The organism is Pedobacter sp. AK013 (assembly GCF_014205835.1).
Classification (GTDB): domain Bacteria; phylum Bacteroidota; class Bacteroidia; order Sphingobacteriales; family Sphingobacteriaceae; genus Pedobacter.
In genome coordinates this window covers 1-57,671 of record NZ_JACHCQ010000036.1, presented here as the reverse complement: position 1 = coordinate 57,671, position 57,671 = coordinate 1, and the positions used below count along the sequence as shown (strand labels likewise).

The following is a 57,671-nucleotide window of genomic DNA, read 5'->3' as shown; positions in this document are numbered from 1 at the left end:
TATCAGAAAATAAGTAAGGAGCGTGCTGCAGGCGCCTATTCAGTCATTACTGGTAAAGAACTTGCAGCTAACCCCGCTGTAAACATTATGGAACGCCTGGAAGGGCAGGTAGCGGGCGTGAAGTTCGATATCAAGGGCAATAGCGTACAAATTAGAGGGGTAAATAATTATGGAGCAGGCAGTGGAATTCCTTTAATTGTTCTTGATGGGTTTCCTTTAATGAATCCTAGTGACCGTGCAACCTTAACCTCACCCGTGAGTGGCAATACATTTGGTAATTCAGTGATCAGTAATATCAATATGGCTGATATTGAGCAAATTACTTTCTTAAAAGATGCCTCTGCTACCTCTATTTGGGGCTCAAGAGCGGCAAATGGGGTAATCGTTATTGAGACCAAAAAAGGTAAAAAAATTGCACCTTCACTAAACGTAAGCTATCTTTTTGGTATATCAAAAAATCCTTCTATTGCCGATTTGCACTGGATGAATAGTGCGCAATACATTGATCTGGAAAGAGAAATGGTTGATAAAGGTTTTCTGGTTGATCCTTTAACAGCATTACCTGTGAATCAAATTTATACCCCAAATAATAGTGAGGCTACAGAATGGATGTTTAGGGTTAAACGCGGTACCGCAACTGCTGCGCAGCGTGATGCGGCATTAGCAGAAATTGCATCGAGAGATGGCATGGCACAGATCGAAAAATATTTACTTCAGAATGCTACTAACCACCAGTATAACCTTTCTTATTCAGGCGGTTCTGAAAGCAGTACCTATTATATTTCTGGAAATTATACCAAGGATAACCCAATATTTAAAAGCAATTATGGTGAAAATGCCTTTGTAAATGCCAATACGTCGACCGATTTTTTTAATAAAAAAATAACTTTAAGGGCGCTGTTTAATTATCAATATTCTAAATCACAATATAATGCTGCCGCAGTGAATGCACTATCAGTAAGCACTACGGCACTGCGCCCTTATGATTTATTGCAGGACGAAAATGGCAACAGCATCGGCAGAAATATTATCATTACCGATGTTTTAGCCAATAAAATGGTGGGGCAAGGTTATTTACCCTTTACCTACAATACGCTTGATGAATTGAATTATTCAAATTCTATCACCAAAAATAATGTACTTAGAATGAGTGCTGGTTTAAATGGTAAAATCGCGAAATGGCTAAATGCCGATGTTTCGATATCTAATCAACGTCAGTTCGGTAACTCTTATACGCTTGATGACTTAGATAGCTATGCAGGAAGGATATTGATAAATACATATACTCCCCCTAATAGTAAAGCCACAAATACATTTCTCTATGGCGGGCGTTACATCACTTACGAGAGTACTTCATCAGAAATGTCATTGCGCGGACAGTTAAATTCAGATTTTACGATTGCTGGTAAACACCAGTTCAATGCCATTGCTGGTGCCGAAATTAGAGAAACCAATTCTGATGGTACATCTGAAACCAGATATGGTTACAATGCCGATACGCGTACAATTGCTACTGTTAATCCAACTCAGCAGTATCCCACCTTCGATGGTTACAGCCGATCGTTAGGTGCCAATTTAGGCAATTTGATTGCTTACCGTAAGCGGTATTTATCGTATTATAGTAATGCATCATACAGTTACCAGGATAAATACTTTGTTACTGGTAGTGTCCGTTTTGATGATTATACTTTATTGGGACTGGATAGGAGTAAGAGAGCCAGGCCATTCTGGTCAGTTGGCTTAAGATGGAACGCTAATAAAGAAGAATTTTTACAGGATTTAAATTGGTTAGATGCATTTAGTGTCCGTGCAACTTTAGGAACCAGTGGAGTGGTACCTCAAGCCGGTACAAATGTGCCCATTATTAATGTTTCTGGTACCGATATCAGAACTGGCCAGCCTGTGGCCAATATCGAAACTCCGGCCAATTCGGATTTGGGCTGGGAAATCACAAAAATGGCTAACCTGGGTATCGACTTCGGCATTTTAAAAGGACGGCTAAATGGAAGTGTTGATGTGTATACGAAAAGAACAGTCGGCATTTTGGCATCCTTCCCTTATAATGCCACCTACGGCTGGTCTACCTTATCGTTCAACAGCGGAACTTTGAGTGGCCATGGTTATGAATTCTCCCTAAATGGCGAATTGATAAGAGCAGGACGATTCAGCTGGAAATCGATTTTAAATTTTGGCTATACCACCAATACAGTTACAGATCAACGTTATGTAAATAATGCCAGTAATATCGCCGGAGCATTAACCAACATAGAAGGTATGCCATTAGGCTCGCTGTATGTTTACCGTTGGGCGGGATTAGATAACAAAGGCCAATCACAAATTTACGATCGCAACAATAATATCATCAATAACACAACCAACCTCACCACTGCCTTCACTAAAGAAGATTTGGTTTACGTTGGAAATAGGTATGCGCCTTATACCGCTGGTTTTAATCATAATTTTAAATATGGTCAGTTAGAATTGGGCCTTAGGTTTACAGGTTATTTCGGACACGTTTTCTTAAAAAATGCAATTACTAATTATCCAACTTTTGAAGGTGCATATTCAGGCGTGCTTGGTCGTCAGGGCGAACTGGCTGATCGCTGGAGAAAGCCTGGTGATGAGGCCATAACAGATGTACCAGGAATCACGGGAGTAAATTTTAACAGTATAAACCGTTATCGTTTTTCTGATGCATTGGTAAGAAAAGCAGATAACATCCGTTTTCAGCAAATTTCTTTGTCGTATATCGTTCCGCAACGCTTCCTGCCCCGCAACTTTGTGAAATCTTTGTCACTATCGGCAAATGTGCGCAACCTGGGAATTGTTTGGCGCGCAAACAAAGATGGTATAGATCCTGAATTTATCAATACAGGAAATTTTGGTAGCGTAACACCTACGCCAAGTTATGTTTTTGGAATTAATGCAACCCTGTAATCAACATGAAAAATAAATATTCAATTATATTGTTTGCCTTAGCAATTACTTTGGCAAGCTGCAGAAAATACGTGGAGATTGATCAGCTTTCAATCAGAACATTAAAATATACGTCAGATTTTAGGAATACCATGAATAATAATAATGTTCTGGAAGGTACTTTTTCCTACCCGATTTTATCAGGTGATGATACAGAAATTATGGATGCCACGAGGCAAAATACCCTTGGTGACATTCTGAGTAACGTTTACACCTGGGCACCAAAATATACTTCCGAATCGCAAAGTGATGGCGACTGGGAAAAACAGTATAAAACAATATATGTATGTAACCAGGTATTAGATGGTGTTCTTGCCTCTCAGAACGGTACTGAAGCTGAGAAACAAAAAATCTATGCCGAAGCTTTGGTTCATCGAGCTTATGCCTATCTTATTTTAGTGAACATGTATGGCAAGCAGTATAATGGTACAACTGCTGCTACCGACTTAGGCGTTCCATTGCTTACCACACCAAATTTATACGCCAAGCTTAACAGGGCTCCGGTTGCCGAGGTTTACACACAAATACTGAAAGACCTGAGAATATCGATAAGCCGTTTACCTGCCGTTGCTGATTATAATGTGCGTCCGGCTAAGGTTTCTGCTTATGCCGTTTTTGCAAAAACATATTTAAGTATGCGCGATTTTAATAATGCCGCCTTATATGCCGATAGTGCTTTGGCATTACAAAATGGCTTGCTGGATCTGAAAGCTTACGAGAACGCAGCTGGTACCATACCGGTAAGACTATCGAATCCCGAAATCATATTTTCGAAAATTGCTAACGTAGCTTTACCGGCCATTTCGATAAGTAATGATTTATTGAATTCTTTGGGAACGACGGATCTACGATATAAGCTTTTTACAGATGTGAGGAGCCGCTTCGGCGGACAATTTAGTACATCATTTACTGGAAGGGCATCTTGCAGATACTTAATTAACGAGTTTGTAATTAATAATGGGCCGACAGTGCCGGAAATGATGTTGATTAAAGCGGAATGCCTGGCTCGTGCCGGAAATACAACTGATGCCATGACGCTGGTAAATAATTTAAGAATTAAACGTTTTACAACCGCTAACTATACACCTTTAACAGCAGCCGATGCCAATGATGCGCTACGTATAGTAATAGAAGAAAAGCGAAGGGAATTCTTTGGAACCGGTATGCGTTGGTTTGATCAGAAGCGACTTAACCTCGATAGTGATTTTGCATTGACTAAAAGCCGCAATTTTAAGGGCGTAGATTATACTTTACAGCCAAATAGCAATCTTTACTTGTATCCTATCGGAGATAAATACATTCTGTTGAACCCCGAATTGCAGCAAAACCCTAGATAGAAAATCAATCCATGAGAAAACATTTTTTTAAAAAATGTATGCTACTGCTTTGCCCTTTTTTTGGGCAGCAGTTAGCTGCACAAACGTTAAACTGGCAGCCGGGGGTACTATACCAAAACCAGAAAATTAGCTTTCAATACCAACCGAAAGGTGGCGACCTCGAATTTAGTGACGAGCCAAAAGCACTCGCGGCAGTATACAGTGGTAGCAAATGGAGCACCGTTCCGGTTCAGTTAGCGAAAAAGAACGATATATGGTCAGGAAACTATCAACTTCCGGATCATGCCGTGTTTATCGCTTTAAAATTTTATCAGGGTGATATTCGGAATCCTGAAGCGTTTGACAATCAGAATGGTAAAGGCTATTACCATCAGGTTCTAAATACGAAGAGGCAAATAGTTCCAGGTACGTATTTGGCAGAAGCTGGTTTGAGGGCAGGTATAGCCGGCAATTTGATGTTGAACAGCTTCGTCAGTCCTTCCAGAGATCAAAAGATGATTGACTCTTTGCTGCAAAAGGAAGAAAATCTTTCTAAACGCATACCAAGATCACTTTTGTTCAATTATTTAGAACTTAAGCAGCTCACTATGCCTGCTTCTGAGTTCAGTGTAATGGCCGATAACCTGTTAAAGGGCGAGCTCAAAAATGGGAAACTTAACGAGCAGTTTTTGGCACAGGCACAACGTTATTACGAAAAGTTGAAAAATGAAAATGGTTCTGCAGCAGTGGAATCACTTATTTTTAGAGATTACCCTAAAAGCAGCACAGCCAGGTTTTTAGCCTACAGAAAAAATACTGAAGGAAAATCCGGAAAAGATTTCGAAACAGGTGCTGAAAATTTTCTCAAGGCTTTTCCATATATAGAATGGAAGAAGTCACCAGACAATCAGTCATTTATTTACTATACTATATTCAGAAACCTGGCGACACAATACTTTGACGGCGGACTAAATGAAAAATTTTTAGGGCTCTATAAGGATATTGATTTTAAAACTGCCAACGAAATCTACCGTTGGAACATCACCCGGTCGCAAATGTCGCGGAGAGGCGATCAGAAATTGCTTTATAAATTTAGCAACATTATAATTCCTTATCTGCTTGAAAGACAAAAGGATAAATCCTATTTAGTTGATTTTGGTGATGATGTGGATAAAGCACAGCAAAATGCAGATAATCAAATGGATGATCGTTTATTTACGCACATCTCCCTTGCAAATGCCCAGGGTGATTATGCAGCAGCGAACCAATACTTCAAATATTTATCGGAAAAAGGGTCTATCGGAAATGCAGATTTAAATGAGATGCATGTCAACATTTTGGAAAAACTGAACGATACTAAAGCAATTAAGCCATTATTAGAGTTTAGTGTGGCCGCCAATGCAGTAACACCAATCATGTTTACCAAACTTAAGGAGCTTTATAAAAGCGAGCATGGCGGTAAAGAAGATGGCTATGAGCAGTATCTTGCTGGTTTAACGCCATCAGATAAGAAAAATGAAATGAGGGCACATGTAATGGCGAATATGGTCAACTACCCGCTCATTCCATTTAGTTTGGAAAATGCCGATGGCAAAACGGTGAGTTCTAAAGATTGGGCGAATCAGATTGTGGTGATCGACTTCTGGGCAACATGGTGCAGACCATGCATTGAAGCTTTCCCGGGTATGCAACTTCTGGTTGACCAATATGCAAAAGATCCAAAAGTTGCCATATACATGATCGGTACCATGCAGTTTGGTGATTATAAAACGAAGTCTGTTAAGTATATACGGGATAATAATTACCGTTTCAATCTTTTGCATGATGCGGTAGGAGCGAAGGGCGAGCAGGATCAGGTATTTAGAAGCCTGACACCATTATTCAAGTCATCGGCGATTCCCCGTAAGATTATTATTAAAAATGGCTTGGTTCGGTACAGTTCAGAAGGTTATTCAGGTAGTCCAAGCCAGTTAAGAGACGAGTTGTCGACAGCAATAGAAATATTAAGAGCAGAAAAATAAATCAAATGAAACCATCATGATTTTTCAAACCTGATAGTGGGATGAATAAACCGAGCTTGCGAGTTCTTGAACACTAAAGAAAATAAACCACGTGTGAAAAATCTGATAGCTTCATCACTATTGAAAACAAATTTATACAGATGAAAAAAAATACCATAGTGTCCTGTTTACTCGCTTTTTTTATTATCGCGTCTGCTCAGGCACAAATGAATCCAAAAATAAAATTGCAGGATGCACTTAAACTCATTCAGGATAATTATGTAGATCCGGTAAATGACGAACAGGTTGTCGATGCGGCCATCAAAGCGATGTTAAGCAGCCTCGATCCACATTCAAGTTATATCAGCCGTGAAGAAGTAGAAGCCATGAATGAGCAAATGACCGGCAGTTTTGCTGGCATCGGTATTTCATTTGCAATGGTGGCCGATAGTACCTTTATAACTGGTATCAATGCTGATGGACCGGCAGCAAGGGCAGGCTTGCAGGTAGGCGACCGGATTAATGCGATTGACGGTGCCTCTATTTTTGGTAAGAGCTTGAAAAACCAAGACGTGATGCGGATGCTGCGTGGCGAAAAAGGAAAGGCCGTTAAGTTAGGCGTTATCCGCAAGTTGCAGCCTACACCGCTTGAATTTAATGTGTTGAGGGAACAAATTGCCGAACTCTCTATTAATACCAGTTACATGGTAAGTAAAAATGTAGGCTATATTTCACTGGCTGTTTTTAGCCAGTCTACAAGAAGAGAAATGGATGCAGCCCTTAAAAAATTAAAGGCTTTAGGCATGACTAAATTGATTCTTGATTTACAATCAAATGGAGGTGGCCTTGTAGACGCTGCTATTGGCGTGGCCGATGAATTTTTACCCGCAGAAAAAATGGTCTTTTATTCGGTAACCAATACTGGTGTTAAAGATCATTACTTAACCGGAGGTTATGGCCAGTTCATGAGCGGTGATCTTGTGGTGCTGATTGATGAATCGACCGCCTCATCAAGCGAAATATTAACCGGTGCATTACAAGATTGGGACAGGGCCGTTGTAGTGGGTAGGAGAAGTTTTGGGAAAGGATTAATGCAAAAAGGTTTGCCAATGAGCGATGGCTCGGTAATCCGTTTAACCGCAGCGAGGTATTATACGCCTTCAGGCAGATCTATCCAAAAGCCTTATGCTAAAGGTAAAACCGATTATTTTGAAGATTTTAACAGGCGCATGGCATCTGGGGAACTTACAGAGGGCGGACACATCAATTTTCCCGATTCGTTAAAACATATCACGCTTACCAATAAAAGGGTGGTATATGGCGGCGGCGGTATTATGCCCGATAAGTTTATCCCAATTGATACCGCACTTTACAGCGGATGGTTAAACAGGCTGATGAGCAGCGGCAGGGTTACGCAGGCAGCCTTTAATGAGGTACAACAAAATCGCCAGGCTTTAATCAATAAATATTCAGGTTTTGATGCTTTCAATGCATCTTTCAATGTTGAAGATAAAATGATTGATCAAATTATGACCGCTGCAGCTAAACAGGGTGGTAAATTACCTCCAATAACGGATCAGGTAGCTAGAAAAACTATTGCAGTCGAAGTAAAAGCCGAAATGGCCGATATGCTGTATGTTGGTAAAAGCTATGCACTTCGCGTTCGAAATGAAGCGAGCAATGCATTTACAACGGCATTATCTATTTTAAATGCCCAAAACGTTTATAACCGGTTTTTATCTGCCAAACCACAGAAAAATACATCACCTAAAACTTCAAAAAAATAGAAACTATGAAAAAAATATTGTTATCGGCAATTATGCTAATGAGCGCTTTTGCTGCTTCCGCACAAAAAGGATATACCATTAAAGGCCAGATTGGTAAACTGGGCAAACCCGCAAAAGCTTTTTTACTGACCACCAGAGATGGCAAGCAGGTACTAGATTCGGTACCTCTGGTGAACGGGAGTTTTACCTTCAAAGGAAATGCTCCGTCGCCCATGGAAGCTACATTGCGTTTAAAACATGATGACGCAGTTGAGATTCCGGGTAAACGGATCAAAATAGATGGTTTGAATTTAATTCTTGACAATGAAGACATCACCATTACCGGCAAAGATTCTTTAAAAAACGCTGTAGTGAAAGGATCAACGCAGACGGAAGAAAGTCGTCGGGTTGATGATTTCCTACATCCCATTTATGCTAAACTACAAGCTTTAAATAAAGAATACCAAGACATGCCTGAAGTCAAAAAACAGGATAAAGACGTTATTCTGGATTTGGATAAACGGGCAAGGGAAGTAGAAAAAGAAATTTTTGATGCAAAGATTGGCTATGTGAAAAAAAATCCCAATAGTTTCATGTCGCTGATGGTTTTAAATTCAACCCTGGCTCCAGGTTTTGACGCGATTGAAATGGAAAAAGTATACCTGACCATTAGTCCCAAATTAAGAGATTCTTATTTTGGTAAAGAAGTTGGCTTACGCATCGCCACTTTCAAGAAGACCCAGGAAGGCGTAGGGGCGCAGGATTTTGCCCAACCAGATGTTGATGGTAAAATGGTTAAACTTTCTGATTACCACGGAAAATATGTTTTAGTTGATTTCTGGGCTTCATGGTGTGCTCCATGCCGTAGAGAGAATCCTAACTTGGTTAAGGTTTATGAGCAATACAAATCAAAAGGATTTGAAATTTTGGGCGTTTCACTTGATAAGGCTGCTGATAAAGCTAAATGGATTAAAGCAATAGCTGATGATAAATTGACTTGGAAACAGGTTAGCGATTTAAAAGGGTGGGAAAATGAGGCTGCAGCTAAATACGAAGTTAAAGCTATCCCTATGAATTTTTTAATCGATCCAAATGGAAAAATTATAGCTAAATATTTGAGAGGCGAGGCTTTAGATGTGAAAATCAAAGAGATATTTGATCAAAAATCTAAATAGGCTCTTTTAGTTAGTGATGATTTTATGCGCTAAGCGCTGTTTATCAGATTAATAGGTGTGCTGCGTGATTCGCATTTCTGGTTCAATTTTCCAAATCTAAGATTTGCCCTTTTCCTAGAAGATCGAACCAATAATGTGTCATTTTTGCTCTATACCGCATAACGTGATTGTACAATCACGTTATGCGTTTCAGTCTGATACAAGCATCACCTTCGGATAGACCGGGTTTTACAGGTAATGGATTGTTTGAAATTCTTTTAGTTCTGCTTTCAGCCTTAAAATTCTTCGGAAGAAATAAAGAGGAATAGTAGGGGAGCTTATTTTGGCTGCTATTGAAAGCCGCGTTAAATTGGTAATTTTCGTGCTCACAATTGTGATTTATTAGTGGTTAGTTTCATTTTTATTGCAAAGTTGAGGTGTTAACAACTTTTTGGAATAGCCAATTGGTTGCAGCAAGGCTGGCTACAATGGATGGCCTCGGTTATAAGCGTAAGAATGGTTGCAGATTTGTATGATTAGTGTTTCTCATAATCAAAATATTCATTAGTGATCTCCTAAGGGGGGACAAATGTTAACAGTTGCAAAGAAAGATTTAGGAATAAATGCCATTCATCGACCCGAAAGCCTCCCAGTATTATTTAATTAAGCAGGCAGATTTGGCAGGATAAGCCTTACACTACTCGGGATGATGTGTTTATAGTGTGAAACCTACCCTATAAACCTGTTTTTTATAGGCACTGGGAGACATTCCTGTAAGTTTTTTAAAAGATTTGGAAAAGTAAGAGAGATTATCAAATCCGGTTTGTGTTGCAATATCTGAATAGGCAAGCCGAGTGGTGGCCAATAAATACTGTGCCCGCTCGATCCGTTTTTCAAGAATATAGGTAACAGGACGTTGGCCGGTAAAAGTTTTGAATAAGCGAGAGAAATAATCGGGGTGCTGATTAACACGCGAGGCAAGACTGCTTACAGATAATTCCTGTTGCAAATTTACAAGGATATAACCGACTGTTTCAATTATTTTGGCTGGGGCATGCCGATCCTCATGTTTACGATGTAACTGGGGTTGAAGCAAACGTCCCATCAACTGGAGCAGTATACCCTGGGTTTCAAGGTAATTGGATAAACCCTGCATATTGTTCAACTCCTGATATTCTTTATAGAAAATATTTTTCTCATAAATTTTTGGGTCATCAGACCGATTAATGCCACGGCCTGGATTTATTTCGAGCAGTCGCTTAAAAAGATCAATATCCATCTGTGTAGCCTTAATCTTTGAAACATTACGGTTTCGCGCAAATAGAGAAGTCCCGTCTACAGATTCCTCAAAAAACTGCACAAAAAACTGACTTAAATATCCATTGCAATGCAGATTACAAAGTGTGAAGCTGGGAATAATATATAGATATCCAGGCTCAAGCTTTAAAGATCCCGACTGATCAGATACCTCACCATTTCCATCGTCTATGTAATAAATCCGAAAATAAGGACTGATAACATTGAGGTAATTCCATTTTGCCGTTAATTTCACATAATCTACATTGAGTAGTGAAAAGGTATTTTGCAGTACTCTTTTAATCATTTTCTAAATGTCGGATTTTTACAATAAAAAGTCTAATTTATTCAAAATTAGATCGGATAACATGTTTAATTTTGATCATCATAACCAAGTATAAAACCGTATGGGAAGGCAGGTTATTGCAATTGACTAGACTTTTGATCATTGCTAATGAATAATTCCTCCCCGGTTCTTAACTCATTATATATTGAAACTAGAATAGTAGAGTTTAAATTATCAAACTAATGAAAAAAAGAATATTCGTAAGCATTATTGCAATTTCCACATTGTTCAATGCACAGGCGCAGCAAAATACTGCTAATCCTGAGCAGGGTAAATTCAGTCCCACTGATGAATCGTTAAAACAGTATAAATATCCCGATTGGTTCCGTGATGCCAAATTTGGTATCTGGTCGCATTGGGGTCCGCAGGCTGTTCCAAGGCAGGGCGATTGGTACGCCCGGAATATGTATATCCAGGGCAGTGATCAAAACAAATATCATGTAACACACTATGGAACGCCTTCTAAGTTTGGTTATAAAGATATAATCCCATTATGGAAGGCCGAAAAATGGAACCCTGAGCAATTGATGGCCCTTTATAAAAAAGCTGGTGCAAAGTATTTTGTGAGTATGGGCTCACATCATGATATGTTCTTTTTGTGGAATTCTAAAATCCACAGATGGAATTCGGTAAACATGGGGCCCCATAAAGATGTGGTAGGATTGTGGCAAAAGGCAGCTAAAAAAGAAGGGTTACGCTTTGGTGTATCAGAGCATCTTGCTGCCAGTTTCAACTGGTTCCAGCCTAGCCATGGATCGGATAAAACCGGCCAGTTTGCCGGAATTCCATACGATGGCCGTGACCCTCAGTATTCAGACCTCTATCATTTGCCTGCCGATTCCAGCAACATCAAAGAATGGCTTACCAATAATCCCGGGTGGCATAAAAAATGGTCAGAATATGTGACCGAACTTATTGATAATTATCATCCAGACCTACTTTATTCTGATAGCAAGCTTCCTTTTGAAGAATATGGACGTAAAATGGTTGCACATTACTACAATCAGGATATAGCCAAAAATAAAGGTAAGCTGGAAGCCGTTTATACCCCTAAAGAACCATCAGGAGGTAAATGGGCGCAGGATGTTGAGCGTGGGGTGCTGGATTCGATCAGTCCTTTCCCTTGGCAAACGGATACCTCGATAGGCGATTGGTATTACAGAACCGGACAGAGATACAAAAGTGCAAATGAAATTGCGCAGCTTTTAGTAGATATTGTAAGCAAAAACGGCAATTTATTAATTAATGTTGTGCAAACTCCCGAAGGTGATCTGGAGCCCGATGTGGTTAAAATTGTAACCGAAATAGGCGAATGGACCAAGACTTATGGAGAAGGGATTTATGCCACAAGGCCTTGGAAAGTATATGGTGAAGGACCATCTACCATTAAATCAAACCAAAAAAGAGGCGATTTCGGCGGATTGACAGACACCCGCGGGTATGAGGCCAGCGATATCCGTTATACCACAAAAGGAAACGATCTTTTTGCATTTTGTTTAAATGTTCCACAAGGGGATATAAAAATGGAATTATTGGGAAAAAATTCTAAATATCTCGACAAACCGATTAGCTCCGTTACCCTTTTGGGCACTAAAGAAAAGCTAGTCTGGAGGCAAACTGATGGCTCACTGGAGATCAAAAAGCCGAAACATTATCCTAGCTGGTTGGTAACAGGATTTAAAATAGAGTTTAAAAAATAATAGCATAATATTTAATCCTCTTTGATGGAAACTAGGCGCTCCACACTGGCGGTAATATTGATTACCTCATTGTTTTTTTTATGGGGATTTGCCCATAACCTTGATCCAATATTGATTCCGCATTTAAAACGGTCATTTACCCTTACTACTGTACAGGCAACACTTGTAGATTCGGCTGTTTTTATTGCTTATTTCATTATGGCCCTGCCAGCTGGTATCATCATGAAAAAATATGGCTATAAAAGCGGAATCATTATAGGCCTTTTGATATTTTCGGTCGGGTGTTATCTATTTTTACCCGCCGCCCAGGTACAATCTTACAATTTTTTTCTGGCTGCACTTTTTATTATTGCCTGTGGACTAACTATTCTGGAAACAGCGGCGAACCCCTATATTACACTAATTGGAAAGCCAGAAACCTCTACTTTCAGATTAAATCTCGCCCAGTCTTTTAACGGTCTTGCGGCTTCACTTGCGCCCATAATTGGGGGTAAATTGATCTTGGTAGAGGGTGTGTCTGATAATGCACTCGCAAAGATGGATCTGGCCTTAAGAAAATCGGTACTGGCATCAGAAGCAGCTTCCGTACAGGGGCCATATTTTGTACTCGGAAGCATATTAGTCATACTGGCCGTTATATTCTATTTTATCAAATTGCCAGATATCAGAACAAATGATGAAGGGCGTATTAAGCGAAGCTTTTGGGGTGTTTTCAAGCATAAACAATTGTCGTGGGCAATAGCCGCGCAGTTTTTTTACGTCGGGGCGCAAGTATCTGTATTTAGTCTGTTTATTCTTTATGCAACCAAATCAGCAGGTATTACCGAAAAAGAGGCAACATATTATTTAGGTGTATGTGGTTTTGCGTTTTTGATAGGGCGCTTTTTTACCACCTTTCTAATGCGCTTTTTTAAGGCTCACCATTTACTCGTTACCTATGCTTTTATTAGTATAATACTCTGCTTTGTTGCCATAATGGCTTCTGGCATCACAACAGTGTATGCCGTTATTGGCATCTGCTTTTTTATGTCAGTAATGTTTCCCACCATCTTCTCTTTGGGTATAAAAGACCTTAAAGAGGATACTGAGCTGGGCAGTAGTTTAATTATCATGTCAATTGTGGGCGGTGCAATACTCCCGCGGTTTTTTGGATATTTAAGCGATGGAACAGGCAATATCCAAAATGGATATTATATACCACTGCTTTGTTTTGCTGTGATTATGCTATTTGGTTTAAAAGGGCAAAAAAATACAAAAAACGATATAATTAATCAACCTAACGAAATTTTATAATTACGAATGAAAAGATACTGTTTGGCCCTTGATCTGGTTGATGATGAAAAACTTATCGCAGAATATGAAGCTTACCATGTTAATGGATGGCCTGAAATTAAACGCAGCATAACTGATTCGGGCATACTCGACATGGAAATTTACCGCATTTCCAATCGCTTGTTTATGGTAATGGAAACACACGACGATTTCAGTTTCGAGAAAAAGGCGCTTATGGATGCTTCCAATCCGCGGGTAGAGGAGTGGGAAACGCTGATGTGGAAATACCAGCAGGCACTGCCTTTTGCAAAACCAGGAGAAAAGTGGGTGTTAATGAAAAATATATTCCAGTTAAATGGTTAACGACAATAAAAACCAACAGCGAACCCAAAGTTTGCCTCCGGTTATTTTCGGAACCAGTAGTTTGGGAAATCTTTATCAGGCGGTAGACTATAGTGTTAAACTGGAGGTTGTAAAGGCATGTGTAGCCTCGTCAAAACCTGTTGCATTTTTTGATTCTGCTGGAAAATACGGAGCAGGTCTCGCGCTAGAATCGTTGGCGAAATGTTTAGCAGATTTAAAGGTAGATCCCCAGCAAGTAGTGATCAGTAATAAACTGGGCTGGTACAGAACACCGCTTTTAACTCCCGAACCTACATTTGAAGCAGGTATTTGGAAGGATATTGAACATGATGCTGTTCAGATGATTAGCTACGATGGGATATTAAAGTGTTTTGAACAAGGTAACAAGTTACTGGGCAATTACCGGGCGCAAATGGTTTCGGTACATGATCCAGACGAATATCTTTTTGCAAGTGATAGCGAGGAAGGTTATAAAGAACGTTATCAGCAAATTCTTGATGCCTACATGGCATTGAGCGAATTAAAATCTGCTGGTTTAGTATCATCCATTGGGGTAGGTGCAAAAGATTGGAAAATTATCCAGGCAATAGCGGCAGATGTTAAGCTTGATTGGGTGATGATTGCAAATAGTTTGACTATCAAATCGCATCCCGAAGAACTGATTGCATTTATAAAAGAACTTAACCAAAAAAATATTAAAGTAATTAACTCGGCCATATTTAACGGTGGGTTTTTAACCGGCGGAGATTTTTACAATTACCGGCCGGTTGAAGCGGGAAGTTTAACCGGAAAAGCGCTTTTGGATTGGAGGGATAAATTTTTCCAGATTTGCGAAGCGTTTAGGATACTCCCGGCAGAGGCCTGTTTCAGTTTTTCTGCAAATTTTCCCGGTATAAAAAGTATCGCTTTAAATACTACAAAACCAGAGAAAGTAGCTGTCAATGCTGCGCTGGCCCAAAAAGAAATTCCTGCTGGGTTTTGGCAGGAAATGCAAGCGCAAGGATTAATTGAATTATTAAAATAACTATGAAAGCATTAGTATGTAATACACCAGGAGAATTTAGCTATATCAATAAGGAAATACCTTCTGTTGAAGATGGCATGGTGTTACTCAGGATGAAAAGACTGGGGATTTGTGGAACCGATTACCATGCATTTGAAGGAACACAGCCATTTTTTGAATATCCAAGAATCCTCGGTCATGAAATTGCAGCAGAAGTGGCAAATGCTGGTACAAGTACAAACTTTAAACCCGGAGATCTGGTTACCGTTAGTCCATATTTTTCTTGCGGCACATGCATTGCATGCCGCAGTGGCAGAACCAATTGTTGTGTAAATATAAAGGTTTTTGGTGTTCATATTGATGGGGCCATGCAGGAGTATATCACTGTTCCGGCATCAGCAATTGTTAGCGGAGAAGGATTAACTGTAGATGAACTGGCATTGGTAGAACCATTGGCCATTGGCGCGCATGGCGTTAGCCTGGCACAGCTGAATAAAGGAGATACCGTGGTTATACTCGGGGCGGGGCCAATTGGTCTTGGCACTATCGCTTTTGCTAAAATAAGCGGAGCTGAGGTTATTGTTATAGATGTTAACGATAACAGATTGTCTTTTTGCCGTGAACGTTTTGGTATTGCACATACCATAAACCCATTAAAAGAAGATCCATTGGAGCAACTGTCGCTTATTACCAATGGTGAGTTTGCAAAGGTGGTAATTGATTGCACAGGAAACTTAACAGCCATTAACAACGCCTTTAGGTTTTTGGCACATACAGGTAAATTTATTATGATAGGCCTTCAGAAAGGTACTATTCAAGTGGTACATCCTGAGTTTCATAAGCGTGAAGCTGTACTAATGAGCAGTAGAAATGCCCTGCCGCACGATTTTGCTTATGTGATTGATTGCATCAGAAAAGGGTTGATTAAGCCATTGGATTTTGTTACCCATACTGTCTCCTTTACGCAGGTAAAAGAACAGTTTAACCAGTTGCTTACTGCAAATGATTCCCTGATCAAAGCATTAATCCGTTTCGACGAATAAAAGACAAATAAATCTGGTCTGGAACGTGGGCTTTAAACATCTCATAAAAATGAATAAAATAAAAGGCATAGTAATTACAATTATCACACTGATTTTAGTTAGTAATTTTCTGCGCGCTCAGGAATATAAAATACAATCGCCAAACAAAAAGATCGAATTGTCTTTAGTTTCAAAAAATGATGATGCTTCGAAGAAGTGGAACCTTAAGGTAGCTTACCTACAGGGAGACACTTATCAGGACGTAATTCCTGCTGTTGATTTAGGGCTTAAGGCCGGAGCAGTTGATTTAACTACTAGTCTTAAATTCGACAGGGCAGATAAAGCTAAATTAATTAAAGAAACATATACTGCGGTACACGGTAAACGTAAATATTGTGCTAATGAGGCAACTGAACGCAGTTTCTATTTTAAAGGTGAACAGGGAAAAGGACTCAGTATTACCCTGAGGGCATATAATGATGGGATAGCATTCCGTTATGGCCTGACCGGAAAAAATGGTGAAATTATAGAATTGACTGATGAGCTAACCAGCTATAAAATACCGGTAGATGCTGAAAGATGGTTGCAGCCTTTTAAAACTAGTTACGAGGGTTATTATCCGGTTCAAAACGGCGCGGGAACAAAAGGAGAGTGGGGGTACCCTGCATTATTTAAAAAATCGCTTGGAAAGACTGATTGCTGGATGCTGATAACAGAAGCCGATGTGAATGGTTCATATTGCGCTACCAAACTGGGTAATAAGAGCGATCAGGATAATTATAAACTGTTATTTCCTGCAGCTTCTGATGGAAATAAGATGGGTAAGGTAAACCCAACAGTAAGTCTTCCATTTACATCCCCATGGAGAACGGTTATAATCGGAGAACTGGGGCAGCTGGTCGAATCTACGCTGGTTGATGATGTTAGTACTCCTACTAAGATCAAGGATGTATCGTGGGTACAGCCAGGTGTAAGTTCGTGGATTTACTGGGCATATAACCATGGTACGAAAGATTTTAAAAAAGTATGCGATTATATAGACCTGGCTGCTCGGATGAACTGGCCTTACACACTATTTGATTGGGAATGGGATGCTATGGGCAATGGTGGAAAGTTGGAGGATGCTGTGCGTTACGCCAACAGTAAAGGTATAAAGCCCATGATGTGGTATAACTCCGGTGGCCCGCACAACGGCGTATCAGCTACACCACGTGATAGGATGTTAACCCATGAAAATCGGATGAAAGAATTCCGTTGGTTAACTGAATTAGGCGTTTATGGCATTAAAGTAGATTTTTTTGAGAGTGATAAACAAGATATGATCAAGTATTATATCGATATCCTGGAAGATGCCACCAAATTTAAATTGATGGTAAACTTTCATGGCGCAACTATCCCCCGGGGCTGGAGCAGAACCTACCCAAACCTAATGAGTATGGAAGCTGTGCTCGGAGCAGAATGGTACAATAACAGTGCTGAGCTGACGGAAAAGGCTGCTGCGCATAATGCAACTCTTCCTTTTACGCGCAACATTATTGGTCCAATGGATTATACACCGGTAACTTTTACCAACTCGCAACATCCTCATATTACAACTTTTGCGCATGAACTCGCCTTGTCGGTGATATTTGAATCTGGTATTCAGCACATGGCCGACAGGCCCGAAGGATTTGATAACCTCCCAGATGCGCCTAAGGCATTTCTACGCGAGGTGCCTGTGGCCTGGGATGATAGCCGGTTTATATCAGGATATCCTGGAAAAAATATGATTATAGCCAGGCGCAAGGAAAATGATTGGTATCTGGCTGGCATAAATGGCCTGGACAAAAGAGAAGAATTTCAGATTCCGCTCAAATTTTTGAAGGCGGGGAAGCGATACAAAGCCGTGCTGATTGCAGATGGTGACTACGATTCGGCATTTAATACCACTTACCTTAGCGTAGCTAAAGAAGACCATATTAAGCTGAAGTGGCTTCCGAGGGGTGGCTTTACCTGTGTGCTTAAGGAAATACAATAAATTTAAAGAGCAGGACTAAATTTCATCTACCTATTTTAGTATCCTGCTCTTACCTTTTAATTTTACTCACATTTGAATGTCAGATTAATTCAGATGATTCAACCTAAATACATGTGGCATTGATGCCTTCTTGATACTGGTAGCATTCAATTGATCGCATTATAGTGCTTGTGCTACTAATTTCTTTGAGGAAACCATTGTTGCCTGCCTTGCTGCAAAATTCCAGTCGTTCCCTTGCTTTATCCAGATGTTTGCGCACCGTATTTTCAAACTGCGCAGCTGTTTCCCCATTATCTTTGGATAGAAATTTAATTGCCAAAATACGCTGCTTTCTTTGAGTATACCCAAAATATGCCCTTTGGTAGCTATTTTTCCATTAGCATTACTTACCACATATGCTGATATCTATATTTTTTTAATCGCAATGGTATCTTTTTCTCCAGCAGCAAGTCCAGTGTTTTTCCAGTATCTGTTTTTTTCCGCCTTACTTACGGTGTTGCGTTTAACGGCAAATATGGTTATCTCAACAACAACAATCGATAACGATAATAGGTATATGTCTTTTCCACAAGTTTAATGATAATGCTGCTTCACAAGCAATTTTATGATTCAGATTATCAATAATTTTTTAAAACAAAGGTTTTATGTTATTATTTCTAAATATCAATTAATATTTATGCGTTTGCCTATACGCCATGGTGAGATTTTTTTATTTTGTAATATTCTGTTTTTTAATGCTTTATGTGTTTGTTTTGCGCTTTTAAATTTAATGATTTGCTGCCTGAAGCAATATAGTTAACAAAATTTCTCTTCTCTTTATCATTTGAAGCATCCCCAGATTTCATCTGAAACTATATTTGATATTCATAAAGCCAGTAGTTAATGGTATACCACGGACTTATTAATGTAATAAGATAAGTGTATAGTAGCTAATAAGTAAATATCATTTTTTACTGGCCAAACAAACCAAAATAAACCAAATATGAACCAAACAATTTTTATCAGAAAATTGCCGGCTTTTACGCTACTGGTGATTTTCTTAATGCTCGTGCATTTGAAAGGCTATGCCCAGGACCGGTTAATTACCGGGAAGATTGCGGCTAACGAAGATTCTTCCCCCTTATCAGGAGCAACTGTCTTGTTAAAAGGAAGAAACAAATCAACAGTTACAAACGAACAGGGGCTGTTTTCTATACTCGCTAAAAAAGGAGATGTGCTTATCTTTAGAATGGTAGGCTTTAAACCGCAGGAGATCACCGTGGAAGATGCCAATATCATCAATGTAGTTTTAAAGGGCGAACGTACCAATTTAGATGATGTTGTAGTAATTGGCTATGCTAAGATCGCCAGAAAAGATGCCACGGGTTCAATAGGCTCAATATCCGGAGAGGAGTTGCGCCAAACGCAGCCAACAACTTTTGATCAGGCCCTGCAAGGTAAGGTTGCCGGGGTTGTGGTTCAACAGGTATCGGGTCAGCCCGGTGGTGGTGTATCCATCCAGATCAGGGGGGTGTCATCAATAATTTATAACACTTTGGATGCACCTGGATGGGAAACCGGGTGGGGACAGCCGCCAGTTACCCAGCAACTTATTGATCTGGTAAAATCGACAGGTATGAATGCAATAAGGATTCCTTGTACCTGGAGTACACATATCATAAATAAACAAACTCAGGAAATAGATCCACTTTGGCTCGCCCGGGTAAAAGAAGTAGTTCAATATTGTTTCAATGCTAAGATGTACGTGATACTAAATACGCATCACGACGGCTATATCGATTGCAAAGTTACAGGTGCTAAACAGGATACAGTGAATGCCAAGCATAAGGCAATTTGGCAGCAGATAGCTACAACAATGCGTGATTTTGATGAGCATTTGATATTTGCCAGTGCCAATGAACCCGATGCCACAACCGATCAGGAAACCGCTGCTTTAATGCGTTATCATCAGTCGTTTATTGATGCGGTGCGCGCTACAGGTGGTAAAAATGCTTATCGTGCGTTAGTTCTTCAGGCACCTAATACATCAATTACGTTGATGAACGAACAACTTAATCCCGCTAATGTATACAAAAGAGCAACATTACCTACCGATCCCGTACCTCAAAAAATGATATTGGAATTCCACTATTATAGTCCGCCAAATTTTTGCATTATATCTGAGGACGCAAGTTGGGGAAAAGCATGGTATTTCTGGGGATCCGGTTTTCATACCACAAATCCACTCTTCCTGGATCGTAACTCTTCGCCTTCGTCGGAAGAAGCTTCTGTTGATGCTGCAATGCGTTCTGTGAAAACAAATTTTACGGATAAGGGTATACCGGTTATTATGGGCGAATACGACGTATCGTACCACGCTGATAAATTAAAAGGATATCCGGCCGATTCGTTGCTGGCATTAAAATCCGGCTGGCATTTCTATGCTTATGTTACAAAACAAGCCAAGGTGAATGGTATAGTACCGTTTTTATGGTCCAGCGCTATCTTTCAACGCCCATTTAAAAATGGTGTAACTGCGCCCGCCTATATAGGAGACCAGGTAGCGTTAGATTCACTGAAAAAGGGCGCAGGGTTTTAGTAGAAACGTGATAAATTACCTCTCAACGATCCAAGTTCGGTTTTATCGCATGAAGAAGTGAGAACTTAAATGCGATAAAAGCTGCACTTGTTTAAATCTCGAACCTATTGATATGGTCCTATCGTACCATCGCAATTTTTGTTGATATGCCGATCCTATAATCTTAAAACAATAAAAGACAGACCTATGAATCATTTTAAAAAAATAAATACAAAGGGACCTCAGTTCATTTTAGTATTTATGATTTTATTTAACTTTTTTACAGCATCGTGCAAAAAGAAGGATAATGTTGAACCACAGCTCAGTATCTCTTCATCCGAAATTGCTTTTCAGCCCGAAGGCAGTATCTCAAATGTAACAGTTGCCAGCAATGGTAAATGGAGCACTAAAAACCCTGCCGACTCCTGGCTACAGTTAAACCAGATGACAGGAAATGAGGGGAATACGGAATTGAAATTAACTGCGGCACCTAACACTACTGGTTCATCCCGTTCGGTCATATTGACGGTTACTTCAGACAATGGCCAGGCCAGAAGGCTTACACTTTCGCAGGCCAGTGTGTTGTATCCTTCGTACAATACATCGCCTAAAGCACCTGACCAAACAGGCATGAGCAGTAATGCTGTGCAATTGGCGGCTAAAATGAAATTAGGATGGAATATTGGCAATACAATGGAATCGCCTGGTAGCGAAAGTGGCTGGGGTAACCCGCAGATTACCGAATCGTATGTTAAATTTTTAAAGCAGACTGGCTTTAATTCGGTAAGGCTTCCATGTTCATGGGATTGGCACCACTTAAGTGATCGATCAAAGGCTACGATTGATCCGGCATGGCTTAACCGCGTTAAAGAAGTGGTTAAATATTGTGTTGATAATGATATGTACGTATTGCTTAATATCCACTGGGATGGCGGCTGGCTGGATCATAATATCAATGCGGCTAAAAAAGATTCGGTCAATGCCAAGCAGAAAGCCTATTGGGAGCAGATTGCTACCACGATGAGAGATTTTGATGAGCATTTAATGTTTGCAAGTGCAAACGAGCCACCTGCTGACAATGCAGAACAGATGGCCATACTCAATAGTTATCACCAAACCTTTATAAATGCGGTGCGCGCTACTGGTGGCAGGAACAGTTTCCGTGTACTGGTTGTTCAGGGGCCTAGCACCAATGAGGATAAAACCAACACTTTAATGAATAGCTTGCCTACAGATCAGGTCCCGAACCGTTTAATGGTAGAAGTGCATAATTATACACCTTCACAATTCACAATTTTGGATAGTGATGCAAGTTGGGGCAAAATGTTCTATTACTGGGGAAAAGACTATCATTCTACCATTGAGCCTGATCGTAATGCCACCTGGGGTGAAGAGGGAGAACATATTAGGTCTTTCGGCCTGATGAAAGCCAAATTTATAGATAAAGGGATTCCGGTAATATTAGGAGAGTATGGTGCTTATAAAAGGGGGGGTAGCAGAAATGTTCCTTTAGATTTGGCTAAACACAATGCCTCAGTAGATTATTGGAATAACTATGTAACCAAACAGGCCATTCAGTTTGGTCTTAAGCCTTTCTTTTGGGATACCGGTGGTGCATTAGACCGCAGAAACAATACCGTGCTCGATCAGGGCACCATAAATGCCCTTGTATCAGCAGGTAAATAGAAATAGTCATACTGTAAATTAAGCCCAAAAAGGTTAGGTACTTATTGGGTACAGTTTAATAAAAAAATAAATTTTCTGGAGATATGGAAGCTCAGCTACTGTTGAAAATCAGTACGTTGAGCTTCCGGCTTCAAGGAAATAACCATACACACAAACACACAAATGCAAAAAAATATTTGGTTACTGGTTATATTACTTTTTTCATTTTCGGGTAGATTAATTGCCCAGAATTTTAAAAAAAACAGGCCAACCACTCAAGAACGGATCATAAATGTCGATTTTGGCCAGGCTGCAGGCAAATTAAACACCATGTTTAATGAATGCGTTGGTGCAGGCCGTGCAAATGAAGGCCTTCGGGCCGATTGGCAGCAACAGCTTGCCTATGTTAAAAAAGAGTGCGGTTTTAGATACATCCGCATGCACGGCCTGTTAACAGACGATATGGCGGTATACACCGAAGACAATAAGGGTAATCCACAATATAATTATATGTATGTAGATGCTTTATTCGATTTTTTACATAGTATAGGCATCAAACCTTTTGTTGAACTTGGCTTTATGCCCGGAAGGCTTGCCAGTGGAAGTGCAACCATATTCTGGTGGAAAGGAAATGTAACGCCACCAAAAGATTATGACAAATGGGCGGCCCTGGTCAAAAATCTTACAGCGCATTTTACAGAACGCTATGGTGCAGATGAAGTGAAAACCTGGTATTTCGAGGTATGGAATGAGCCCAATCTTTCTCCCGGATTCTGGACTGGAACACAAGAAGATTATTTTAAATTATATAAATATGCTGCACAGGCAGTTAAAAGTGTAAATAAAGCCTATCGTGTTGGCGGCCCGGGAACGGCAGGTGCAGCCTGGGAACCTGAAATGATCGAATATTGCCATAAAAATAATGTGCCTATTGATTTCATCAGTACCCATGCATATGGGGTAGGGCAAGGCTTCCTGGATGAATACGGACAAGGTGGCACTGTACTCGATAAAAATCCGATGAGCGTGAGCAAGGAGGTAATCCAATCCAGAAAAGAGATAAAAGAATCGGCAATGCCAAATCTGGAGTTGCATTATACAGAATGGAGTTCATCATACACACCGGCCGATGCTATTCATGATAGCTATCACAGTGCGGCATATGTACTGCAAAAACTAAAACAGGTAGGCAATGCCGCCAATTCTATGTCTTATTGGGTTTTTACTGATATTTTTGAAGAACCAGGTCCGCGCTATACCCCATTTCATGGTGGTTTTGGAATGTTAAATACCCAGGGAATTAACAAACCGGTATTCTATTCCTATCAGTTTTTAAACCGCTTGGGAAATATCGAACTGGTAAATAAAGATGCAGCTTCGTGGATCTGCAAAGATTCATCAGGAAATATACAGGGGCTTGTTTGGGATTATACCTATACGCTTCCCGATTCAACCAATAATCAACAGTATTACAACCGTGATCTCCCATCAAAACCGAAAGAGAAACTGAAGATCAATATTACGAATGTGCCCGATGGTAATTATGCGCTGGAAGTGTATAAGGTAGGTTACCGGGATAACGATGCCTATTCAACTTATCTTTCCATTGGTAAACCATCGCAACTTTCAAAACAGCAGGTAGAACAAATAAAGAGACAGAATGATGGTTCGCCGTTTTCTAAAGAAATCATCACCATAAAAGATGGACGTGCTTTTTCGAAAGCCTTGGATCTCCGTGAAAATGATGTGTTTTTCCTCAATATGATTAAGCTTTAAACCGGAAAATACATGAAAAAAATAATGAGAACAGGGATAATAAGATTTTTTACATTTTTTGTACTACTTTTCTCCGTTCAGGTTCTAAGTTATGCTCAGGTTACATTACCAAAAGTGTTTGGCGATAACATGGTATTACAAAGAGGGATTAAAATTCCCATCTGGGGAAAATCAGCACCGGGAGCAAATATAAATGCAACGCTCGGAGAAATCAGGGTGAAGGCCACTGCAAACGGACAAGGAGAATGGAAGGTGTTTTTTCCGGCTTTTAAAGCCGGTGGACCCTATAAACTTAGCATTTATGAATCGAGAAAGCCAGGATCTGGAATCGAACTACAAGGTATACTCATTGGCGATGTTTGGCTGGCTTCGGGTCAGTCCAATATGGAATGGTCTGTACAACAGGCACAGGATGCAGTTCATGAAATTGCCAAAGCAGATTTTCCAAAAATACGTTTATTTCAGGTAGCACATGTTAAGAAACTAAGCCCTCAACAGGATGTTGCAGATGGGAAATGGAAAATTTGCAGTCCCGAAAATGTGGCACAATTCTCGGCTGTTGCCTATTATTTTGCAAAAAAAATACACCTCGACCAAGGCGTTCCAATTGGTGTGATACAAAGCACCTGGGGTGGCACACCGATAGAATCGTGGACAAGCCGCGAAAAATTGCTTTCTTCTCCTATTACCAAAGCGAAAGCAATGGCAAATGACACCCTGACTGAGCAGCATTTTGTGAAAGATAGCCTCGATCAGGCGCGTTCATGGGATATTCTTTATCACCCGTATCAAAATGCCGATAAAATAATTCCGCAGCCAGCTTACAATGATGCGGGATGGCCGGTTATCGAAATGCCTAAGTTGATCAAAGATTTTGGGATCGGGCCATATGAAGGAATGATTTGGATGCGCAAAAAAATCATATTACCAGAAACTTTTTCAAAGGCCGACCTAACACTTTACATTGGCCGGCCGGATGTGAATTATTCCCTCTATTTCAACGGTACCGAAATTTGTAAAGCGGTATGGAACACCAACCTTGGCCAGCACTATACCATTCCTGCTAAAATACTGAAAAAAGGGGAGAATACGGTTACGCTAAGGTTGGCCATGTTATGGGGAATAGGTGGATTAAACCCACCCGCTGATGAAATGTACATCACAAATGGCAAGGCAAGAATAGCATTGGCCGGTACCTGGAAATATCAAAAAGATTTAGAACCAGCGATGGCCAAAAACCGTAATTATCAATATTATCCTTCGTTACTTTTCAATTCAATGATCAACCCGCTTGTTTCATACGGAATTAAGGGGTTTTTATGGTACCAGGGTGAGGCGAATGATACCGCGGCCTATAACTACCGTAAGTTATTTCCAATATTGATCAAAGATTGGCGGGAACGCTGGAAACAGGGAAATTTACCATTCCTGTATGTTCAGCTGCCAAATTTTAAACAAACACAGCCTTTACCTTCAGAAAGTGAATGGGCCGAGCTTAGAGAAGCCCAGGCGCTGGCCTTATTGCAACCCAACACCGCTATGGCCTGTACCATCGATATCGGTGAGGCTGATAATATTCATCCAGGGAATAAAAAGGAGGTTGCACGCAGGCTTGCGCTTGCAGCCAATAAACTCGTGTATAAACAGGATATTGTAACTTCAGGACCATCATTAAAAAGTTTTTCGAAAGAAGGTAGCCGTATGCGTATCCATTTTACCGCTCCCGGTAATGGGCTAATATCAAAAGATGCCAAAGCCTTAACCGGTTTTGCCATTGCAGGAGAAGACAGACAGTTTCACTGGGCCGAGGCCAAAATAGAAGGGAATGAAGTGGTGGTTTACAGTGAGAAAGTACCCCATCCGGTAGCTGTGCGTTATGACTGGGCCGATTATCCGCTAGGTAATTTAGTCAGTTCAGAAGGCTTACCGGCCTTACCCTTCAGAACGGATGATTGGAAAGGAATTACACAGAAATAAATATTTGATTAGAGTATCTATTAAAATGAACCGCTACAAGGCTTTTATAAAACCAACCTTCAAATAACATGAATAAAATTATAATATCAATCTTATTAATTCACTTAAGCATTTGTGCAAATGCTCAACTTCAAATAAATCAGTCCCCGCCGGGTTTCTATACAAATCCAATTTTCGCAGGAGATTATCCTGACCCAAGTATACTGCGTGATGGAGATAATTATTATATGGTTCATTCGTCTTTTGAATATTACCCTGGTTTATTAATCTGGCATTCTAAAGATTTAATTAACTGGGAACCTGTGGTACATGCCTTGCATAAAAATGTAGGTTCAGTGTTTGCACCAGATCTGGTGAAGTATAAAAATAAATTCTATATCTATTTCCCTGCAAATGGTACCAATTATGTGGTTTGGGCAGATTCAATCAATGGTAAATGGAGTGAACCCGTTGACCTGAAAATTGGCAACATCGATCCAGGACATATTACAGACGAACAGGGCAAAAGATATTTATTTTTTAGCAATGGAGGATTTGTACCCCTGTCTGATGACGGACTTTCAATAATAGGTGAACAAAAGGCTTCTTACAAAGGTTGGCCCATTCCAAAAAACTGGTCTATTGAATGTTTTTGCCTGGAAAGCCCTAAGTTGATAAAAAGGGGAGATTATTATTATATCACCATAGCAGAAGGAGGAACAGCAGGTCCTGTAACCGGCCATATGGCTGTTTCAGCGCGCTCAAAATCACTATCGGGACCATGGGAAAATTCGCCTTACAATCCGATAATCCGAACAAAGGAAAAATCTGAAAAATGGGCATCAAAGGGGCATGCAACCATCATTGACGATGTAAAAGGTAATTGGTGGATAGTATTCCACGCTTACGAAAAAGATTTTTATAACAAAGGCCGCCAAACTTTATTGCTGCCAATAGAGTGGACAAAAGATGGTTGGTACAAAGTAAAGAAAGGCATAAACGATAGCGGGCCGATTAAAAAACCAAATTTGGTCAACTCTACATCTAACTTTACGCTGAACGATAATTTCGCAGGAAATAAATTGAAGCCGCAATGGTCATTTTTCCAGGAACTGGATACCAATCGGTTTAAATTAGCCAATAACAGCTTAACTATTAAAGCAAAAGGAAATACTATAGGGAACAGTTCTCCTCTGTTGTTTATTCCGGAAGATCACTCTTATACTGTAGATGTAGAAATGTTAATTGAAGGGAAAGCAACAGGAGGATTAGCTCTTTTTTATAACAACAGTGCATCTTCAGGCATGCTCGCCAACAAAGATAATATATTGGCCGATTTACGCGGCTGGCAGGTTGTTACGGAAAAAGATGTAGTGAAAAATCATGTATTCATTCGTCTTAAAAATATAAATAACACCGTTGATATGTATTACAGCAAAGACGGTATTAAATGGAATAAAATTGAAAACTCGCTCGAGGTATCGGGTATGCATCATAATGTTCTTGGTGGATTTTTAAGCTTACGTATAGGCCTCTGTTCAATAGGAGATGGGAAGGTAACTTTTAAGAATTTTAAATATAAAGCCATAAAATAATTACAGTTCATTTAGCCATAATATCAGAAAGTTTAAAATTATTCAAATAAAAACAATAAAATGGATATCAGATTTCTTAGTAAAATCATGTTAGTAACTCTTCTGTGTGGGGTAACTCTAATGTCATGCGCAGGCTCGATTGTTGATACAAAATTCTTATTGGATGCTTCTACAAAATCAGTTTCTTTACCCGCAGAAGGAGGCACAGCATATGTCACGGTAACAAGCAATGGCAGTTGGAGTATCGACAATTCTGCCAACCCTTGGTTGCAATTAGCTCAAACTAATGGTAGTAGTGGTAGCACAAAAATTCAGTTGACTGCCGGCCATAACGTAACAGGTTCAATGCGTTCAGCAGTATTGAATATCTCATCGCAAAACGGGCAGGCCATACGGATTACAGTGTCACAAGGTTCTCCGCTTGACCACATTGCAAAAGACCCTAATTTTTATATTTTTCTTGCCTTTGGACAATCGAATATGCAAGGTATGGGGGCGATTGAAAGTCAGGATAAAATAGTTAATAATCGTTTTAAGGTGTTTCAGACACTTAATTGTTCAAATTTAAATAGATCGAAATCAACATGGTACACCGCTGTCCCACCTACATGTCAATGTAATTCCGGTCTTTCACCTGTTGATTATTTTGGAAGGACTATGGTTGCCAATCTACCGGATAGTATCACAATAGGTATTATAAATGTTGCTGTTGCAGGAAGTGATATCAGACTTTTTGATAAAAATATTTATATGAACTACGATTCAACATCTAAAGATAATTGGTTTACTTCTCTGGTAGCTTCTTATGAAGGAAACCCATATCAGTATCTGATTAAACAGGCAAAACTGGCACAAAAGAATGGCGTTATCAAAGGGATTCTATTGCACCAAGGTGAAACAAACACCGGACAGGAGCAATGGCCAACCTACGTAAAGAAAATATATAATGACATGTTGACTGATCTTTCATTAGATGCCAATTCGGTTCCTCTTTTAGCAGGAGAACTGTTTTCAGGTGATGGGAATTGCTGTTCAGGCATGAATTCAATTATAAGAAAGTTACCAAATACGATTCCAACAGCTCATATCATTTCATCGGCTAACTGCACCGGACAGGATGCTGCCCATTTTGATTCGCAAGGATATAGAAAGTTGGGAGAACGATATGGTGTTAAAATGCTTGAGCTATTAAGAAGTAAGTAGAGGGTTTATATGTAATGAACAAGGTTTGCTTATATAAAATCATTAACGCTATTTGGGCACGTTAATGAAATATTTAAAATGTTGATACAAAGCCCAGGTTCTGCTCATTTTAATGGTAACCAACTAATATAGAAATGAATAAATTTTTCCGACTGTTATTATTTTTCATCGCATGTGTATCATATGTAAATGCTCAGTCAATTGAGCATTCTAAAATTCCTTTTGATTTTGATTGGAAATTTTTACTGGGCGATGAAGCCTCAGCCAAAACCAGAGATTTTAATGATAACGGCTGGCGTAGCCTGGATTTGCCCCACGATTGGAGCATTGAAGGGAAAATAAATCCCAAAAACCCAACCGGGGGCGGCGGCGGATACTTTCCTGCCGGAATTGGCTGGTACAGGAAAACTTTTAGAGCCCCTGCTGACTGGAAAGGCAAAAAGATTTCCGTTTATTTTGAAGGGGTTTATATGAATGCTGAGGTTTTTATTAATGGGAAATCGCTTGGAATATATCCTTATGGCTATTCGTCATTTAGCTACGATCTTTCACCTTATTTAGCTTTCGACCACGAAAACCTAATCGCAGTACGCGTAGATAATTCACAGCAAATGAACAGCAGGTGGTACAGTGGTTCTGGGATTTACCGCCATGTTTGGCTGACGGTTACCAATGCAGTTCATGTGGCCAACTGGGGAGTAGCCATTACTAGCCCTGAAGTATCTTCTAAAAAAGCAACTGTTCTGGTGAAAACCTTAGTGAAAAACGAAACAGGCAACGCTCAAAACATGGTGGTTAATACGCGGTTACTGGGGGCAAATGCTAAAAGTGCAGGAAATAGTCAAATAAAGGTGAACCTGGCGGCCAATAGCGAGAAAGAAATTTCACAAACAATAACTGTCGCTAATCCTTTGTTATGGGCACCTGAAACACCCTATCTATACAAAGCTGAGGTAGAGATTATAGGAAATAAAAATATAGTCGATAAAACAGTAACAGGGTTTGGTATCCGTTCTATCAAATTCAGCCCCGAAAATGGATTTCAGCTTAATGGTAAAACAGTAAAACTGAATGGCGGATGTGTACACCACGATAATGGTTGCCTGGGCGCAGCCGCTTTTGACAGGGCCGAGGAGCGTAAGGTTGAATTGCTTAAAAAAGCCGGATTCAATGCCGTAAGAACTTCTCATAATCCACCTTCCGAAACTTTTTTAGCCGCATGCGACAGGTTGGGCCTGTTGGTGATTGATGAATCATTTGATTGTTGGAAAGTTGGAAAAAACAAACAGGATTATGCCAAATATTTTAACGAATGGTGGAAACGTGATTTAGATGCAATGGTTTTGCGCGATCGCAATCATCCTTCCATTATGATGTGGAGTATTGGCAACGAAATAGTGGAGAGAGGTACACCTGGGGCTGTAGAAACAGCAAAAATGCTTTCTAATGCCATCAAAAAAATAGATACTACCCGTCCGGTTACCTCAGCCATTGTAGATAATGGAAAAGATTGGACCGTTATGGATTCATTAATGGCCGCGCATGATGTAACTGGTTATAATTATCACTTAGCGAGTGCACCTGCAGACCATAAACGGGTACCATCACGGATCATATTTCAATCCGAGTCGTATCCCAAAGATGCTTTTGCAAACTGGCAACTGGTTAAAAATAATCCGTTTGTGATTGGTGATTTTGTTTGGACCGCCATAGATTACCTGGGAGAATCGGGGATAGGCCGTTGGTATTATTCGGGTGATGTGCCCGGCGAACACTGGGAACACGACTTTTTTCCATGGCATGGTGCCTATTGTGGTGATATTGACCTTTTGGGCTGGAGAAAGCCAATTTCGCACTACCGCAACCTGTTATATAACAACACAGAAAAACTTTATATGGCGGTTCGCGAACCTAACCCCGAACCACTCGAAATAAAAACCACGTGGTGGGCGGTATGGCCAACCTGGGAAAGCTGGAACTGGCCCGGCTATGAAGGCAGAAATATCGACGTGGAGGTCTATTCTAAATATGCAAAAGTAAGGCTGTACCTGAACAATAAATTGCTCGGAGAAAAACCTACAGGACTTGAACAAGAGTTTAAAGCCACTTTCTCCGTACCTTATGCACAAGGCACACTTAAAGCAGTTGGAGTAGAAAATGATCAGGAAGTAGCATCGTCTGTTCTACAAACTTCTGGAGATGCTGCACAGCTTAAATTAACTGCCGATCGTAAAGAAATATTATCAAATGGACAGGATTTGGCTTACGTAACCATCGAAGTAACAGATAAGAATGGGATCATTCAACCAAATGCAGCAAATCGTTTGAATTTCAAAATTGAAGGAGAGGGTATTATTGCCGGAATAGATAACGCTGATATTAAAGATGTGGATCAATATACCGGTAACTCACGCAAGGCATGGCATGGACGGGCCTTGGTGGTGATCAAAAGTACGCATAATGCAGGTGGAATTAAGCTTACGGTTACATCAAATGAACTGGAACAGAAAAGCATAATCATTAAATCAATACAAAGTAATTTATAACGGTTTAATTGCCCATTTCTGAAAAACGGAAATAGCGATTAAAACACTCAGATAATAATTTTAATAACCAATATCACTAATGAATAAATTCTTTTTTCGTGTAATCGTTTTTACGGTTTTATTGCCAGCTCTTGGAAATGCCCAAACATTGCACCTTAAATCCCCTAACGGAAAAATTGATATGGCTTTGGAAAACGGGGCGAAAATATCATGGTCTGTAAAACATGAAAATACTGCGGTTATTGCGCCTTCAGTTATTTCAATAACATTGGGCAATGGGCTGGTTTTAGGAAATAATGCTAAAATTATTGATGCTAAAAAATCAAGTGTCAACACGGTTTTTAATACACCTGTTTATAAAAAGAAAGCGGTGGTTGATGAGTACAGCCAGCTAACCATAAACTTTAAAGGCGATTTTGGCCTGATTTTAAGGGCCTATAACGATGGTATAGCCTATCGTTTTTTCACCAAGAAAAAAGGCGAAATTACCATTGAGGCCGAAGAAGCCAATTTTAACTTCAGCAAAGACCATAAAGCTTATATTCCTTACGTTCGCGATTTAAGGGAAAATAATCAATACATATCTGCTTTCGAATCTACCTATGATGAAATCCCGCTTTCGAAATTTGTGCAAGATTCGCTGGCCATTTCTCCGCTTCTTGTCGATTTGGAAAATGGAAAAAAAGCAGCTATTGTAGAGGCCGAACTGGTAGATTATCCTGGTATGTTCCTCACTAAAGGTAAACAAGGACAGCATGGCTTAAGTGGAACGTTTGCACATTACCCGAAAGCAGAGCGCTTAGGCGGATTTAATAAAATGAATTACATGGTTTCAGATAGGGAAACCTATATAGCCAAAACCAATGGCAGCCGTAATTTCCCATGGAGGGCAATAATCATAAGCGAAAATGATAAAGACCTCTTAAATAACGATATGGTGCAAAAACTGTCGGCACCATCTCAGATTGCCGATGCAAGCTGGATAAAGCCAGGTAAAGTAGCCTGGGACTGGTGGAATGATTGGAACATATCTGGCGTTGATTTTAAGGCGGGAATTAACACAGATACTTATAAATATTATATAGATTTTGCCGCCAAAAACCACATTGAGTATGTAGTGTTGGATGAAGGATGGAGTGAAGAAACCGACCTGCTAAAAATTTCGCCAAACATCAATATCAAAGAACTAATCAGCTACGGGAAGCAGAGAAATGTAGGCATTATGCTGTGGGCATCCTGGTATGCCATCAACCAGATGTTGGATGATGCTTTTAGCCAGTATTCAAAGATGGGGATTAAAGGTTTTAAAATAGATTTTATAGATCGCGATGATCAGAAAATGGTCAGTTCGATTTACAACATGGCTAAAAAAGCAGCCGGTTATAAACTTCTTGTCGACTATCATGGTATGTATAAGCCCACCGGTGTACAGCGTACTTATCCTAATATTCTCAATTTTGAAGGGGTAAAAGGACTGGAAAATACCAAATGGACGCCAAAAGATGATATGCCACACTACGAAACTTCCATACCGTTTATCAGGATGCTGGCCGGGCCTATGGATTATACTCCGGGAGCAATGCGTAACGCCACAAAAGCAGATTTTCGTCCAAGTAATTCCATGCCGATGAGCCAGGGAACGAGGTCGCACCAGTTAGCGATGTATGTGGTGTATGAAGCACCCTTACAAATGATGGCGGATAGCCCAACCGCATACATGAAAGAACAGGAGAGTACCAGTTTTATTTCAAAAATACCGACCACCTTTGATGAAACAGTGGCCCTTGATGGGAAAGTAGGCGAATATGTGGCTGTTGCCAGGAAAAAAGAAGATACATGGTATGTAGGCGGATTGACAAACTGGTCTGCAAGAACAACTACGGTCGACCTGTCTTTTCTGGGCAAGGGAAAATATTCAGCAGAAATTTTTAAGGATGGAATGAACGCAGATAAGGATGCCACCGATTATAAACGCGAAATAATTAAAGTTACCAACACAGATAAGCTTACCATTAATATGGCGAATGGTGGTGGCTTTGCAATCATCATTAATTCGGAAAAATAGTTAAACTCGATTAATAAATGCCTTTAGAGATCTTCAGAAGATATTTTCAACGCGCTTTCGTCACCCTGAACCGAGCTTTAGCGAGCTCCCTGAAGGTAATTTATTTCAGGGTCTATCTAGTAGGAAAGATGTTGACCAAGATTAGTTGTTAGGCCTTTAAAAATAGAAAATATGAAAAGAATTATTACCTTTTTAATCGTTGTTTTGGGCTTCTATCAGAGCGTAGATGCCCAGGGGTATAAAAACCCGGTGATTTCAGGTTTTCATCCCGATCCGAGTGTATGCAGGGTTGGCGACGATTATTATTTGGTTACCAGTAGTTTTGAATACTTCCCTGGGGTTCCGGTTTTTCACAGCAAAGACTTAATTAACTGGACAAAAATTGGCCATTGCCTTACCCGTCCTTCCCAACTCAAATTAGATAAATGTGCCCCTTCGGCAGGTATTTACGCACCCACCATTCGTTATCACGAAGGGCGTTTTTATATGGTCACCACGAATGTTTCAGGCGGCGGGAATTTTTATGTATATACAAACAATCCTGCGGGTGAGTGGTCTGAACCTATTTTTGTAGAACAGGGAGGAATCGATCCGACTTTATATTTTGAAGATGGTAAAAGTTACTTTATATCAAATGGCAAGGGCATTACAATCAGCGAAATAGATATTAAAACGGGAAAAAAACTTACCGAAGGCAAAATTGTATGGCATGGTACAGGTGGGCGGTATCCGGAATCACCGCATCTTTATAAGAAAGATGGCTGGTATTATCTGCTTATTTCAGAAGGAGGTACCGAATATGGACATAAAATGACCATTGCCCGCAGCAGATCTATGTATGGACCTTATGACCCAAACCCTTCTAACCCTATTTTAACCCATATTAATGAGAATGCACAAAGTAATCCCATCCAGGGTACCGGACACGGCGACTTTGTTCAGGCTCACGATGGTTCATGGTGGGTAGTATTCCTGGGCTTTCGCCCTCAAAGTTTACTACACCATGTATTAGGTCGTGAAACGTTCCTGGCTCCGGTAAGATGGGATGTAAATGCCTGGCCGGTAATAAATGGTAATGGCACGGTAGATATCGATATGAATGTGCCTACCTTACCTCTAAAACCAGTAAAGAAACCAGATTATTCGACCAATTTTAATGAAAACAAGTTAGGCGTTGATTGGATCTACCTGCGAAATCCATTTATGAAGAATTATTCTCTTACCGAGAAAAAAGGTTCATTGAGGCTCAAAGCAAGCCCGGTTTCTTTGGATGATCATGATTCGCCCACTTTTGTTGGGCGCAGACAGGAGCATATTAATTTTTCAGCCACCACTTTACTGTCATTAAAGGATGCAACAGAAGACGACCAGGCCGGAATGACGGCTTACTATTCACCTCAGGCACATTACGATGTTTTTTTGAAAAAATCTAATAATGGCAAATATAAAGTGTCTTTAAATTATAAAATGGGTGTACTGAACCATGTTGCACAAGAAGTCGAAATTTCTGGCGATCATGTTTATTTACAAGTAAAAGGAGATAAAGACTTTTACTCGTTTTACTATTCTGTAGATGGTAAAGAATTTAAATTTTTAGATAAGATAAACATATGGTACCTGAGTTCTGAAACGAATGGAGGTTTTACTGGTGTTTTAATTGGATTATATGCCCAATCCAAAAATAAAAATGCCAAAGCCTATGGCGATTTTGATGAATTTATATACAAACCAGTGCTTTAAATCAGTACGGGGCAATGCTATTTTGCCTCTGCAATAATATAATTAAGACCTAAACCAAGGATGAACAAAAGAATAGAAATCATATTATTTAAACAGCTGACATGGATTGTTTTATCCATGCTGCTTGCAGTAGTTAATGCGCATGCACAAACTGCAATGATTAATGCTCAATCCAGGAACGCTACCAGCTTAAACGGTGAATGGAATGTTATTCTGGATCCTACAGGCATTGGCGAATGGAGGCAGATATGGCAGGAAAAAAAGCCCTTGTTAAAAACCGATTTTGTAGAATATTCTTTTGAAGGTAGCCCACGATTGAAAGTGCCTGGCGATTTTAATTCTCAAATGTGTGAACTGACCTATTTTGAGGGGGTTGTTTGGTATAAAAAAGAATTTAGTTATTCGCTTGATAAAAATAAAAGGCTCTTTGTTCATTTTGGCGCAGTAAACTATCTGGCAGATATTTACTTGAATGGAGAAAAGATCGGGAGCCACGAGGGTGGCTTTACGCCATTTCAATTTGAAATAACTCAAAAAATCAAACCTGGTACAAATTCACTAATTGTTAAGGTTGATAACAAGAGGCTTAAAAACGGACTTCCGGGGTTAGGCTACGATTGGTTAAACTATGGAGGCATTACCCGTGATGTAAATCTTATCGAAACGGATAATACTTACATTGAAGATTATAGCATACAGCTCCTGAAAGGAAGCCAAAAAGAGGTGTCGGGATGGGTAAAGTTGAACGGGGCAGATAAACAAAAACGTATTAAAATTAAAATTCCTGAACTAAAGTTTGAGCGTTCAGTAAAATCAGACAACAATGGAGTTGCCGGACTACAATTTTCTTCATCTTTTAAATTGTGGTCGCCAGATGATCCCAAACTTTACAAAGTGATTATTGAGACGGAAAGTGATACTGTTGAAGATGAAATTGGTTTCAGGAACATTGAAGTAAAAGGCAATAAAGTTGTTCTCAATGGTAAGGAGATTTTTCTTAAGGGAATAAATATTCATGAAGAAAATCCATTTAAGGGGGCAAGAGCATTTTCTAAAGAAGATGCAACATTGCTGCTAAACCAAGCCAAACAACTTGGGTGCAATTTGGTTCGGCTCGTGCATTATCCGCATAATGAAAATATGATAAAACAGGCCGAACGAATGGGATTAATGGTCTGGAGTGAATTGCCGGTATACCAACATATTGAATTTTCAGATACTGCTGTTTTATCAAAAATGGATTTGATGCTCAAAGAAATGGTTCGCAGAGACAGGAACCGCTGTAGCGTTGTAATCTGGAGCCTTTCTAATGAAACCTACGATGGTACACCAAACCGTACCAAGGCGCTTGCTGCATTAACCCAGGTATGCAGGCAACTCGATTCTACCAGGTTAGTAACACACGTTACCAATAGTCAATCTTATAATAATAATTCTTTTAAAGTATGGGATAGCCTTTATAAGTATGTCGATATCATCTCGGTTAACGAGTATATTGGCTGGTATATACCCTGGCAAGGTAAGCCTGAAAATGTAACCTGGAACGTGGCCTTTCCGGATAAACCGGTTTTTATTTCCGAATTCGGTGGAGAGGCTTTGTTCGGCAATGTTGGTGGAGCGGCAGACGAGGCTGCTTCGTGGAGAGAAGAATATCAGCAGCAAATTTATATCAACCAGCTCAAGATGTTTAACACCATCCCCAATTTATGCGGGGTTGCCCCATGGCTTTTGTTTGATTACCGCTCACTGGGCAGAATGCATCCCCTTTATCAGAAAGGGTATAACAGAAAAGGCCTGTTATCTGAAAAAGGAGAAAGAAAAAAAGCCTGGTTTATTATGGAACAATATTATAAAAGAAAATGAAACCTATAAGTTTAAGACAAGTCGTACTGACTTTAGGCTGTTTAATGGCAACCTTTAATGTTTTTGGTCAAAGTAAGTCAATCTATCTTTGGGGGGGAGAAGCGCCAGGCGCAATTGTTAACGCCAATTATAAACAGCAGGTAGACTCAGCAAATAGCTGGATGAGCCAGATCTCAAAACCCATACTTGATGTGTATCCTGCCCCGCGCGAAACCGCTAACGGAACAGCAATAATTATATGCCCGGGCGGCAGCTATTCCGGATTGGCCATTGCTCATGAGGGAAAGGAAGTGGCCAAGTGGCTAAACAGTCTTGGCATTACGGCTTTTGTATTAAAATACCGGTTGCCAAATGATGCGATTATGACCGATAAAGCTATCGGTCCTTTAATGGATGGACAACAGGCTGTGCGCCTGGTGAGGCGCAACGCTAAAGAGTGGGGAATCAATCCCGGAAAAATCGGGATAATGGGATTTTCAGCAGGTGGGCATCTCGCCGCTACGATATCAACTCATTTTAAGGAAAAGGTATCCTCCACTAATGATACAACCAGCGTGAAGCCAAATTTTTCGATATTGATTTATCCAGTAATATCCATGCAGGAAAATATTACCCATAAAGGTTCAAAAGTAAATTTATTGGGCCAAAATCCAGCTGCAGAAAGGGTAACCTATTTTTCAAATGAACTGCAGGTGAATGGCGAAACACCACCTGCGTTTCTGGTCCATTCTATGGATGATAAAGCGGTTCCGGTACAAAATAGTGTGGCCTATGCACTCGCGATGGAGAAAAACAATGTTCCATGCGAACTGCATATATACCAGACCGGTGGGCATGGTTATGGACTTGCACACTCTAAAAATACGGAATCATTATGGCCTGAAGCTTGCCGGAAATGGATGGAGGTAAGGGGATATATTAAGGGGCAGGAAGCAGGAACCCCCATTTTTGATAGGACCGTAAAATTAAACCCTGACGATAAACCTGCATTTAACGATCCACCGGCAGGTTTCAGAAATAAACGCGACAACATAGCACATGGCAAGGTCAGTCCGGTTCAATACGCTTCCAAAGCACTGGGGCAATCGCGCGAAATGTTGGTTTATACGCCTCCGGGCTATTCGAGTGCCAAGCGCTACCCGGTAATTTACCTGTTGCACGGACTTAATTCAGGTAACGGCCAGTGGCCATACTGGATTAATGCCAATAATATTATCGATAACCTGATAAGCGAGGGTAAAATTAAGCCAATGATAATTGTTTTTCCAAACTGTAATACCAACGTAACCGTAAATAACCCAAAACCGGATGAGCAGGAGGAACGAAAAGGCGGTTATAAAGGTTACGGGCTGTCTTTCCAGAACGATTTGCTCCATGAAATTATTCCTTTTATTGAATCTCATTATTCGGTTTATACCGACCGCGGGCACCGTGCAATCGCCGGCTTATCTATGGGTGGTGGCCAATCCCTTAATATAGGACTATCGCATATCAACAATTTTGCCTATGTGGGTGGTTTCTCTTCGGCCCCCAATACCAACCAATTCGGAGGTCTTTCTGATGCTAAACTTTTACCCGATCCGTTGGCTGCAAAACAGAAGCTAAAAGTTTTATGGCTGGCCTGTGGTACGAAAGACGGCCTGTTTAATGTTAGCCAGCGCGTACACCAATACCTCAAAAAAGAAGGGGTGCCACATGTATGGCACGTAGATTCGAATGCACACGATGATACTGAATGGGCCAATAACCTGTATCTTTTTACTCAGCATATTTTTAAATAAGGGTACTAAAAAATATAAAGAAGACATTAACAATTAAGTAGATACTAGAATAAATGATGAAGAAGTATTTAATGGTGGCCTTGCTATCAATGCTCTGTGGAGTCACGGTAAAATCGCAGACTGCAGGGGCCTATTTTCCTGAAAAAGATTTAATTACCACAGGAATATACTATTACCCGGAACATTGGAAAGAAAATCAGTGGGAACGTGATATTAAAAAGATTGCAGACATGGGGTATGAGTTTGTCCACCTTGCTGAGTTTGCCTGGTTTAAAATGGAGCCAGAAGAAGGGCATTTTGATTTTGCCTGGTTGGATAAGGCAGTTGATCTCTGCACAAAATATAAGCTTAAAGTGGTCATGTGTACTCCATCGGCAACTACACCGGCCTGGATGCGCGTAAATTACCCCGAAACTTTTATCATGGATGGGCACTATATCCGTGCTGAACATGGAACAAGGGGGCTGGGTTCAATCGTTAACTCCAGGTACCGCTCTTTTGTCGAAAAAATAGTACGCGAAATGGCGAAGCGCTACGGTAAGAACAAGAATATAACCGGTTGGCAGCTTGATAATGAGCCAGATGCCAAACCTGATTATAGTCCGTCTTCGCAGGAAGCTTTCAGACAATGGCTAAAAACCAGGTACAAAACCATCGATGCCTTAAATGATGCCTGGGGAACAGCTTTCTGGAGCCAGTGGTATAACAGTTTTGATCAGATTATGATCCACAATACCAACCTGGTGGGCTGGTGGGGAAATAACCCGCATGCATTACTCGATTTTAAACGTTATTGTGCTGATGCGCAGGCCGAGTTTCTTGATTTTCAGGCCAGCCTGTTAAGAGAAAACATTTCGAAAGCACAATACATTACCACCAATTACACTGCTGTTTCTACCGGGGCCGATCCTGGCAGAACAAAAAAAGTTGATTTTGCAGCCTACACCGCTTATCCTAATGGCGGCAGCGATAATATTGGTGAGCTGGGGTTCAGATTGGGCGATAGCAGGCCATTACTATTTGCATCTTCATATTATCAGCAATTGGGAGGACTATCTGGAGTGATGGAGATTCAACCTGGTCCGGTAAACTGGGGAAGTTATAATCCGCTGCTTTTACCCGGAACAGTGCGCATGTGGTTATACCATAGCTTTGCTGCAGGCGGAAAACTGGCCTGCTCTTACCGTTTCAGACAGATATTGTATGGTTCAGAACAATACCATTCTGGCGTGATAAAAACCGATGGTACAACACCTTCACCAGGAGGAGAGGAGTATATTCAGTTTAATAAAGAAATAAAACAACTGCGCAAACTGTACAAACCGGGCAAAGTAATGCCCGAAAAACTGGCTGTACGATCTACGGCTATTCTCTGGAACCTGGAAAATTACTGGTCAATAGACAGGCAAAAACAGACCAACCAATGGGATACCTGGGGATATCCCGTTAAATTTATGGAGATTGCAAAATCGCTAGGTGCACCTGTAGATATCATTAATGAAACTACTGATTTTTCTAAATACAGCGTTGTCATTGTGCCTGCTTACGAAATGGCTGATGCCGCTCTGATTAAAAAATGGGAGAAATACGTTGCTAATGGAGGCCATTTAATAGTCACCTGCCGTACTGCCACCAAGAATAGGATGGGCCATTTCTGGGAAGGCAAAACTGCTGCACCAATATCGGACCTTATAGGAGCCGAAATTATGGCTACAGACATGCTTTCAGGGCGTAACAGGGGCGATGTTCAGAGCGGTTCAAAGCATTATGGCTGGAATAGTTGGGCAGATTTGCTCCAGGCCGGACAGAATTCGGAAGTTACCGGTGTTTATCAGGATCAGTTCTATAAAGGGAAGTCGGCTGTGGTGAAACACAAAATTGGTAAAGGAGAGGTAACTTATATTGGCGTAGCTACAGCAGACGTTGAATTGGAAAAGGATATTTTGGCCAATACCTACACCAGTGCAGGTGCTACAACCGAAAACTACCCTAAAGGGATTTACGTATATTGGAGAGATGGCTTTTATATGGCTGTGAACTATTCTTCAACCGATTATACGTTTAATCTTCCTAAAACTGCTGAACTTATTATCGGAAAGAAAACCCTTGGGCCTGCCGGCGTATTGGTTTGGACAGAATAGAGATGAGCTATAAACTTGGAGCATTGCTGGGCGTATATCAAGATTTTATCGTAAATTAGCAATATTAACGTTAACCAAACAATTATAAATTTTGCCTTTTGATAGTTAGTGATTTCCGCTGAACGGATACATCCGTTATTTAATAAAAAATTATGTTTCGGTTTTTAGCCCTGATCTGTGTACTGGTATGGTGTGATTTACTCTATGCCCAAGAAGATACTTTTCGTTTTTCCCGTATTGATATTACCAATGGTTTATCAGATAACCAAACCAATGCAATATATAAAGACCATAAGGGCTTTATGTGGTTTGGAACAATGGCCGGGCTGAGTAGATTCGACGGGCACGATTTTAAGATTTTCAGGCACAATTCAAAAGACAGTTCAAGCTTACCGAATGGGTATGTGATTGGCATATTTGAAGGGCCAGAGCGGGAGCTGTGGATTAAATCAAACCAGGGCTTCAGTATTTACGACCCGGCAAGCGAAAAATTTGAAAGCTTTCAGCAAAAACATTTTGCGAAGTATAAAATTCCAGGCGGATACCTTAGGGAGGTAAAAACAGATGGTCGCGGAAAGTTATATTTTAACGTCGAAAACCAGGGTATTTATTGTTATGATTCTAAAACCCGTACATCGAAAAAATATACTTTGAAAGGTGAGCAGATAAATGAACTGAAGAATACCCAGATAAGTGATTTTATTGATGATTTAAAGGGGAATTTATGGGTTGTTTATTATAACGGGATAATTGATAAGTTTAATGTAAAACAACAACGGGTAACTAACCGGTATAATACTGTATATGAGTATTTTGCAGGGCAGTCAAGCTGGTGTAATTTTAGTAGTGATGCTGACGGGGATATCTATATTTTTAGTGGATCCAATCCTTTTGGCCTGTTTTACCTGAATGCGGCAAGCGGAAATTTTCATTTATTCAGGAAAAATCCAGATCATACAGGTTTAACTTCTAAAAATGTAAGCCGCATAATTGAAGGTGATGATGGAAATATTTGGATTGGTACCGATCACGGTGGAATAAATATCCTGGATAAAAAGACCAAAAAGTTAACCTATATTTTAAATAAAGAGAACGATCCGCGAAGCTTAAGCGATAATAGTATTTCAGCATTATACAGGGATAACAATAATATCATCTGGATCGGTACCTTTAAAAAAGGAATTTGTTTCTATCATAAAAGCGTTTACAAGTTTCCGGCCAATCCTTATCTGGTGGGTAAAAACCCAATAAAAAAAGATGTTAATTGTTTTGCAGAAGATAACCATAACAATTTATGGATAGGTACCAATGGAGAGGGTTTATTGCGTTTAAATAAAATAACCGGCGAGATTACCACTTATCACAATAACCCCGATAATAATAATTCTTTAAGCAGCGACATTGTAGTAAGTCTCGAAATAGACCATGAAGGTGTATTATGGATTGGCACTTATTTAGGAGGCCTTGATGCTTTTGATGGAAAAAATTTCAGGCATTTTAAGTCTGGTCCGGGCCCCGAAAAACTATCAGATAATCGCGTTTATGCTTTGTTGAATGATTCTGACAACCGGCTTTGGGTGGGTACTCTAAACGGCGGGCTAAACTTATTGGATCGGCAGACCGGAACATTTAAACATTTTAACCCTGATATTAAAAATACAATAAACTCTTTTGTGGTTTCCTGCTTGTACGAAGACAGAAATAAAAATATCTGGATTGGTACCACCGGGGGCGTTAATATATTTGATCATAAAAGCGCTACCTTCAAATACCTGAAAAATAATCCTGCAGATAGCAACAGTTTGATACAGAACGATGTAAACTCTATTTTGCAGGATGCACGCGGATGGATGTGGATCGGCACAAAAGAAGGAATAAGTATATACGATCCGGTTAAGGGTACATTTAAAAACCTGAATGAAGCCGTCGGACTCCCTGAAGATATGGTGTTCGAACTCTTAGAGGATGAGCATCACCATATCTGGTATAGCTCACGCAAAGGTCTTTTCAAGATTTCTGTTAGTCATAACGGAAAAAATTACCATTTCAGGTATAGTAAATACAGTCAGTCAGATGGGCTTGAAAGTACCCAGTTTAACATCAATGCTGCGGGTAAAACCAAAGCGGGCGAACTGATTTTTGGAGGGCCAAGTGGGTTTAATATATTCAGCGCCAGCGAAATCAAAAACAGCAGTGTCTCTGCTGCCTTGGTGATGACCGACCTGGAAGTATTTTACCATAAAGTACGTGTAGGCGAGCGTATAAACGGACATGTTGTTTTACCCGAAACCATAACCTCGCTCAGCAATTTAAATCTTACCTATAAAGAAAATATCTTTTCAATCCAATTTGCGCTGCTCAATTATTTAAATCCAGATAAGATAATCTATAAATATAACCTCGAAGGTTTTGATAAACGCTGGCTTACCGTTTCATCTGAACTGCGTAAGGCCACCTTTACCAATCTCGATCCAGGAAATTATATTCTTCACGTCAGGGCTTTTAACGAAAACGATTCTGCTCCTATAGCAGAGTCGCACCTAAATATCACCGTTTCACCTCCTTTCTGGAGAACGACCTGGGCATATGTCTTGTACCTTGCGGTGATAGGATTTGTGCTACTATATATACGCAGAAGAGGTATTAATAAACTTAGGCGGGAGTTTGCTTTGGAGCAAGAAAGGGCAGAAGCCCGGCAACTGCGGGAGCAAGACCGTAAAGAAGCAGAAAGATTACGGGAACTTGATTTATTAAAGATCAAATTTTTAACCAACCTAAGTCATGAATTTAGGACACCAATTTCCTTAATTCTTGCCCCGGTTGATAAACTATTAATTGCCGCAAAAGAAAATGAGCGTTACGGGCAGTTGGCAATGATTAAAAGAAATGCAAGGCGTTTATTAAACCTAGTAAATCAGCTGCTCGATTTTCGTAAAATGGAGGAACAGGAACTGCGGTTAAACAATACTGAGGGTGAAGTGGTGTCTTTTATTAAGGATGCTACAGATTCTTTTTATGACCTGGCCGAACGTAAGCAGATAAAACTAACTTTTGCTAGTCCGATCGAAAGTTTGTATGCTTATTTTGATCAGGATAAAGTAGAACGCATCGTGTTTAATTTGCTCTCCAATGCATTTAAGTTTACTCCGGCTGGTGGAAAAGTAGAGGTTATGCTGCATAAGCGGTTAAATAAAACTGAAGATGGTAAAATCCTGTTGGAATTGAAGATACAGGATTCTGGAATAGGTATTCCGGCAGAAAAACAAGCGCAAATTTTTGATCGCTTTTTTCAGCATGAAACCTCTGCATCCATTCTTAATCAGGGATCAGGGATTGGCCTTTCCATTACCAAAGAATTTGTGAAAATGCAGGGTGGTGAAATAACCGTAGAAAGTGAGCCTGGTCAGGGTACCTGTTTTACGCTTCAGCTCCTGTTATCGCCGGTTGTAGAAGAACAGCCGGTTCATGACAGTGCAACGGAAGAATTGCCGATTCCACATGATACCGATGATAAGGAAGCAGTAAAAGGGCCGGCAGATAAATCTGGGTTGACAAAAAATGCCCCGGTGATTTTGTTGGTAGAAGATAACGAAGATTTTAGATTTTACCTTAAAGATAACCTGAGTACCTATTACAAGATAGTAGAGGCCTCAAATGGGAGGGAAGGCTGGCAAAAAGCACTAGCATTGCACCCGCATTTGATTGTTTCGGACATCAGTATGCCAGAAATGAGTGGTACAGAACTTTGCGCGAAATTAAAATCAGATGAGCGGACAAAACATATCCCAATTATTCTGTTAACGGCTTTAACAGCCGAGGAGGAACAATTGAAAGGATTAGAAACCGGGGCAAACGATTACATGACCAAGCCTTTCAACTTCGAAATTTTACACTCAAAGATCAAAAACCTTCTCACGCTGCATCAAACCTTTAAAAAAACTTATTCCAGACATGTCAGCATGTCGTCACCAGAAATAGAAATCGAATCAGACGATGTGAAATTCCTAAATACCGCATTGTTATATATTGAAGAGAACCTCCATAATTCGCAGTTATCTGTTGAAGATCTGAGTAGCCATATGGCAATGAGCAGAGTATCTCTCTACAAAAAATGCCTGAGGGTTACCGGTAAAACCCCTGTTGATTATATCAGGTCCGTTAAACTCGAAAAAGCGGCAGTTTTACTGGAAAAAAGTACTAAAACCATATCCGAAATATGTTACATGGTTGGTTTTAGTACGCCAAATTATTTTGCAAAAGCATTTAAGGCAAAATACAATGTACTCCCTTCAGAATATATAGCAGAAAAAAGGAATTTGAGTTAAAAACAAATTCCTTTTTTAAATATATTCTTTTACTACAAAACAATAAACAAATTGAATTGCTCATCTAGCATGATTTAAAGGGCTAAAATGTTTTAAGGATGCATTCTGTTAACATTTCTACTTACATATTTAACATTACTGCTCTGCGTCCAAAATGAGGTATTGTATGTTTGAAAAATAAAAATCAAACAACATTATTCTAACCATTTAATACATTATCCCTTTTATGAGACGATTCTCTTTTTTTATACTATTGTTGCTTGTTACAACAAAACTGCTTGCAGTAGATACTGTTGAAACACTACAGAATGGTATAAAGGTTCATCCAAAGACAGGAGCAGCTAAGACAATTGAAATAAATGTTGTGAACAGCCAGATTATACGGGTACAGGCTTCGCCCGATAATACTATTCCCCAGGTGACCAGCCTTTGTGTGGTACCCGGGCTTAAACCAACAGTTCCCTTTAAGGTAACAAAAACTGCATCATTTGCACAACTGTCTACTAAAGATATTACTGTAAAAATTTCTCTCATTTCGGGTAAGATTTCTTTCACTGATCAGGCCGGAAAGGTATTGCTCCAGGAGGCTAAAAGAACCTTTAGCCCTTTAACTGTAGAAAATGATAAGGGTTATACCTTTCAGCAAGTTTTTACGGGTACGCCTGGCGAGGCTATTTACGGCCTTGGGCAGCATCAGTCTGACGATTTTAACTATAAACATAAAAGCGAAGATCTTTTTCAGTACAATACCAAAGTTTCGGTGCCTTTTATAATGTCAACAAAAAAATATGGCATTCTATGGGACAACTATTCGCAGAGTAAATATGGCGATCCTAGAAATTACCAAGACCTGAACCAGTTTAGCCTTTTCAATAAAGACGGTAAGGAAGGTACGCTGACCGCAACCTATACCAACAAAGGCAGTGCAACTATTGTACGCCAGGAATCAGCAATCGACTATGAAAACCTGACAACTGTTAAGAAATTTCCTGCAGATTTTAATTTTAACAATGGTTCTGTAACCTGGGAAGGAGAAATTCTTGCCAACCAAACCGATGTTTACAAATTCAGTCTCTATTATGCTGGTTATACCAAAGTATGGTTAGATGGAAAATTGGTAGTGCCAGAGCGTTGGAGAACTTCGTGGAATCCGAACACATTTAGGTTTTCTTTCCCGCTAACAAAAGGAAAACGTACCAAAATAAGATTAGAGTGGAAGCCAGACGGAGGTGTTTCCTATATTGGCCTTAAAGCACTTTCTTCATCTCCGATAGAGAAAAATGGTAATATATCCTTTTGGTCAGAAATGGGCGATAAGATGGACTATTATTTTGTTTCTGGTAAAAACATGGATGAGGTAATTAGTGGTTACCGAACACTAACCGGAAAGGCGAGCATTATGCCCAAATGGGCAATGGGTTTTTGGCAGAGCCGTGAGCGCTATAAAACTCAGGATGAGCTATTAAATGTGGTAAACGAATACCGGAAGCGGAAGATTCCGCTTGACAATATTGTGCTTGATTGGAGTTATTGGCCTGAAAACGCATGGGGAAGCCATCAATTTGACCTGAAAAGGTTTCCAGATGCCAAAGGAATGGTAGATTCAGTGCATAAGGAAAATGCCAATATTATGATTTCTGTATGGCCTAAATTCTATACCACAACAGCACATTTTAAACAGTTTAGTGATAAGGGATGGATGTACATGCAGGCGGTACAGGATAGTATACGCGATTGGATAGGCAAGGGTTATGTTGGCTCTTTCTATGATGCCTATAACCCCGATGCGCAAAAATTGTTTTGGAAACAGATGAAAGATAACCTATACGTAAAGGGTTTCGATGCCTGGTGGATGGATGCTTCTGAACCTAACATTCGCGATTGTACCGATATGGAGTACCGTAAAAAATTGTGCGGTCCTACAGCACTGGGCTCTTCTACAAAATATTTTAATGCCTATGCCCTGATGAACGCCAATGCCATTTATAACGGCCAGCGCGAAGCGGATAATAACAAGCGGGTATTTCTGCTAACGCGATCTGGCTTTGCAGGTTTACAAAGGTATTCTACCGCTACCTGGAGCGGCGATATTGCATCAAGATGGGAAGACCTTAAAGCACAGATCCCTGCTGGTCTAAACTTTGCCATGTCAGGTATTCCGTTCTGGACAATGGATATTGGCGGCTTTTGTGTCGAAAAACGCTATGTTGACGGCCAGAATGCTTTTGATGCAACAGGTAATGAAAACGCTGATTTAAAAGAATGGCGTGAACTGAACTTACGCTGGTTTCAGTTTGGGGCATTCAGCCCGCTTTTCCGGAGCCATGGCCAGTTCCCTTACCGCGAAATTTATAATCTGGCCCCAGAAGGTCATCCTGTTTACAAAAGTTTGGTTTATTACGATGAACTACGCTACCGCTTAATGCCCTACATCTATGCTTTGGCCGGAATGGCATACCATAAAGATTATACCCTAATGAGATCGCTTGCAATGGATTATACTGCCGATCAGAAAACCTACGGGGTGAGCGACCAGTTTCTTTTAGGTTCAGGCTTAATGGTATGCCCGGTTTATAGTTACAAAGCGCGTAACCGGGAAGTTTATTTCCCTTCGGGAACCAAATGGTATGATTTCTATACCCACAAACAGATTGAAGGTGGCCAGAAGTTAAATGTTGAAGCCCCACTTGAGCGCATCCCATTATTTGTTCCTGCTGGTACTATTTTGCCTGTTGGAGAGGTAATGCAGTATAGTTCGGAAAAGAAACCTGATAATATAGAAATTCGCGTTTATAAAGGCAAGAATGGAGCATTTAGTTTATACGAAGATGAAGGTAATAACTATAATTACGAAAAGGGCGCTTTTTCTACCATCGATTTTGAATATTCAAACGATAAAGACATCCTGATAATCAATAAACGTAAAGGTAATTTCCAAGGTATGCTAAGCAACAGGACTTTCCGGGTAGTTGTTATCGGAAAAACAAATGCAGCACCGAAGATCATTCGTTATGATGGTACCAAAACAATAGTAAAACTTTAATAGATTTTATCGCAAATACATACACACAATTAATGAAATCAATATTATTAACGATAACAGTTATATGCACTTCTTTATTGGCGCGCGCGCAGCAAAAACAGCCAGTTTATCTTGATTTGAGCCAACCGATTGAGAGGCGGGTTGAAAATGCACTTTCGCTAATGACTACCGAAGAGAAAGTGTCTCTCTGTTATGCACAATCAAAATTCAGTTCAAAAGGTGTACCCCGCCTGGGCATACCTGAAGTTTGGACCGACGATGGACCTCATGGAATCCGTGAGGAAGTTTTATGGGATGAATGGGGAGGAGCAGGCTGGACAAATGATTCTTGTACCGCGTTTCCGGCACTTACCTGTCTGGCGGCTTCCTTTAATCCTAAATTATCTTTGCTTTATGGCCAATCAATCGGAGAGGAAGCCCGTTATCGAAATAAAACGGTACTGTTAGGACCTGGTGTAAATATTTACCGTACCCCGTTAAACGGGCGTAATTTTGAATACATGGGAGAAGATCCCTACCTCAGTTCCCGAATGGTGATTCCTTACATTCAGGGCGTTCAGTCTAACGGAGTGGCGGCCTGTGTAAAACATTTTGCGCTAAACAATCAAGAGGAGTGGCGTGGCCACATCAATGTTGATTTAAGCGACCGTGCACTAAATGAAATTTATCTGCCAGCTTTCAAGGCCGCTGTGCAGGAAGCCAAGGCATGGTCTATAATGGGTTCGTATAACCAGTTTAGAGGCCAGCATTGTTGCCATAACGACCTACTCCTAAACAAAATTTTAAAGAAAGATTGGGCATTTGATGGGGTTGTAATTAGCGATTGGGGTGGCGTTCATAATACCGACGAAGCTGTTAACAATGGGCTCGACCTGGAAATGGGTACCTATACCGATGGTTTAACCACCAAGGGCAAGTTTCCCTACTCATCATATTATCTGGCTAATCCCTTCCTAAAAGGGATTAAAGAAGGGAAATATGATATCACTTTGCTCGATGATAAAGCACGCCGCATACTTAGACTGATTTTTCGCACCACAATGAGCCAAAACAGGCCTTTTGGTCGTTTCGTTTCTCCAGAACATAGTGAGGCAGCCCGTAAAATCGCTCAGGAAGGAATTGTACTTTTAAAGAATGAAAATAAGTTTTTCCCTGTTCCAAGCGGAAAATTCAAAAAAATTGCAGTCATCGGAGAAAATGCTGACCGAAGCCTGGTCATCGGTGGAGGGTCATCATCACTCAAGGTGGCTTATGAAAAATCGCCACTGGATGGATTGATCGCTAAATATGGAAAAGATCATATTACATACAGTTTAGGCTATGCTTCAGGGCCTGCATTATATGGACGTGAAGAGCCATCGAAATTAAATGCCGATTCCTTGATTAATGCAGCCGTTGAGGTGGCAAAGCAAGCTGATATTGTCTTTTTTATTGGTGGACTAAACAAAAACCACTTTCAGGACTGTGAAGGTGGTGACCGAAAATCTTTCAGCCTTCCTTTCGGTCAGGATAAATTGATTGATGCTTTATTTAAAGCAAATAAAAACACTGCCGTCGTATTGCTTAGTGGCAATGCAGTGTCAATGCCCTGGATAAACAAGGTGCCGGCCATTATGCAGGGATGGTATCTTGGCTCTGAAGCTGGAAATGCGCTGGCAGATGTGATTTCGGGTGAAGTAAATCCTTCTGGCAAACTGCCGTTCTCTTTTCCTAAAAAATTGGAAGATAATGCAGCACATTTTTATGGTAAAATTTCCTACCCTGGTGATAGCATCAACCAGTTCTATAAAGAGGATATTCTGGTAGGGTACCGCTGGTTTGATACCAAAAAAATATCGCCCCAATTTTCATTCGGATATGGTCTTTCCTATACCAGTTTTGATTTAGGGCCGTTATCGTCAGATAAAAAATTATACAGCAAAAGCGATACAGTACGAATTTCATTTACTGTAAAAAATACCGGTGCAAAATATGGTGCCGAAGTTGTTCAATTGTATGTGCACGATCCTGTATGTACCGTAACACGGCCTGTAAAGGAACTTAAAGCCTTTGAGAAAGTTTTTTTGAAGCCTGGAGAGACCAAAACAGTTGAAGTTCGGTTAAAAGTAGCAGATCTGGCCTTCTACGATGAAACTAAAAAGAACTGGAATGTTGAGGCAGGTGATTTTATACTGCAGTTAGGCAACTCATCAAGTCATATTTCTCAAAAACTGAAAATTACGGTTCGGTAGTGTTACAAGATATTGAAAATCGATGAAGTTAAAGATGTTCTCCTTTAAATCAAAAGAGATTGCACCTTAAAATAAAAATATATAATTGTCCTCCTTGAGAGATAGCTTTTAATTGAAAAACATTGAAGTGATAAATTAAGATAAATCGTCATTTCCTTTGATTAACCAAAGGAAATGACACCAGATTTTTAGCCTCTTTTCCATGGCCTGTGTCCTCACAGGCCATTATTGTCATCATCAAAATTTTGGTCTGTTATAGAGCCTTCTTAAAAATGCCAAATCGAATCCAATAAGCTTAATTCGAAATGGGAAGACTTTTCTAAACGTTAATTTCAAGTCTATATCCTTTAGCCCGTATAACAACAATGTTGATATTGGGATCGAGTTCCAGTTTTTTTCTAAGCTTTGAGATAAACATATCCAGACTACGCCCTACAATAACACCTTCGTCTTCCCATATCTCTTTTTGCAATCGGCTTCTCTCTATCGTTTCATTGGGAGAAAGGGCGAAGATGAGTAGTAACCGCGTTTCAGTACCGGTTAGGTCTACCACCTTTTCATTTTTGGTGAGTTTACGGTTTTTCGCGTCAAACAGAACTGAGCCCAAAGTAATTATGTCGGCATGCTGATCATCATTAGGTAAAGCTCTTCGCGGTTTAATAGACCTAATAAAAATAAAACCAACTAAGGCTAAAAAGGGTAGGCTGCCCAAAAGATATCCATTCTTTACTGTATTTATGCCTGTTGCTTTCAATTTAATGTCGATCATGTAACGTGCTCTTGGTTGTTTTCTTCCTATGCATGTTATAATCTCATCTTTTTTATTTTTGGATATAGCATATTCATAGACTATATTGGAGCTGTTAGCGTTCAGGACTTTAACAACATAATCATCTGCCATCGGGTCTTTGGCCAACAAACGCCTCGTTGTATTCACCAGCAAGCCGGGCTGGAAAGTAAACTCATTCTCAAATTCGATCTGGTACTCATTTTCGGCAATCTTTTTTATCGGGAGTACCCTCGATGTACTGTCGCCCGATTGTAGGAGTAGTTCATGTCCGATCCGACGGAGCAAAACTTCTCTTCTGTCGAAATTAAAATCCTCACTGCCGGTCATACCGAATGTCACGCAAATTGCAGAGATAAATAAAACTAGCATGAATCCAAAAAGGTATTTGCCTTTTCCAGAGAAATGATTTCTACTATCAAACATAGTGTCAAGTTTTTATTTACAAAGTTTACATTTTTATTTACAATTCTGGTTCTTCATAGGGAAAGATATCAAAGTATTTTTGTTGCACCAACTTTAAAAAGATATGAGAAATAAAAAAAATGTATTAAACGTATCTGATTTATCAGCAGATAGAACTATGTTAATTAAACCTACAGAAATATGAAAAAAGTTATTTATGCGCTGATCTTACCGCTGGTTGTGGTAAGCGGACTAGTATTTGCCAATCGCGAAATTAAAAATGAAACGTCTAAAAGACCAACCCCAAAAACCCTCTCTGCTGCCGAAAGGGAAGTCGAACTGAAAAAATGGGAGGCCAGCCCTGATGGTGTAACATTCAAAAAATGGGAAGCGTCTCCCGAAGGTAAAAAAGTGCATGCCGATGCTGCTAAAATAAGGGAGCATATAAGTGATTTTACCAATATGGAGGCTGTTATAACCGCTCTTTCTCTCCCGCCAGGATCAAGATTAGGTTTTGGTGTAATGGCCAGGATTAATGGTGCCGATTACATTGTAAAATTTGAGCCGGAAAAGTCTCAACTCGAACAATTGCAGAGCCTGAAAGTTAACGACAAAATAATTATAAGAAGCCATGTCGTATCATGCGCGCCCAAGTATTCATATCCAATAGTATCGGGCGAGTATGTAGAACGGGATGGTAAAGTAATTTTTAAACGTATTCCCCGCAAAGGCGGTTGCTGAGGTGATAAATTATGAAACCGGGAAGAAAATCTTTAGAAACATTCTTTCCGGTTTTTTTATTCATAAGTCTTATCGATCAGAAAATTCACCGCATTTTCAATTTCCGTTCTTCCCTCAGTAGTTGTTAAGTCTAGTCCGCAGAAAGTACAGTCGTTTGTTGTGGCGTAAATGTCCAAATAATAAATTCCCGATATCAGCAATGCAATAATGGCCCTATATCTTTTAGCGTTTTCCTTGAAATAAGGGTCAGTAATACTTTCAAATAAGCGTGCACCATTTTCTTCACGATCGTTTGCGAGTTTTTTTAGCGATTTACGGTTCTCTATTAAGCCCCAGAGCAAAATTTTCTGTAAATCCTTATTTTTGAAAACATAATCAAATTGGGAGAGGAGCATTGTTTTACAGAATGTTTTCCCCCCATCATTCGTTACAGGGCCTCCCGACTCATCTTTTACATTGCTCCAAAAATCCTGGAAGCGGATATATTCGTCAATGAGTTCGTCCTTTCCACCGAAATAGTTATAGATCAATTTTTTGTCCAGGCCTGCAGTACGTGCGATATCGTTAACCTTAAGGCCCGAGAAACCTTTGGTATGGAGTATTTTCTCTACCGCATTTAAAAACTTCTGTTTGCTTTTTTCTTTGTTTCTTAACGATTTAACCCCTGTTTTCTGCTCCATGTGATGAAAAATAATCGTGTGGGAAAATTACACAATCAATTTTAATTATTTTTATCACCAATCGGTGATATATTGTATATTTGTTCTGTAGAAGAAATATATAAAATGATTGTGTGTATCTTCTCTATAATCAAACTACATTAACTTATTTCAGTTTTGTAACGCTCATCCTGCTCATTCTGAAGGTATCAGATCTCATTGCGCTGTATCTACAGGGCAACATGCCTGGTCTGATGCCTCAGGGAAGCAGAATAATAATGAATTCCTTTCATTCACTTTTCATTTTCTTTTTTCGTAACTTCTATACAAAAATGGTATTTTTCGTCTATGGATGTGATTGCAAATTTTCCTACGCTTGATATTAGTGAATTTTGGCCTGATCAAGATTCGGGAAATAATTTGCTTTATCATGAAATAATTGGGAAAAGATACATTGAAAAACCACACAAGCATGATTTTTTTCTTTTTATGCTTTTTGAGCAGGGTAGTGGTATACACACCATCGATTTTATAGATCATCAGGTTATTGGAGGTCAGTTGCATTTATTGTTTCCCGAACAGATCCATAAATGGGAGCTAGGCAAAGACACCCATGCTCACCAACTTATGATTAGCAGGAGCATATTCGAAACCCTGGCCAATTCTTTACGCTTTTCATTAATCTTATATCAAAACTATCCCATTATTAATCTGGGCGCCAACGCTTACGAGAAAATTCTGTACGAATTTCGGAGTATCAGATCTGAACTGGCAAAACCTGCCATACTTTGGGAAATTATCAATGCCAGGATTAGGCTTATTGCGCTGATGGTTAGTGAGAAGGCCGGAACGTTATTTAATAATCAAACGGTTTATCAAAGCAAACCTGTGTTGTTTAAATACCGCTCGCTTATCGATATGCATTATAAGAAGGAAAAATTTGTTGCCTTTTATGCCGACCAGTTAAATATTTCGGCAAATTACCTGAATATGCTATGCAAAAGGCATTTTCACGTATCTGCTACAGCACTGATCCACGAACGTTTAATACTCGAAGCAAAACGGATTTTACTAACAACCGAAAGGCCAATTAAAGCAATTGCTTTCGACCTCGGTTTTTATGATGTGGCGTATTTTTCTAAATTCTTTAAAAAACAAACCCGGATTACTCCACGTGCATTTAGAGGGCAGTAATGAATTGCACAAAATTTTCCCTATTAAATTTGATAAATAATTATGGATAGTTATAAATGATACAATTTTTAATATAAATCCTACTATTCATAAACATAACAGAATACTAATTTTGTGATAAAGAATTCTGTTATGACAAACCCAAATTCGATTTCGAGAAAAGATTTTATTAAAAGCTCATCTATTTTACTTGCGAGTACCTGTTTACTTTCAGCAGAACAGGCAATTGCAGATGAAAGTGTAGGCCGTTTCTCAGGAAAAACTTTAACATTAAAAAATGTTAGGCTAGAAACTGGATTCGAATATGATCAGGATGAAGTAATCAAAACTAAAACCGGGCTTTTCATTATTGAGATTGAAGATGGTAAGTTGAAGCAGGTGCTTCCTAATAATCCTAATGCAAAAGCAATCGATGCAAAGGGACTGTTAATGCTTCCTGCTTTCAGGGATATGCACATCCATTTGGATAAAACCTATTACGGATTGCCATGGCAGGCACATTTAAAAAAGAACAGATCTGTAAAAGATATGATCGCTTTTGAGCAACAGATAATCCCCGAGCTTTTAAAAACTTCTATACCACGTTCAGAAAAATTGATTGAATTGCTCCAGTCGTACGGAACTAGTTATGCAAGGTCGCATGTAAATATTGAGCCTACCTCTGGATTAGATTCATTAAAGCATTTAGAAAGCGCATTATTGAACAAAAAGAAATCTTTTCAGGCAGAGCTAGTGGCTTTCCCCCAGCATGGCATATATTATACTAAATCTGCTGAACTGTTAAAAGAAGCAGCCAAAATGGATATAGACTTTATTGGTGGCCTTGATCCAACTTCTATTGATGGCGCTATTGAGAAGCACATGGATTTTGTAGTACAGTTAGCTTTAGATAATGGAAAAGGGATTGACATCCATCTTCACGAACCTGGTGAATCTGGACTAAAAACAATCGAATACCTGATTGATAAAGTAATGGAAAACCCAGTATTAAAAGGAAAAACCTATGTGAGCCATGCTTTTGCACTACGATATCTCGATAAAACCAAAACAGAAGAAATCGCCGAAAAACTTGGCGCGGCCAAAATGGGAATAGCTTCAACCATTCCGCTTTCTGGCAATCCGATGCCTATTCCTGCACTGTACAAACATGGTGTAGAAGTAGTAGCAGGCAATGATTGTATTGTTGACCATTGGAATACTTTTGGTACAGGAAGCATTTTGCAAAAAGCCAATATTGCTGCTCAAATTTATGGCTATCGTACAGAATTTGAACTTTCCAGAATATTGAAACTGGCAACTGGCAGTATCCTTCCTTTAGATGACCAAGGAAAAAGGCAGTGGCCAAAAGCAGGCGATAAAGCTAATCTGGTACTGGTTGATGCCAGTTGCTCTGCAGAGGCTGTATCACGTGTATCTCCTGTGAAATCATTGATCCATGATGGTAATCTGGTTTTCTAATTTATCTGCACATAATTGGTTCATATTTTGCTAACTTAAAGTTATGATTAATGTTAGCCCCGAAGCAAAACAAAAAGCATTGTTGTTTCTTTCACGGAACCAGAAAGTAGCAGCTGTTAAGGTAGTTAAAGATCACAGTGGCTGCGGTTTAAAAGAAGCCAAAGATTATGTAGACGCTTTAGAAGAAGGAGTAAATCAGCCAGTAAACAATCTGGCAGATCTGGATGCGGCGCTATTGGTTATATTAAGTCAGGGCAATAAGTTAAATGCAATTAAACACTATAAGGATGTTACGGGCTTAGGGCTGGCAGAAAGTAAAGATTATATTGAAAAACTGATGCAGTTTAAGGTTAGCGGCAATATGATGCAACAAAGCAGGGATACCGATATTAAAAATATCACTGCGAATGCCACAAATAACCAAAATTCACCCAAAAACTTTTTGATTAAATTGTTGATCATTATTTTAATCGCAGCAGCTTTAGCCTATTTCTTGGTTAAAATTTAAGGGCAAACATATTGCAATATTTCTGATAGAATTAAAATGTGGGGAGTAGAATTCTTAACTTGATTTAACACACAAAAAAATCTTAAGAATATGAAAATCACGTTAGACACAAAATCCCTTTTATTGGGTTTTTTGGGCGCCGGCTTAATGTTTACGGCCATCAGTTTTAAAAACGGACAAAATCAAACCAGTAGAAGGTACCACACCGAAGTAAATCCCAATAATCTTGTCGTTATCCTCGATACTGAAACCGGAAATTACATCATCGCACCGGCCATGCAGTCTTCTGGAAAAGTACAATGGATAAAGGGCGAGTTTAATAAAACATTTAGCACGGGGGTAGATAGTAAAAAAGAGCCGAAATAATAAAGTTGTTTTATCGTAGCAAAAGATCGTCTTTGCGAGTGCTCACCATAGCTCTAGCCTGAAAAAAATGGGGGTGACACTTTAAACTTATATGCGCTCATATGTCTTATATGGTAAAAAAATATATATTGATTATCAGTTGTTTATATAAACGTCATTATAAGAAGGCCATTTCAGCCGACGAAGCAATCTTACAACAATCGCTACCAGCGTAGGCATTAAGATTGCTTCGTTCCTCGCAAAATAACGACCTTTCTATAGGAATCTGTTAATGGGAGCGGAGTCGAATGACCTTATTACAATTAAAAGATGATGAAGAATTAGATTACTTCACGCTTATCCGCTCAACTACTGGCTTACCTGTCGATTCTTCTGTACCTTCCACTTCCGCATATTTTACATTCGGAAGCCAAAAACTGCCACCCTGTATCCTTACAAATAACCGGTTAACCTTAATGGTGCGGTTATTAATCGTTACCGAAACATGGTAGCTTTTATCGCTATACTTTTGCAGATAAAATGGTAATTTTTTATGTGATACAAACCTAAACTCATATTTATCGGCTCCAAGGGCTTTCGTATCTATCCCGTAGGCAAACTTGCGTTGGATATAGCCGAGATCCTTTTTCTGTCCTTTTTCACCGTACCGGATCCAATAAACCTGGATAGGAGCATCGGTATTGATAGTCCCGTTTTCTTTGAGATTTAGTGCATAAATTGGATAAACCGCTTCAAATTGCCCCCCCTTCGCCACTTTAAAACGCCCCCCTTTGCCGAGTTAATTTGATAAGGTCCGCCAAAGCAAAAAGCCCCCTTTGCGCCGATCCAAATTGAC

General features: G+C 39.8%; 35 protein-coding genes (1 of these 35 running past the window's edge). 31 read left to right on the top strand and 4 right to left on the bottom strand.

The features are described 5' to 3' along the window. The 5 genes from HDC90_RS20705 to HDC90_RS20685 form a co-directional block, all read left to right on the top strand. Positions 1-2,937 carry the 3' portion of a SusC/RagA family TonB-linked outer membrane protein gene (locus HDC90_RS20705; RefSeq protein ID WP_184469787.1) on the top strand. The gene continues 561 nt to the left of window position 1, outside the view, so the window shows 2,937 of its 3,498 coding nt (coding positions 562-3,498); its start codon lies beyond the left edge, outside the window; the stop codon is at positions 2,935-2,937. A gap of 5 nt (positions 2,938-2,942) precedes the next feature. Continuing rightward, on the top strand, positions 2,943-4,313 hold the full coding sequence (locus HDC90_RS20700; RefSeq protein WP_184469785.1) for a RagB/SusD family nutrient uptake outer membrane protein: 1,371 nt from the start codon (positions 2,943-2,945) through the stop codon (positions 4,311-4,313). Positions 4,314-4,324: 11 nt separating this feature from the next. Then, positions 4,325-6,313 carry a TlpA disulfide reductase family protein gene (locus HDC90_RS20695; RefSeq protein WP_184469783.1) on the top strand — a complete coding sequence of 663 codons (1,989 nt, stop codon included), beginning with the start codon at positions 4,325-4,327 and terminating at the stop codon, positions 6,311-6,313. A 140-nt stretch (positions 6,314-6,453) separates the two neighbouring features. Further along, entirely contained in the window at positions 6,454-8,079 is a 1,626-nt protein-coding gene (locus HDC90_RS20690; protein ID WP_184469781.1) for a S41 family peptidase, read from the top strand. Positions 8,080-8,084: 5 nt separating this feature from the next. Next, complete coding sequence (locus HDC90_RS20685; RefSeq protein WP_184469779.1) at positions 8,085-9,233, top strand: TlpA disulfide reductase family protein; 1,149 nt, start codon at positions 8,085-8,087, stop codon at positions 9,231-9,233. Positions 9,234-9,927: 694 nt separating this feature from the next. Here HDC90_RS20685 and HDC90_RS20680 read toward each other — a convergent pair. After that, the gene (locus HDC90_RS20680; protein ID WP_184469777.1) at positions 9,928-10,815 is read right to left on the bottom strand and encodes an AraC family transcriptional regulator; all 888 of its coding nucleotides are present in this window, start codon (positions 10,813-10,815) and stop codon (positions 9,928-9,930) included. Between the two features lie 221 nt (positions 10,816-11,036). On the opposite strand from HDC90_RS20680, the gene HDC90_RS20675 reads away from it, so the two are divergent. From HDC90_RS20675 to HDC90_RS20570, 21 genes are all read left to right on the top strand, one after another. Next, positions 11,037-12,554 (top strand): alpha-L-fucosidase, encoded by a 1,518-nt coding sequence (locus HDC90_RS20675; RefSeq protein WP_184469775.1) that lies wholly within the window; start codon positions 11,037-11,039, stop codon positions 12,552-12,554. 24 nt (positions 12,555-12,578) lie between these two features. Then, positions 12,579-13,847 carry an L-fucose:H+ symporter permease gene (gene fucP, locus HDC90_RS20670; RefSeq protein WP_370576659.1) on the top strand — a complete coding sequence of 423 codons (1,269 nt, stop codon included), beginning with the start codon at positions 12,579-12,581 and terminating at the stop codon, positions 13,845-13,847. A 6-nt stretch (positions 13,848-13,853) separates the two neighbouring features. Beyond that, positions 13,854-14,189, top strand: coding sequence for an L-rhamnose mutarotase (locus HDC90_RS20665; protein ID WP_184469771.1), 336 nt, complete (start codon positions 13,854-13,856; stop codon positions 14,187-14,189). Continuing rightward, positions 14,182-15,213 carry an aldo/keto reductase gene (locus HDC90_RS20660; RefSeq protein ID WP_184469768.1) on the top strand — a complete coding sequence of 344 codons (1,032 nt, stop codon included), beginning with the start codon at positions 14,182-14,184 and terminating at the stop codon, positions 15,211-15,213. Before HDC90_RS20665 ends, HDC90_RS20660 begins: the two co-directional genes overlap by 8 nt. A gap of 2 nt (positions 15,214-15,215) precedes the next feature. Further along, positions 15,216-16,235, top strand: coding sequence for a zinc-binding alcohol dehydrogenase family protein (locus HDC90_RS20655; protein ID WP_184469766.1), 1,020 nt, complete (start codon positions 15,216-15,218; stop codon positions 16,233-16,235). Positions 16,236-16,284: 49 nt separating this feature from the next. Next, positions 16,285-18,231: a glycoside hydrolase family 97 protein gene (locus HDC90_RS20650; protein ID WP_184469764.1), complete on the top strand. Its 1,947-nt coding sequence runs from the start codon at positions 16,285-16,287 to the stop codon at positions 18,229-18,231. A 982-nt stretch (positions 18,232-19,213) separates the two neighbouring features. Further along, on the top strand, positions 19,214-20,809 hold the full coding sequence (locus HDC90_RS20645) for a glycoside hydrolase family 5 protein (RefSeq protein WP_184469762.1): 1,596 nt from the start codon (positions 19,214-19,216) through the stop codon (positions 20,807-20,809). Between the two features lie 186 nt (positions 20,810-20,995). After that, on the top strand, positions 20,996-22,474 hold the full coding sequence (locus HDC90_RS20640) for a cellulase family glycosylhydrolase (protein WP_221451912.1): 1,479 nt from the start codon (positions 20,996-20,998) through the stop codon (positions 22,472-22,474). 162 nt (positions 22,475-22,636) lie between these two features. Then, positions 22,637-24,229 (top strand): glycoside hydrolase, encoded by a 1,593-nt coding sequence (locus tag HDC90_RS20635; protein WP_184469760.1) that lies wholly within the window; start codon positions 22,637-22,639, stop codon positions 24,227-24,229. Between the two features lie 12 nt (positions 24,230-24,241). Continuing rightward, positions 24,242-26,206: a sialate O-acetylesterase gene (locus HDC90_RS20630; RefSeq protein WP_221451911.1), complete on the top strand. Its 1,965-nt coding sequence runs from the start codon at positions 24,242-24,244 to the stop codon at positions 26,204-26,206. Positions 26,207-26,274: 68 nt separating this feature from the next. After that, positions 26,275-27,780: a family 43 glycosylhydrolase gene (locus HDC90_RS20625; protein WP_184469758.1), complete on the top strand. Its 1,506-nt coding sequence runs from the start codon at positions 26,275-26,277 to the stop codon at positions 27,778-27,780. A gap of 60 nt (positions 27,781-27,840) precedes the next feature. Further along, positions 27,841-28,983 carry a sialate O-acetylesterase gene (locus tag HDC90_RS20620; protein ID WP_221451910.1) on the top strand — a complete coding sequence of 381 codons (1,143 nt, stop codon included), beginning with the start codon at positions 27,841-27,843 and terminating at the stop codon, positions 28,981-28,983. Positions 28,984-29,117: 134 nt separating this feature from the next. Beyond that, on the top strand, positions 29,118-31,529 hold the full coding sequence (locus tag HDC90_RS20615; protein WP_184469756.1) for a glycoside hydrolase family 2 TIM barrel-domain containing protein: 2,412 nt from the start codon (positions 29,118-29,120) through the stop codon (positions 31,527-31,529). A 79-nt stretch (positions 31,530-31,608) separates the two neighbouring features. Further along, positions 31,609-33,594 carry a glycoside hydrolase family 97 protein gene (locus HDC90_RS20610; RefSeq protein WP_184469754.1) on the top strand — a complete coding sequence of 662 codons (1,986 nt, stop codon included), beginning with the start codon at positions 31,609-31,611 and terminating at the stop codon, positions 33,592-33,594. Between the two features lie 171 nt (positions 33,595-33,765). Continuing rightward, positions 33,766-35,334 carry a glycoside hydrolase family 43 protein gene (locus tag HDC90_RS20605; protein WP_184469752.1) on the top strand — a complete coding sequence of 523 codons (1,569 nt, stop codon included), beginning with the start codon at positions 33,766-33,768 and terminating at the stop codon, positions 35,332-35,334. A 60-nt stretch (positions 35,335-35,394) separates the two neighbouring features. Then, a complete protein-coding gene (locus HDC90_RS20600) occupies positions 35,395-37,197 on the top strand; it encodes a glycoside hydrolase family 2 protein (protein ID WP_255497785.1) in 1,803 nt (600 codons plus the stop codon). After that, on the top strand, positions 37,194-38,978 hold the full coding sequence (locus HDC90_RS25375) for an alpha/beta hydrolase-fold protein (protein WP_221451909.1): 1,785 nt from the start codon (positions 37,194-37,196) through the stop codon (positions 38,976-38,978). Before HDC90_RS20600 ends, HDC90_RS25375 begins: the two co-directional genes overlap by 4 nt. A gap of 56 nt (positions 38,979-39,034) precedes the next feature. Beyond that, entirely contained in the window at positions 39,035-41,119 is a 2,085-nt protein-coding gene (locus HDC90_RS20585) for a beta-galactosidase (protein ID WP_255497784.1), read from the top strand. 152 nt (positions 41,120-41,271) lie between these two features. Then, the gene (locus HDC90_RS20580; protein ID WP_184469748.1) at positions 41,272-45,444 is read left to right on the top strand and encodes a hybrid sensor histidine kinase/response regulator transcription factor; all 4,173 of its coding nucleotides are present in this window, start codon (positions 41,272-41,274) and stop codon (positions 45,442-45,444) included. 226 nt (positions 45,445-45,670) lie between these two features. Further along, positions 45,671-48,487: a TIM-barrel domain-containing protein gene (locus tag HDC90_RS20575; protein ID WP_184469746.1), complete on the top strand. Its 2,817-nt coding sequence runs from the start codon at positions 45,671-45,673 to the stop codon at positions 48,485-48,487. Positions 48,488-48,519: 32 nt separating this feature from the next. Further along, positions 48,520-50,718, top strand: coding sequence for a glycoside hydrolase family 3 protein (locus tag HDC90_RS20570; RefSeq protein ID WP_184469744.1), 2,199 nt, complete (start codon positions 48,520-48,522; stop codon positions 50,716-50,718). A gap of 319 nt (positions 50,719-51,037) precedes the next feature. Here the strand turns inward: HDC90_RS20570 and HDC90_RS20565 are convergent, their stop codons facing one another. Continuing rightward, a complete protein-coding gene (locus HDC90_RS20565; protein ID WP_184469742.1) occupies positions 51,038-51,931 on the bottom strand; it encodes a winged helix-turn-helix domain-containing protein in 894 nt (297 codons plus the stop codon). A 180-nt stretch (positions 51,932-52,111) separates the two neighbouring features. Here HDC90_RS20565 and HDC90_RS20560 point away from each other — a divergent pair, with 180 nt between their 5' ends. Beyond that, entirely contained in the window at positions 52,112-52,651 is a 540-nt protein-coding gene (locus tag HDC90_RS20560; RefSeq protein ID WP_184469740.1) for a hypothetical protein, read from the top strand. 56 nt (positions 52,652-52,707) lie between these two features. Here the strand turns inward: HDC90_RS20560 and HDC90_RS20555 are convergent, their stop codons facing one another. Next, positions 52,708-53,331, bottom strand: coding sequence for a TetR/AcrR family transcriptional regulator (locus tag HDC90_RS20555; protein ID WP_184469738.1), 624 nt, complete (start codon positions 53,329-53,331; stop codon positions 52,708-52,710). 327 nt (positions 53,332-53,658) lie between these two features. Between HDC90_RS20555 and HDC90_RS20550 the strand changes: the two genes are divergently transcribed. The 4 genes from HDC90_RS20550 to HDC90_RS20535 all read left to right on the top strand — a co-directional run bounded on the left by HDC90_RS20550 (position 53,659) and on the right by HDC90_RS20535 (position 56,836). Beyond that, the gene (locus tag HDC90_RS20550; RefSeq protein WP_184469736.1) at positions 53,659-54,504 is read left to right on the top strand and encodes a helix-turn-helix domain-containing protein; all 846 of its coding nucleotides are present in this window, start codon (positions 53,659-53,661) and stop codon (positions 54,502-54,504) included. Positions 54,505-54,636: 132 nt separating this feature from the next. Beyond that, positions 54,637-55,962, top strand: coding sequence for an amidohydrolase (locus HDC90_RS20545; RefSeq protein ID WP_184469734.1), 1,326 nt, complete (start codon positions 54,637-54,639; stop codon positions 55,960-55,962). A 43-nt stretch (positions 55,963-56,005) separates the two neighbouring features. Next, positions 56,006-56,470, top strand: a complete 465-nt coding sequence (locus HDC90_RS20540; RefSeq protein ID WP_184469732.1) for a ribosomal protein L7/L12 — start codon at positions 56,006-56,008, stop codon at positions 56,468-56,470. A 90-nt stretch (positions 56,471-56,560) separates the two neighbouring features. After that, entirely contained in the window at positions 56,561-56,836 is a 276-nt protein-coding gene (locus HDC90_RS20535; protein ID WP_184469730.1) for a hypothetical protein, read from the top strand. Between the two features lie 325 nt (positions 56,837-57,161). Here the strand turns inward: HDC90_RS20535 and HDC90_RS20530 are convergent, their stop codons facing one another. Next, positions 57,162-57,590, bottom strand: a complete 429-nt coding sequence (locus HDC90_RS20530; protein ID WP_184469728.1) for a DUF4833 domain-containing protein — start codon at positions 57,588-57,590, stop codon at positions 57,162-57,164. Between the last annotated feature and the right edge of the window lie 81 nt (positions 57,591-57,671).

Excerpts from the sequence above, each read along its gene's own strand:
- HDC90_RS20685 (WP_184469779.1), top strand. The coding sequence starts at position 8,085 with ATGAAAAAAATATTGTTATCGGCAATTATGCTAATGAGCGCTTTTGCT.
- fucP (WP_370576659.1), top strand. The coding sequence starts at position 12,579 with ATGGAAACTAGGCGCTCCACACTGGCGGTAATATTGATTACCTCATTG.
- HDC90_RS20560 (WP_184469740.1), top strand. The coding sequence starts at position 52,112 with ATGAAAAAAGTTATTTATGCGCTGATCTTACCGCTGGTTGTGGTAAGC.
- HDC90_RS20585 (WP_255497784.1), top strand. The coding sequence starts at position 39,035 with ATGAAGAAGTATTTAATGGTGGCCTTGCTATCAATGCTCTGTGGAGTC.
- HDC90_RS20695 (WP_184469783.1), top strand. The coding sequence starts at position 4,325 with ATGAGAAAACATTTTTTTAAAAAATGTATGCTACTGCTTTGCCCTTTT.
- HDC90_RS20575 (WP_184469746.1), top strand. The coding sequence starts at position 45,671 with ATGAGACGATTCTCTTTTTTTATACTATTGTTGCTTGTTACAACAAAA.
- HDC90_RS20675 (WP_184469775.1), top strand. The coding sequence starts at position 11,037 with ATGAAAAAAAGAATATTCGTAAGCATTATTGCAATTTCCACATTGTTC.
- HDC90_RS20680 (WP_184469777.1), bottom strand. The coding sequence starts at position 10,815 with ATGATTAAAAGAGTACTGCAAAATACCTTTTCACTACTCAATGTAGAT.
- HDC90_RS20665 (WP_184469771.1), top strand. The coding sequence starts at position 13,854 with ATGAAAAGATACTGTTTGGCCCTTGATCTGGTTGATGATGAAAAACTT.
- HDC90_RS20645 (WP_184469762.1), top strand. The coding sequence starts at position 19,214 with ATGAACCAAACAATTTTTATCAGAAAATTGCCGGCTTTTACGCTACTG.
- HDC90_RS20610 (WP_184469754.1), top strand. The coding sequence starts at position 31,609 with ATGAATAAATTCTTTTTTCGTGTAATCGTTTTTACGGTTTTATTGCCA.
- HDC90_RS20660 (WP_184469768.1), top strand. The coding sequence starts at position 14,182 with ATGGTTAACGACAATAAAAACCAACAGCGAACCCAAAGTTTGCCTCCG.
- HDC90_RS20550 (WP_184469736.1), top strand. The coding sequence starts at position 53,659 with ATGGATGTGATTGCAAATTTTCCTACGCTTGATATTAGTGAATTTTGG.
- HDC90_RS20535 (WP_184469730.1), top strand. The coding sequence starts at position 56,561 with ATGAAAATCACGTTAGACACAAAATCCCTTTTATTGGGTTTTTTGGGC.
- HDC90_RS20620 (WP_221451910.1), top strand. The coding sequence starts at position 27,841 with ATGGATATCAGATTTCTTAGTAAAATCATGTTAGTAACTCTTCTGTGT.
- HDC90_RS20570 (WP_184469744.1), top strand. The coding sequence starts at position 48,520 with ATGAAATCAATATTATTAACGATAACAGTTATATGCACTTCTTTATTG.
- HDC90_RS20605 (WP_184469752.1), top strand. The coding sequence starts at position 33,766 with ATGAAAAGAATTATTACCTTTTTAATCGTTGTTTTGGGCTTCTATCAG.
- HDC90_RS20635 (WP_184469760.1), top strand. The coding sequence starts at position 22,637 with ATGCAAAAAAATATTTGGTTACTGGTTATATTACTTTTTTCATTTTCG.
- HDC90_RS25375 (WP_221451909.1), top strand. The coding sequence starts at position 37,194 with ATGAAACCTATAAGTTTAAGACAAGTCGTACTGACTTTAGGCTGTTTA.
- HDC90_RS20625 (WP_184469758.1), top strand. The coding sequence starts at position 26,275 with ATGAATAAAATTATAATATCAATCTTATTAATTCACTTAAGCATTTGT.
- HDC90_RS20690 (WP_184469781.1), top strand. The coding sequence starts at position 6,454 with ATGAAAAAAAATACCATAGTGTCCTGTTTACTCGCTTTTTTTATTATC.
- HDC90_RS20580 (WP_184469748.1), top strand. The coding sequence starts at position 41,272 with ATGTTTCGGTTTTTAGCCCTGATCTGTGTACTGGTATGGTGTGATTTA.
- HDC90_RS20555 (WP_184469738.1), bottom strand. The coding sequence starts at position 53,331 with ATGGAGCAGAAAACAGGGGTTAAATCGTTAAGAAACAAAGAAAAAAGC.
- HDC90_RS20640 (WP_221451912.1), top strand. The coding sequence starts at position 20,996 with ATGAATCATTTTAAAAAAATAAATACAAAGGGACCTCAGTTCATTTTA.
- HDC90_RS20545 (WP_184469734.1), top strand. The coding sequence starts at position 54,637 with ATGACAAACCCAAATTCGATTTCGAGAAAAGATTTTATTAAAAGCTCA.
- HDC90_RS20600 (WP_255497785.1), top strand. The coding sequence starts at position 35,395 with ATGAACAAAAGAATAGAAATCATATTATTTAAACAGCTGACATGGATT.
- HDC90_RS20700 (WP_184469785.1), top strand. The coding sequence starts at position 2,943 with ATGAAAAATAAATATTCAATTATATTGTTTGCCTTAGCAATTACTTTG.
- HDC90_RS20650 (WP_184469764.1), top strand. The coding sequence starts at position 16,285 with ATGAATAAAATAAAAGGCATAGTAATTACAATTATCACACTGATTTTA.
- HDC90_RS20615 (WP_184469756.1), top strand. The coding sequence starts at position 29,118 with ATGAATAAATTTTTCCGACTGTTATTATTTTTCATCGCATGTGTATCA.
- HDC90_RS20565 (WP_184469742.1), bottom strand. The coding sequence starts at position 51,931 with ATGTTTGATAGTAGAAATCATTTCTCTGGAAAAGGCAAATACCTTTTT.
- HDC90_RS20655 (WP_184469766.1), top strand. The coding sequence starts at position 15,216 with ATGAAAGCATTAGTATGTAATACACCAGGAGAATTTAGCTATATCAAT.
- HDC90_RS20540 (WP_184469732.1), top strand. The coding sequence starts at position 56,006 with ATGATTAATGTTAGCCCCGAAGCAAAACAAAAAGCATTGTTGTTTCTT.
- HDC90_RS20630 (WP_221451911.1), top strand. The coding sequence starts at position 24,242 with ATGAAAAAAATAATGAGAACAGGGATAATAAGATTTTTTACATTTTTT.